Source organism: Lentzea sp. NBRC 102530 (genome assembly GCF_030269365.1).
Classification (GTDB): Bacteria; Actinomycetota; Actinomycetes; order Mycobacteriales; family Pseudonocardiaceae; genus Lentzea.
Map to the genome: position 1 here is coordinate 224,009 of NZ_BSTF01000003.1, position 56,242 is coordinate 280,250.

The window sequence follows — 56,242 nt, forward strand, 5'->3', positions numbered from 1 at the left end:
GCCCTCGAACCGGATCTCCGTGGCGTGGCCCTCGGCCGCGACGCCGTACGCGGAGACGCGCTTCTGCACGGCCATGGCCGGTTCGACGACGAACTGCTTGCTCGCCACGACCTCGGCGAGCAGCGTGCGGAACTCCTCCCTGGCGGGCTTCGCGCGCTCGTCGTCACCGACCCAGAACAGGGTGCGCGGCGAGGAACAGGCGGCCTGGTCGAACCAGTAGGAGTCGTTGTAGAACCCGATCGCCGCGTCCCTGCGCTGCTCGGGCGTCGCGGCTTCCCAGCCGGCGACCGAGACGGCGGCGAACGACGCGCGGTCCGGGAACGTGAGGTCACGGGCGTGCGGTGCCAGCGCGGACTTGCGCACCTCGGCCACCGACCGGTCGCCGCCCCAGATGACCCGCAGGTCGCAGGCGGCGGACAGCGCGGACGTGACGGCCTCGTCGCGCCCGTACGTGATCATGCGCTGGGTCTGCGCGATGGCCGGGTGGGCCTCCGCCAGCGACTCGTTCAGCGCCTCGATGACGGCCTGCGCGGCCCCCTGCGAGCGCGGCGAGATGCGCACGACGTTCGGGTTGCCGGCGAGCGCGGACAACGCCCAGGAGTAGACGAAGATCGTGTCCACGTTGGCCGGTGGCACGTGGAAGACGACGCCGCGCGGGAACCTCAGCTGGTCGCCGCTGGTCTCCAGCGTGGACAGGGCCTTCGCGATCTCGCCCTTGCGCAGGAAGAAGCCGAGCGACGCGAGCTCCGGGTAGCGCCGCGCGGTGGCGGGCGCGAGGAGCTTGCGGGCGAACTTCACCAGGAACTGCACGACGCGCTCGTCGCCCACGGACAGGTAGCCGCCCTCGGGCTCGGCCGTGATCTCCGCGAGCAGGGCGTCGACCTCGACGGCCGGGCCTGCCGGGAAACGCTGCTCAACACTCACGCCGGGCTCCCGCTGAACGTGTCGGAACATCCGCGCGCCTCGGCGCGGGGCAGGCGGCCGAGCACGGAGAAGCGCTTGCCGGGCCAGTCGCCGTCGTCGATGCCGTGGACGACACCGAGGTCCTCGGTGAGCAGCACGTGGCCCGGGTAGGACCGCGGCACGGTGCTCACCACTTCGATGACGCCCGGGACGCCGACGGGTTGCTCGCGCCACGTCTCCGGGTCGCGGATGACGACGTCCGCGAAGTCCGGGCAGTACAGCGAGTTGCCGCTCGGGCCCTCGACGAAGACGGTGCCGAGCTGCTCGACCATGCCGTAGTAGTTGTGGATCCGGGTCAGACCCGTGTCCGCGGCGAACGCGCGGCGGAACTCCGCGTTGTCGACGGCGCGGTCGATCAGCTTCTTCCAGCCACCGGAGTGGATGAGGATGCCGTTCGAGAGGTCCAACTCGTGCTCACGGGCGACCTCGTAGAGGTACTGCCACACCATGAACGTGAAGCCGAAGATGAGGAACGGCTCGTTGCCGTGGTTCGCGAGGAACCCCTTGATGGCCTCCACGTCCGGGCGGTCGTTCTCGTCGAGCGCGTAGACGTGCTTGCGGCCGAAGTTGGCCATGCCGAGCACGCCGGCGCCGCGGGCGGAGAACGAGCGGCGGTTCTTGATGATGCCGATGGTGTCGACCATCAGCATCGGCAGGCGCTGGTCGCCGAGCACGGTGCGCAGCGTCTTGCCGAGGTAGCGCGGCTGGTCGGCCGCCGCTTCCTTGTCCAGGTAGATGCGCGACACCTCGGCGCCGGTCGTGCCGGACGAGGTCAGCACCTTGAAGACCTCGTCGTCGGGCACGGACTTCAGCACGTGGTGCTTGAACATCCGCACCGGCAGCCACGGCAGCTGCTCGACCGAGTCGAACGAGGCACCGCGCGGGATGCCCAGCGAGCTCAGGATGCGGTCGTAGGGCTCGCCGCCGGTGCGGTGGTGCTCGGTCAGCTCGGTGAGCACGGGCAGCAGCGCCGCCTCGCGCTCGGCCTGGCTCAGGCCGAACACGCTCTCGGCAGTGGTGGTCACGCGCGTCCCTCCAGGGAGCGGTAGTCGATCTTCCCGCTGGGCAGCAGCGGGAGTGCGTCGATGTCCCGCACGTCGAATCCGGACACGTGCATGTGCAGCTTCTCGGACAGTGCCTTGGCAGCCGCCTTGCGCGTGTCGGCAGCGCAGTTCTCGGCCCAGACGACGACCTTGTCGCCGGCCGGCACCGCGGCCGCCGCACCGATGTCCAACCCGGAACCGCGCAGCATTTGTTCCAGGTCGTCCAGGTTGACGCGGTTGCCGAAGACCTTGCCGATCCGCTTCAGCCGCCCGGTGATGAACAGGTAGCCGTCCGCGTCGAGGCGGCCGAGGTCGCCGGTCTCCAGCAGTCCACCTCGGACGTCCGGTTCGGACAGTTCGGCCTCGGACTCCGCGTACCCCATCATCACGTTGGGGCCTCGGTAGAGCACCTCGCCCACGACGTCCGGATCGGACGTTTCGGACCCGTCCTCGAGCCTGATGGAGAACGCGCCGCCGGGCAGCGCGGGACCGGCGCTGCCGATCTTCTCCGCGAGCTTCTCCGCGGGCACGGTGGCCATCCGCGGGGCCGCCTCGGTCTGGCCGTACATGACGTACATGCGGCCGCCGACGGCGAGCATCTTCTCGTTGAACTCGACGACCAGGTCCTCGCGCAGCTTGCCGCCGGCCTGCGTGATCGTGCGCAGGCTCGGGTACTTGGCCGGGTCGAACCGCAGCCGCTTGAGCATCTCGTAGTGGTACGGGACGCCGGCCAGCGACGTGATCTTGTGCTCGTCCACCGCGGTCCAGAACGCGCGACCCATGACGCCGGTCGGCTCGACCACGACGGTCGCGCCGCGCAGCAGGTGGCTGTTCAGCACGGACATGCCGTAGCTGTAGTGCAGCGGCAGGCTCGTCGGCGCCACCTCGTCCGCGGTGATGCCGAGGACCTCGGCGATCGCCTCGGCGTTGGCCAGCACGGCCTGGCGGGAGAGCCGGACGAACTTGGGGTTGCCGGTCGAGCCGCTGGTCGGCAGCAGGACGGCGAGGTCGGGGTGCGGCACGACACCGGCGGCGTCCTCGCGGACCCACTCGGCGGTGTACCCGGCAGGGGGCTCACCCTCCGCGCCGAGCACGGCGGCGGGGCGGAAGCGCTCGACCAGGCCGAGCAGGACGTCGCGGTCCTGACCGGCGTCGAGCAGCGCGACGGCCCGGCCGGACTCGAACGCGGCGACGTAGCGCAGCACGCTCTGGACGTCGACCGACGTGCGGGCGAACAGCACACCGGCGGGCAAAGCGGACAGTTCGGCGGAGATCTTCTCGACGGCAGCGCGGAGCTCGGGTCCGGCGAGCACCTCGCCGGACGTCGCGTCCACGAGGCGTGCGCCGGGGGCCAGCAGGCTCACTGCACGAGCCCCCCGTCGACGCCGAGCACCTGCCCCGTCACGAACGACGCCTCGTCGCTGACGAGGAACCTGATGACCTTGGCGACCTCGTCGGCGGCACCGAGGCGGCCGAGCGCGGTGTCCTTGCGGACGCGGTCCAGGACCTCTTCGGACTGACCGGCGGTCAGGTCGGTCTCGATCACGCCGGGGGCGACCGCGTTGACGCGGATGCCGTAGCGGCCGAGCTCCTTCGCGGAGGACTTCGCCAGCGACGTGACGGCGGCCTTGGTGGCGCCGTACACGGACTGGCCGGCGTTGCCCCGCTCACCGACGATCGAGCCGAGCAGCACGATCGAGCCGGTCTTCTTGCGCATCATCACGCGGGCGGCGGCCTGCACGGACACGATCGCGCCCGTGACGTTGGTGGCGAACTGGCGCTCGATGAGGTCGTCGCCGATCATGCCGATCAGCGCGCCCTCCATGACGCCCGCACTCGCGACCAGCGCGTCGATGCGGCCGTGCTCCTTGGCGATCGCCTTGAAGGCGTCCTTCACCGCGGTGGTGTCGGTCACATCGAGCCCGAGCCCGCTGACCTGCGGGCCCAACTCGGCGGCGATCTGTTTCGCGGAGGTTTCGTCCCGGCCGGTCAGCACGACCGTCGCGCCGGCTTCGGCCAACGCGGCGGCGGTAGCGCGACCGATGCCCCTGGTACCACCGGTGACGACTGCGACCTTGCCGGAGAGAGTCACTCCGCGCCCAGGTCCTTGATCATGTCGAGCGCGACCTTGAAGCTGCTCATGTCGATGACCTGCTCGGTTTCGAACTGGACGTCGAACTCGTCCTCGATGGCCGCGACCAGCGCCATGTGGCCGACGGAGTCCCACTCGTCGATGTCGCGGTACTTCAGGTTCTCGACGTCCACGTCGTCACCGAGCGCGAGCGCCTCGACGAACGTGTTACGCAGCCGCTGCTGCAAGTCCATGCTGTGCTCTCCCGTGTTCAGGCCTGCGTGACGTGCGGCCGCCCGGACTACGAGGGTAACGGGTCACGGAGTGTCGACTTGCCGTGGTACGGGGTGAGGCTCCTTACGCCCCCGACCCCGGCCGTTTCTCCGCGCGTAACACAGGTAGCCTGCGACGGTGTTCGCGGCGCTGACGTGCCCGGCAGCCCATGACAATCCGCATCCGCCCAGGCCGGACCGGTCGAAGCGGCAGTGGTCTCCAGAGGGAAGTACGGAGTAATGATCCCAATCACCGTTGTCGACGTGAGCGACGCGGAGCCGTATGTGCTCGAAGTGCTTCGCTCGGGCGTCATCGCGCAGGGTCCGATGGTCAAGCGCTTCGAGGACACCTTCGCCGAGATCGCGGGTGTCGAGCACGCCATCGCCGTGAACAACGGCACCACGGCGCTCGTCGCGGCCATCCAGGCCCTCGACCTGCAGCCGGGTGACGAGGTCGTGACCTCGCCGTTCACGTTCATCGCGACGCTGAACGCGATCCTCGAGGCCGGTGCCACGGCCCGGTTCGCGGACATCCGCGAGGACGACTTCTGCGTCGACCCCGAGTCGATGGCGGCCGCGATCACCCCGCGGACCAAGGTCCTCATGCCGGTCCACCTCTACGGCCAGACCGCGGACATGGGCAAGATCGCCCCGCTCGCCGAGGAGCACGGTCTCGCGCTCGTCGAGGACAGCGCGCAGGCGCACGGCGCGACGTTCGACGGCAAGGGCGCCGGCAGCTTCGGCCTCGGCTGCTTCTCGTTCTACGCGACGAAGAACATCACGACCGGCGAGGGTGGCATCATCACCACCAACGACGCCGAGATCGCGGACAAGCTGCGCGTCATGCGCAACCAGGGCATGCGCGCCCGGTACGAGTACGTCATGGCCGGCCACAACTACCGGCTCACCGACCTCGCGGCCGCCGTCGCCATCCCGCAGCTCGCGAAGATCGACGAGATCACCGCGAAGCGCAAGGCCAACGCCGCCAAGCTGAACGAGGGCCTCGCGGGCGTCCAGGGCCTGCGCACGCCGTCCGAGCTGCCCGGCCGCTCGCACGTGTGGCACCAGTACACGGTCCTGATCGGCGACGACGCCGCCCTGACCCGTGACGAGTTCGCCGCCAAGCTGACCGAGCGCGGCATCGGCAACGGCATCTACTACCCCAAGCTCGTCACCGACTACGACGCCTACCGCGACCACCCGCAGGTCGTCATGTCGGAGAACCCGGTCGCCGCGAAGATCGCGCAGCAGTGCCTGTCGATCCCGGTGCACGCCCACCTGACCGACGACCAGCTCGACACGGTCATCGGCACGATCCGAGAGGTGCTGGGCGCGTGACCGCGAACCCCCGAATCCTGCTCGTCGGCACCGGCACGATGGGCTCGCTGCACGCCCGCGTGCTCGCCGGGTCCGACCGCTGCGACCTGGTCCGCGTGGCCGAGCCCCGCGAAGAGGCCGGCCGTGCGATCGCCGAGCGCTACGACGCGCAGTGGAGCCCGGAGATCGGCGACCTGTCCGACGTGGACGCCGTCGTCATCGCCGCCGCGACCGAGTTCCACCACGGTCTCGCGCTCGAGGTCCTGAACCAGGACAAGCCGCTGCTCATCGAGAAGCCCGTCTGCCCCGGCATCGAGGCGTCCGAAGAGGTCGTGGCGCTGTCGGCGAAGCGCGACGTGCCGTTGATGTGCGGTCTGCTGGAGCGCTACAACCCGGCCGTCCTCACCGCACTGTCCCTCGTGGACAACCCGGTGCACGTCACCGCGACGCGCCACTCCCCGTACGCGCCGCGCATCCGCACGGGCGTCTCGTGGGACCTCCTGGTGCACGACGTCGACCTCGCGATCCGCGTGTTCGGCGGCCAGGACCCGACGCACGTCCAGGGCACGTTCGGCTACTTCCACCCCACCTCGGTGCAGGGCGCCGAGGACGTGGCGGAGACGGTGCTCGGCTTCTCCGACGGCGGCCTCGCCACCGTGTCCGCGAGCCGCATCGGCCAGCGCAAGGTCCGGTCGCTCACGATCACCGAGGTCGACCGCCTGATCGAGGCCGACCTGCTGCGCCGCGACGTGACGATCTACCGCCACGTCTCGAACGACGCCGCCACGCCGGACGGCCGCGGCTACCGCCAGCAGTCGATCATCGAGATCCCCGAGCTCGTCTCGGCCCGCGAGCCGCTGGCCGCCCAGCTCGACCACTTCCTCGACATCGTCGCCGGCGAGGCCGACGCGGACGCTGAGCGCTCCGCGATCCTTCCGTCACACCGCGTTGTGGCGAAGGTGTTCGACCAGCGGCCCCAGGCCGCACGCGTCTGATCGGGTGAAACGACGGCCGGAACGCGCTTGATCAGCGCGTTTCGGCCTTCTTTTTGTTTCGGGGCGGATACGTTTTCGTCACGACGCGAAGTTGCGGCAAACGCCGCATCGTCCTCCAGCGACTCGCACATACCAGGTCACCGCCTGGGCGAGCGCATAGGGGGATTTCATGGCGTACGACCAGCACCAGAGATTCGTGCAGTTCGTTCCCGGGGGGAACGGCGTCATCTACGCGATCCAGTCGGACGGCAAGCTGCTCAGATACGAGCACGCGGGCTGGCTGACCGGGACGGCGTCGTGGGCGAACGGCGCGGGGGCGCAGATCGGCGACGGCTTCCAGCAGTTCCGGACCGTCTTCGCGGCGGCGGACGGCCAGATCTTCGGCGTCACCGAGAGCGGTGACCTGCGCTGGTACAAGCACCTCGGGGGCGGTGCCTGGCACGCGAACAGCGGCTCGACGATCCGGACGGGCCTGCAGGTCTACCCGCGCATCTTCGGCGGCTGGAACGGCGTCTTCTACGCCGTCGACACCAACGGCAAGCTGCGCTGGTTCAAGTACCTCGCGGGCGACGGCACCAACTCGTGGCACGCCAACAGCGGCAACATCATCAGCAACAACAGCTGGAAGCCGTTCTACGAGCTGTGGGCCGACCCGAACGGCGTCATCTACGGCATCCACACCGGCAGCGACGTCCTGTACTGGTGGCGCTACACCTCCGGCGACGGCACCAACGGCACGTGGGTGAACAACGGCACCGCGTACGCCATCGGCAGCGGCTGGGGCGACGACACCCAGAAGACGTGGCTGTCCAACACCAACGGCACGCACTACCTCGTGTGGCTCGACGGCTCCACGACGCCCGGCTTCGACGACAAGCTGATGTGGTTCCGGCTGCTCAACTCCGAGACCATCAGCGGCAACCTCACCGGCCAGTGGGTCAACGGCGGCGCACCGCTGCAGGTCGGGTCCGGCTTCAGCATCGAGAAGACCGCGGCGCTGCAGGGCTACGCGAGCGACACCAGCCCCCGCCCCGGCTACCCGCAGAACTTCCGGGTCTCCAGCACGTTCACGACCGTCGAGGCCACCATCGAACGCCTCGCCGTGCCGGGCCAGACCGCCGGCACCGTCGTGTGGGGCCCGGTCTCGGCCGCGGGCACGATGCAGCCCGTGCCCGGCGACTACCGGTCGGGCGGCTGCGACTGGGCGAACACGTTCACGATGACCATCCCCGCGGGCTGGAAGTCCGGCGCGTACGTCTGCCGGCTGCGCGGAGTGCTCAACGGCGTCCAGCACCTGCGCTACGACATCCCGTTCGCCGTGAAGCCGCCCGCGCCGGTGGCCAAGCTCGCGGTCATCCTGCCCACGAACACCTACAACGCCTACAACACGTGGGGCGGCCACAACAACTACACGACCCAGGGACAGCTTGGGGTGCAACGGGTCTGCACCTCGTACCGTCCCAACAACGCCGTGTGGACCAACGACCGCGCCATCATGAGCCACACCTACTACTCGGACCTGTTGCTGCTGCGGTGGATGGTCGCGAACAACATCGAGTTCGACCTCTACCAGGACGGCGACCTCGACGCCGACGGCACGTGGCTCCCGCAGTACAAGGGACTCGTGCTCGGCAGCCACTCCGAGTACTGGTCGCAGCTCATGAAGGACCGGCTCGACACCTACCTGTCGAACGGCGGCCGGGTGATCAACACCGGTGGCAACACGTTGTTCGCCAAGGTCTCGTGGAACGCGGCCGGGGACGCGGTGATCTTCCGTGCCGCCAACGGTTCCCAGACCGGGAACTGGTTCGCGAACCTCGGCCAGCCGGGCGCGGACGTCCTCGGCGCCGACTGGGACAGCTCGGAGTTCCTGACGTTCGGCGCCTACGAGACCCTGCTGCCGGCGCACGCGTTCCTGTCCGGCTGCGGGCTCGCGCTGGGCGGCACGTTCGGTGCGGCGTCGTACAACATCGCCGGCAGCGGGTGGGAGACCGACCGGTGCCCGACCCCGCCCAAGGCCGGGACGGAGATCATCGCCGTGGGCAACAACAGCGGCGGGCAGAACGGCGGCCACATGTACAAGTGGACGCGGCCCGGCGGCGGCTGGGTGTTCAGCGCCGGGTCGATCGCGTTCAACGGCACGCTGGCCGTGGACGCGGTGGCGTCGAAGGTCCTGCTGAACGTGCTGACGGCAGCGGCTCTGTAGGACCACCCCCAGGGGCCGGGCCGACTCCCCTCACGGCCCGGTGCGGGTGACCGGCTTGTCCGCGCGACAGGCCGGTCATCCGGCTCAGGCCTCTTCGGTCTTGTCCGCCTTGACGAACTCGCCGGCGGGCGCGCCCCACACCACGGTGTCGCCGCGCTCCTCGGCGAGTTCGCGGCGGCGCTTGTTCTCCGCGCGCACCCGCTCGATCTCGGAGTCGATGTACTCCTGCTCGTACTTCTGGAAGACGCGCGCGGGGTTGCCGGCCACCAGGGAACGGGCCGGGACGTCCTTCGCCACCACGGACAGCGGCTGGACGGTGGCGAAGTCGCCGATGGTCACGCCCGGCATGATCACGCTGTTGCCGCCGATGAAGCAGCCCTTGCCGATGCGGACCGGCTTGCGCTCGATCAGGTCGCTGCCGGAGTGGTTCTCCAGCGCCATGTTCGCGAGCCAGCTGGAGTGCGTGAAGATCAGGCAGTTGAGGCCGATCGAGGTGTGCTCGCCGATCTCCATGCCGCCGCTCGCGTCGAGCACGGCGCCCTCGCCGATCCAGCAGTGGTCGCCGATGGTCAGCTGGTCCGGGCTGATCACCTTGGCGCGCTCGCGGATCCGGGTGGTCTCGGGCAGGCCGTAGAGCGCGGCCCGCTCGGAGTCGTTCATGTACTGCCCGACGAGGTCGGTGAGGATGTGCTTGCGGAGGCGGTTGCTCCGCTCGTCGTCGAAGAACATCAGCGCGTACCTGCCGGGGTCGGAGCGGTCATCAGGTCGAACACGGCGAGGTGCTTGTCCGTCACCACGTCGAGCGTGAAGTCGGCGAGCACCACGTCCCGCTGCCTGGCGGCGATCCGCTCCCGCTCGGCCGGGTCGTCGAGCAACCGGGTCAACGTCGCCGCGAGGTCGTCCGCGTCGTCGGGACGAACCAGCAGCGCGTTGTCCCAGTCGCGCAGCTCCACCCAGGGGAAGTTCGTCTCGCGCACGGCGCAGACGGTCGCTTTGCCGACCGCCATCGCCTCCAGACTCGCAGTGCCACACCCTATGCCCTGCAAGTCGTGGGCGACGACATCGGCCTCCGCCAGGTAGGCGGGCACCTCACCGCGGTGGACGGGGCCGGTGGTGACGAACGCGTCCCGCACGCCGAGCTTCTCGGCGAGCTTGAGGAACCTGTCGTAGTAGACCTGGCCCACGACCAGGACCTTGGCCTTCGGGTGCTTCTCCAGCACTGCGGGCATGGCCTTGACCAGCGACAACCGGTTGCGCAGCGGGATGACGTGGCCGAGCGAGACGATCAACGGTGCGGCGCGCAGGTCGTGCCGCTCGCGGACGTCGATCGGCGGCCGGGCGCTCAGTTCGCGGGGGTCGACGGCGACCGGGATGTGGTCGAACTCTCCCTCGGACGCCCCGTAGCGGCGCTGGCAGTAGGCCGCCGCCATCTCGTCCATGATCACGTAGCGCGGCCGGTAGCGACGCAGGACAGGACGCACCAGGAAGCGGTCGAGGAAGCGGAAGAACAGCGAGTAGAACCACGCCGTGCTTTCCAGTCGCGTGTGGACGGACAACAGCACGGGAACGTTGCGGCGACGGGCGTACGCGCCGCTGATCCAGCTCAGGTCCAGGAACTGGCCGTGCTGGTGGATGACGTCCGGCCGGAAGTCGTCGAGCACGCGGAAGACGCGGCGGACGTTCGAGGGGCGGGACGCGAAGGTGATGTCGAAGTCGATCGAGAGGCCGAGCTTGGGCATTCCGAACGCCGGTAACCGGTGCACCCGGTAGCCGCCGACCTCTTCTTCGGCCGGGGCGTCGCGGTAGGCGGCGGTCAGCACGACGACCTCGTGCCCACGCGCGACGAACTCCCTGGCCAGCGATTCCGCGAGGTGCGCGCTCCCTCCCACCCGAGGCGGGAAGAAGTTGTTCACGACCGCGATGCGCACCTGGGCAGGCTCCAATCCGCTTCCCGTGGACGCGGCCGGGTTGCCGCGCCCACGTTGTTCGGTCGCCGAGCGTCAGCTGGAGGCGCTGAGCTTCACCAGCTCGGTCATCCCGTCCTCGACGGAGATGGTCGGCTCCCAGCCGAGCACCTCCTTGGCGCGGGTGATGTCCGCGGCACGACGGGAGACGAGCACGTCGCGCGGGTTGAACTGCGGCTCGACGTCCACGCCGACCGCGTTGATCAGGATCTTGGCCAGGTCGGCGACCGTGGTGTCGATACCCGTTCCGATGTTGACCGGAACGTTGTCCTTCTCGGACTCCAGCGCCGCGACGACGGAACGCGCGATGTCGGTGACGTGGATGAAGTCCATCGACTGCTCGCCCTTGCCGTCGATGACCGGCGGCAGGCCCTGGCGGAGGCGGTTGACGAAGTGGTTGATCACCGAGGTGTAGTACGCGGTGGTCTTCTGGCCGGGGCCGTAGACGTTGAAGAAGCGCAGGCCGACCCAGGACAGGCCCTTGGTCCGCTCGTAGAAGCCGAGCAGGTCCTCACCCGAGCGCTTGGCGATGCAGTACGGCGTGAGCGGCGAGAGCTCGTCGTCCTCGTGCATCGGCAGCTTCTTCGGGTCGCCGTACACCGAGGCGGACGACGCGAAGACGAGACGGCGCACCTTCTGGTCCGCGGCGGCGGCGAACACGTTGTGGTTGCCGACCATGTTGATGTCGACCGACTCGTACGGGTCCGCGACGCTCTTGTTGATGGAGACGGCGGCGAGGTGGATGACGCTCTCGCAGCCCTTCATCGCGTTCTGCACCGCACCGCCGTAGCGGACGTCCTGGTCGATGAGCTCGACGTTGCCCGTGTTCACCAGGGCCGCGACGGCGTCGCGGTCACCGCGGAACATGTTGTCGAAGATGCGGACCTTGTAGTCGCGCTCGAGCAGCATCGGGATGACGTGCATACCGATGAAGCCCGCGCCACCCGTGACGAAAACGGTGCGCTGGGACGAGGACATGCGGGAACTCCTGTTGATGCTCGGGATCTCTAGCGGACGGTGCTCAGCACTTCGCGGAGGGTCTTGGCGACCCGCTCCACCTCGTCGTCGGTCAGGTTGGCGTGCATCGGGATCGCCAGGTGACGACGGAACAGGTCGGCGGACACCGGGCACGGCGTCGACTGGCCGTACACGGGCTGGACGTGCGAGGCGTACGTGCCGAAGTTGCACTGCACGCCGTTCTCCCGCAGGCCCTTGGCGACGGCGCCGCGGTCGATGCTCGCGTCGAGCGTGATGACGTAGGACTGCCACGGGTGGACGCGGTCGTCCAGCGCCACCGGCAGGGTCACGCCCTCGAGGTCGCCCAGGAGCTGCTCGTAGCCCTTGGCCACGCGGGCGCGGTTCGCGAGCAGCGTCGGCAGCCGGTCGAGCTGCGCGAGCATGATGCCGGCCATGACGTCCGACATGCGGTAGTTGTAGCCCGCCTCGTTGAACGACGGCACCGGCAGGTCGTTCGAGCCCTCGCGGTTGATCGCGGGCTCGATGCCGTACGTGTGCATCTTGCGGGCCTTGGCGGCCCACTCGGCGTTGTTCGTGGTGAGCGCGCCGCCCTCACCGGCCGTGATGCCCTTGCGGCCGTGGAAGCTGAACGTCGCCATGTCGGCGAGGCTGCCGGCCGGGCGGCCCTTGTAGCTCGCGCCCGCGGAGCAGGCGCCGTCCTCGATCAGGAACAGGCCGTGCTTGTCCGCGATCGCGCGCAGCTCGTCGTAGTCGGCGGGCTGGCCGAACACGTCGACGGCGAGGATGCCCACCGTGTTCGGCGTGATGGCCGCCTCGACCGCGGCGGGGTCGACGCTCCAGATGTCCGGGCGCACGTCGGCGAACACCGGCTTGGCGCCGGTCCACACGACGGAGTGGCCCGTGGCGGGGAAGGTGTAGTCGCCGACGATGACCTCGTCACCCGGCTTCACGCCCATGACGTCGAGCGAGAGGTGCAGTGAGGCACCGCAGTTGTTGGTCGCCAGCACGTGGTCGACACCCGCGACCTCGGCGAACCGCTGCTCGAACTTGTTGCAGGTCGGACCGGCACCGGAGAGCCAACCCGATTCGAAGACCGCGGCGACCGCCGCGAGCTCTTCCTCGCCCACCGTCGGCTGACCCAAAGCAATGCTGTCGGACATACCTCTCCCTGGCTGGATGGCCGAAGTCTATAGGTGCCGGAGTCGATCACCGGCGCAGCCCCGTACTGTCCACATAACACGAGCGGACCCGGAAGACGAGGATTTGACGTGCGACACATCGCGGTGATCGGTGGCGGGATCGTCGGCCTGGCGGTGGCCAACGAACTGGCCGGCCGTGGCCACCAGGTGACCGTCCTGGAGAAGGAATCGCACTGGGCGGCGCACCAGACGGGGCACAACAGCAACGTCGTGCACGCCGGCCTGTACTACAAGCCGGGCTCGCTCAAGGCGAAGATGTCCGTGGCGGGCAACGCTTCCATCATCGACTTCGCCAAGGAGCACGGCGTCCCCTACGAGGTCTGCGGCAAGCTCGTCGTGGCCACCTCCGAGGACGAGGTCCCGCGCCTCAACGTGCTCGCCGAGCGGGCCGAGGCGAACGGCGTCCCCGCCCGGATGATCTCCGCCGCGGAGGCTCGCGAGTACGAGCCCGAGGTCGCCACGGTCGCCGCGCTGCGGGTCGAGTCGACCGGCATCATCGACTTCCCGGCCGTGTGCCGCGCGCTGGTCCGCCTGCTCAACGCCCACGGCGCTGACCTGCGGTTGAACAGCCCGGTGCTGGGCATCCGGCAGTCGCCGGCGGGTTCCGGTGTGGAATTGGCCACTCCGCAGGGGATCGTGCGGGCCGACGCGCTCGTGAACTGTGCCGGACTGCACAGCGACCGCATCGCGCGGATGGCCGGTCTGGACCCCGCCGCGACGATCGTCCCGTTCCGCGGCGAGTACTTCGAGCTGACGCCGGAGCGGCGCGGCCTGGTGCGCGGCCTGATCTACCCGGTGCCGGACCCGACGCTGCCGTTCCTCGGCGTGCACCTGACCCGCATGCTCGACGGCAGTGTCCACGCCGGACCGAACGCCGTGCTCGCGTTGCGGCGCGAGGGCTACAAGTGGTCGCAGGTCTCCCCCGCCGACCTGTTCGAGGTCGCGAAGTTCCCGGGGACCTGGCGGCTGGCCCGCAAGTTCGCGAAGACCGGGCTCGAAGAGGTCGTGCGGTCGTTCTCCCGCAAGCGGTTCGCCGCGTCGCTTGCCCGGCTCGTGCCCGCCGTGCAGGAGGCCGACCTGGTCCGCGCCGAAGCCGGTGTGCGCGCCCAGGCGATGCTGCCGGACGGGTCGCTGGTGGACGACTTCCTGTTCGAGACCGCCGCCCGCCAGGTGCACGTGCTGAACACGCCCTCGCCCGCGGCCACGTCGTCGCTGGAGATCGCGAAGCACGTGGCCGACGAGGCCGAGCTGTCGCTGAACTGACCTGAGACGCGAAACGGCGGGGGTTCCTGGTCGGAACCCCCGCCGTTCTTCGTCGGGCTAGCGGGGCTTGATGACGTCCGTGCCCATGAACGGCCGCATGGCCTCGGGGATGGTGACCGAGCCGTCGGCGTTCTGGTGGTTCTCCAGGATCGCGACGATCCACCGGGTCGTCGCGAGCGTGCCGTTCAGCGTGGCCGCGATCTGCGACTTGCCGTTCTCGTCGCGGTAGCGGACGTTGAGGCGGCGCGCCTGGAACGTCGTGCAGTTCGAGGTCGAGGTGAGCTCACGGTACTTCTGCTGGGTCGGGACCCACGCCTCGCAGTCGAACTTGCGGTGCGCGGACGTGCCGAGGTCGCCCGTGGCCGTGTCGATGACCCGGTACGGGACCTCGATCTTGGCGAGCATCTCCTCTTCCCAGCCGAGCAGCCGGGCGTGCTCCGCCTCGGCGTCCTCGGGCTTCACGTACGAGAACATCTCCACCTTGTTGAACTGGTGGACGCGGATGATGCCGCGGGTGTCCTTGCCGTACGAGCCCGCCTCGCGCCGGTAGCACGACGACCAGCCCGCGTACCGGCGTTCGCCGTCGAGGATCTCGTCGGCGTGGTAGCCCGCGAGCGGCACCTCGGACGTGCCGACGAGGTACAGGTCGTCGTTCGGCAGGTGGTAGATCTCGGACGAGTGCGCACCCAGGAACCCGGTGCCCGCCATGATCTCCGGCCGCACCAGGGTCGGCGTGATCATGAGCTCGAAGCCGTTGGCCGTGGCCTGCGCCGCCGCCATGTTGAGCAGCGCGAGTTCGAGCTGGGCGCCCACGCCCCTGAGGAAGTAGAAGCGGCTGCCGCCGACCTTCGCGCCGCGCTCCATGTCGATGGCGCCGAGCTTCGTGCCCAGGTCGAGGTGGTCCTGCGGCTCGAAGTCGAACTCGCGCGGCGTGCCCACGGTCTTGACGACGACGAAGTCGTCCTCGCCGCCCACGGGCGCGTCCGGGTGGACCAGGTTCGGGATCCTGGCCAGCAGCTCGTTGACCTCGTCGGCGGTGGCGTTCTGCTCGGCCTCGGCGGCCTTGACCTCGGCGGCCAGGTCCTTCGCCTTGACGAGCAGCGCGGCGCGGTCGTCGCCCTTGGCCTTGCCGACCTCCTTGCCGAGCACCTTCTGCTCGGCGCGCAGGGTGTCGGCGCGGGAGATGGCGGAACGCCGGCGCTCGTCCGCGGACAGCAGGCTGTCCACGACGGCCTCGTCCTCGCCACGGGCACGCTGCGAAGCGCGCACGATCTCCGGGTTCTCGCGCAACACCTTGAGGTCAATCACCTGGGAAAGGGTAGTCGCCACCCGTTCCCCGTTTCATCCGGATATGCGGAACGCGGGACGGTCAACGCGAAGGGACCCGGCGCCAGGTCGGCACCGGGTCCCTTCGCAGGCTCGGGCCTAGTAGATGGCGAAGGCCACCACGAGGCCGAGGGCGACGTGGGCCGCGGCGACGACGACGGAGGCCGGCGCGAACTGGTCCGACTCGATGATCGAGCCGATGTCGAGCTTGGTCACCCACTCCAGCAGCCGGACGGCCGCCACCTGCACGATGATGCCGACGATGCCGTAGATCAACGCGGTGAGCAGGCCCTCGTCGAGCTTGCCGACGGCGTTGAGCATCGCGACGACCACGATGAACGCCATCGAGACGAGGCCGGAGGCGGTGACGATCACGGCGTTCGGGGCACCGTTGCGGACCAGGAGCGACAGCTTGCCCGGCGTCGTCCAGTCGATCGCGTAGAAGCCGAACACCATGAGGACCAGACCGACGACGGCGTACAGCGCGATCGCGCCGATGCCCCGGCCGATGGCCGAGCCGAAGCCGGGGTCCAACGCGAGCGTGTAGTCCATTTCCCGTTCCCTTTCGGAGTCTTACTCAACAATTCGATGCGGCACGAACGCCGCGCCGTCGTCGGTCACCAGACCGACCGTTTCCCGGATGCCGAGGCCTGCCGACGTGTCGCCGACGACCCAGGCACCCAACGCGGGGCGGTAGCCGTCGAACTCCGGGAGCGGATCGAACAGCTGGTACACGAAGCCTTCTTTGCCGTACACGCCACCGGTCTGCGTCTCGTAGCCCGGTGCGACGATCTGGATGTTCGCGCCCTCGCGGCCGAGCATCGGCTTGCGCACGTACTCGGTGAGCATGCCGGGGTCGTTGAGGTACGCGGGGAGCAGGTTGGGGTGGCCCGGGTACATCTCCCACAGGATCGCGAGCAGCGCCTTGTTCGAGAGCAGCATCTTCCACAGCGGCTCGATGAACAGCGTGCTGGGCAGCGTCTCGACGGCGTGGCGGCCGAACTGCTCCTCGACCACCCACTCCCACGGGTAGAGCTTGAAGAGCGTGCTGATCGGGGCCTCTTCGAGGTCCACGAAGCGGCCCAGCAGCGAGTCCCAGCCGATGTCCTCGATCGCGATGCCCACGGTGTTCAGGCCGGCCTCGGCCGCCGTCTCCTGCAGGCACGCGGTCGTCAGGTGGTCCTCACCGGACGGGTCCGCGCCCGACCAGCTGAAGTGCAGCTCGCCCGACGGCAGCTTGGCGCCGATCTCGGTCCAGCGCTCGACCAGGCGCTCGTGCAACGAGTTCCACTGGTCGTCGTCCGGGAAGACCTCTTCCTTCCAGTACCACTGGATGTACGCGGCCTCCAGCAACGAGGTGGGGGTGTCCGCGTTGTACTCCAGCATCTTCGCCGGGCCCGAGCCGTCGTAGCGCAGGTCGAAGCGGCCGTAGAGGTGCGGGTCGCGGCGGCGCCACGACTCGGCGATGTGCGGCCACACCCACTCGGGGATGCCGAAGTCGCGGTACCGCTCGGTGAGCACGACGTTGTCCACCGCGTCAAGGCACATGGAGTGGAGGAGCTCGACGTCGGCTTCGAGCGAGAGGATCTCGCTCATCTCGAACACGTAGTGCACCGACTCGTCCCAGTAAGGACGGTCGGCGCCGTTCGCGTACTTCGCGGGCAGGCCGAAGACCAGACCCTGGTCGGAGACCGTCCGCTGCCAGTTCGGCCGCGGGTGTGAAGCTTCCCGGCGCAAGTGTGCTCAGCCTCCGCTGCTCTTCGATCCGCTGCTGATGCCGAACCCGCCGCGCTGGACCGAGGTGCCCGACTTCGTGCTGACGTTCGCACCCTTGGGGATCGTGTAGCTGCCGCCGGACACCTTCTGACCGACCGAGCCCGAGCCGCCGTAGTTGTAGCGGTACGACGAGCCACCGATGTAGATGAAGCCGCCGCTGCTGTACCCGCCATGGCTGCGGTAGTACGACTCGTCGCAGTAATCGTCGTCGACGATCACGTTGTTCGAGTCGGTGCACTGCGCCGTGACGTTCTTCGGGCTCGCGGCCGCGTACCAGATCGCGACGAGCGCGACCACGCCGACGGTGACGCCACCGCCGATGAGCAGGCGCTTGCGCTTCTTGCGCTTCTTCTCGAACGCGGCGGACTCGGCGGCGAACCGCTCCTGCTGCGCCTTGAGGGCGGCGGCGCGGGCGCGTTGCTCGGCGACCGTGGCCTGGCGCGGCTTGGTCACGCCCGCCTGCTGCTGGCGCATCTTGCCCTTGGTGGGCGCGCCCTGGTTCGGCCTGGGCCCCTGGTTCGGGGCAGGCTGGTTCGGCGCAGGTGCCGGCTGGTACGGCGGCGGCTGCTGCTGCGGCTGTTGCGGCTGGCCGGGCTGTCCCGACGGCGGCCCCTGCTCGGGCGTCGGCTGGCCAGGTCCTGGCTGGTTGTTGTCAGTCATCACCACTCCCGCGGGCAAGGTACCTAGCGAGACAGCTCCAACACGGCCAATTGAGTGACGAGTGTCCTAATAGCAACACTCGGCACCCAACCCCCCGGCGCACAGCGGTCTCACACGGCACGGGCATCATGGATGAGATGTCTTCGAGCGCCGGTTGGTTGAGTCGATCTGGTCACATCCGCGACACGCGGCTTGTGATGGTCGGCGCGTTCGTGGGCGCGTTCGGCTTGTTGATGTTGTCCGCGTTCACGTCCGTGCTGGCAGGAGGCCCGCTCAGCACCAAACGCGAGCTCGTCAACGCTGCCTACCAGGCCGTGACGGGCGAATGCCTCAACTGGGAGAAACCGGATCTGTCGGACGCGCAGAAGGTCGACTGCACCGCCGCGCACAAGTTCGAGGTCACCGGAACCGCCGACATCACGGCCGCGTATCCGAGGGAAGCGCCGTTCCCGAACGGCGAGACCTGGGAGAAGATCGCGCAGGAGAACTGCGCCCAGGCCTCCACGACGTACATGGCGGGCAAGCTCGACCCCGAGGGCAAGTACGGCGTCAGCACCCTCAACCCGGACGAGACCCGCTGGAAGAGCGGATACCGGCAGCTCAGATGCGGTCTGCAGGTCACCGCCCCGTCCGGCGCCGCCCTGCCGTCGTTCGGCAGCGCGAAGACCCAGGACCAGTCGAACGTCTACGACCCGGGCGTGTGCGTGGCGCTCGGCGAGAACAACACGGTCGGTGACCCGATCGAGTGCGCCAAGCCGCACGCGTTCGAGATCGTCGGCGTCGTCCAGCACCCCGAGGGCCCGTTCGTCGCCCCGGAGGCCCAGGACGCCGCCATGTCCGAGAAGTGCGCGGTCATCGCCGCCGAGTACACCGGCGGCGCCGACCTGAAGGCTAAGGGCCTGCTCGTCACCTGGGACACGCGCGTCGAGGCGAGCTGGGCCGTCGGCTCCCGCAAGGCCAACTGCAAGATCGGCGCCGTCCCCCAGGGCAACAACCTCGTCGCCTGGGAAGGCACCGTCCGCAACCCCAACGGCGCGCCGCTGACCACCGCGAACCCGCCGCAGACCACCTCGGTCAAGGCCCAGGACGAGCCAACCGGCGCACCGCTGCACTCCGAGAGCAACGGCTCCCAGTCCTCCGAGCCCGGCAAGCCCTCCGACTCCGACAAGCCCGACAAGCCCTCGTCCAACGCGCCACCTTCGAGCACAGAGAACCGATGACAGTCGAGATGACCCGGGCCCGCTTCGAGGAGCTGGTCGAGGAAGCCCTGGACCTGCTGCCCGAGGACTTCATGCACGCCATGAACAACGTGGTGGTGCTGGTCGAGGACCGCAACCCCGAGGAGCCCTCGCTGCTCGGGCTCTACCAGGGCATCGCGCTGACCGAGCGCAACTCCGACTACGGCGGCACGCTGCCGGACCACATCTTCATCTACCGCGACGCGATCCTCGACATCTGCCAGACGGAGGAGGACGTGGTGGAGGAGGTCGTGGTCACCGTGCTGCACGAGGTCGCGCACCACTTCGGGGTGGACGACGCGAAGCTGCACGAACTCGGCTGGGGCTGACCCTCCCCCGCGCGGGTGAGGAGGTTGGACCGTCTGGCAGGTTGTACGGGTGCCAACGAACCGTCGTCTGGGTCTGCGCGCACCCGTCCGCCGCCGCAAGGCGCCGAACTGGCAGACCGTCACCTCCGTCGTCACGGCCGTCACCGCCGCGGGCGCGCTCGTCTTCACCGGGCTGTCGCTCCAGGCCACCCGCGACCAGGTCACCGTGGCGTTGAAGCAGCACGAGCTGACCGAGCAGGGCCAGGTCACCGACCGGTACACCAAGGCCGTGGAGCAGTTGGGCAAGGCCGGGCCCGAGAACCTGCACAGCCGGCTGGGTGCCGTGTACGCGCTGGAACGCCTCGGCCGCGACTCACCGCGCGACCAGACGACGGTCCTCGAGGTGCTCCTGGCGTTCGTCCGCACCACGGCCCAGGGCGTACCCGACGACTCCCCGGCACGCCGGGAGAAGTGCGGTGCCACCACGGTGGACGTTCAAGCCGCGCTGACCGTGCTGGGACGTCGCGACCCGCAGCAGGACCGGGGCTTCAAGTTCGATCTCCGCCGTCTCTGTCTGGCCGGCGTGAACCTCACCGAAGCAAGTCTGGAAGGCGCCGACCTGCGCGGCTCCGTGCTGTCGGAAGCGCTGTTGTTGCGGACGAATCTCAGCCGCGCACAGCTCGACCACACCGATCTGTTCAGGGTCCAGGCGGATGACGCGCGCTTCGTTTCCGCCTCACTGAGCAGCGCCGTCTTCAGCTCGGCACTTCTGGAGAGGACCGACTTCACCGGAGCCACCCTGTCCTACGCGAAGATGACCGAGACCTACCTGAAAAACGCGATCCTCGATCGCGCATCCCTCAACTCCACCGATCTCAGTGGAGCGCGGTTGCACGACGCCAAGCACCACCGCACCAGGGTCGAGGGTGTCGTGGTCAACGATCAAACCGAGGGCGAGTGGTGGTGAGGCTTAGATCTCGACGCCCGCCCACGAACGGCACACCCACGTGTCACCCTCGGTCTCCAGCACCACGACCCCGGTGTTCGGCAGCAGGTTCTCGGCCAGCTCCACCGGCACGTTCGACGCCAGCGCCAGCGCCCCCATCCGCCCCGCGCCACCGTGCGTCACGACCATGACGGTGCCCTCGGCACGGATCGACGCGATGGCCGCGAGGAACCGGTCCAGCACCTGCTGCCCGCTCTCCCCGCCACCGGGGAACGGCACGTCCAGCGCACCCTCGGCCCACTGGATCACGGTCTCGAGGTAGGTCTGGTACGCCTCGGGGTCGTTGCGGCCCTCGAGCGAGCCGACCTGGATCTCCTCGATGCCCTCCAGGACCTGGACGGGCAGGCCGAAGCGTTCGGCGGTGGGGAGCGCGGTTTGCTGGGCGCGCAGGCCGATGCTCGCGTAGACCGCTGTCAACGACTCCGAAGCCAGGGCGTCGGCCAGTTCGCGGGCCTGTTTGTGGCCCAGTTCGGTGAGGGGCGGGCCTGGCATGGCCGTGTCCAGCCTGCGTTCGGTGTTCGACGCCGTCTCACCGTGCCTGACCAGCAGCAACCTCACCCGCGCTCGCCCTTTCTGACAGCATCGACCCAGGAGGCGGCTGCGGCGAACTCGGCGTTGTGAGCCTCGACGGGCTCGTGGTCGGCCTTCGGGAAGGACCCGAGGAACCGGATCTCGCGCGAGTGTCGGTGCAGCGCGGCCAGCGCGTCACCGATCCTCGGCTCTGCGATGTGCCCCTCGACGTCGATGTAGAAGCGGTACGTCCCCAGTTTGCCCTTCTGCGGGCGTGATTCGAGGCCGGTGAGATTGATGCCACGCAGCGCCAGTTCGGTGAGCAGTTCGGACAGCACACCCACGCGGTTCGGGGTGGTGACGACGACGCTCGTGCGGTCCGCGCCGGTCGGCTCGGGCAGTGCGCCCGGCCGGCGCAGCAGGAGGAAGCGGGTGCGGGCGTCGGGGACGTCGAGGACGTCGGTGGCGTACTCGTCGAGCTTGTAGTGGTTGACGGCGACCGGAGCGGAGACGGCCGCGTCGAACTCGCCTCGTTCGACGGCTGCCGCTGCGGCCGCGGTCGACGAGGTGGCGATCGAGGTGGCGCCGGGCAACGACGCGGCGATCCACTCGCGGACCTGGGCGAGGGCGTGCGGGTGCGAGGCGATCGTGGCGATCGACGAGGTACCCGGACGGACCAGGACGCTGAAGCGGACGTCGAGGACGGTCTCGGCCACGGCCACGACCGGCTCGTCGCGCACCAGGGCGTCCAGGGTGGCGGGGACGGCGCCCTCGACGGAGTTCTCGATCGGCACGCACGCGAAGTCGGTCTCGCCGGAACGCAGTGCGGCGAAGGCGAGCGGGATCGTCTCGACCGGGACGAGCTCACCGGAGAACCGCATGGCGGCCTGCTCGGTGAAGGTCCCCTGTGGTCCGAAGTACGCAATGCGAGGCACCGAGTCAGCGTAGTGCGGCCCACGAGTGGCGAATCACGCCTGTGTCAGGCGCCAAACCTGGGTTCCGTCAGGACCGTTCGAACTGGAATGCTTGGGGCGTGCCCGCTCTAGCGCCAGAACTCGTGTTGTGCGCGGTCGACGAACCGATGGCGAACGCCTGGCTCACCGTCGCGGACGGACGCACCGGGGTGAGGGTGCACCGCGGGTCCGTGCTGGACATCCACGCGCAGGCCATCGTGAGCCCCGCCAACTCGCAGGGCTGGATGCGCGGCGGCATCGACGCCGTCTACGCCACGGCCTTCCCCCAGGTCGAGAACAACGTCCGCAGCGCCGTCCTCGCGTTGCACGGCGGTGAGCTCCCGGTGGGCGAGGCGCAGATCGTGGCGACGGGCGAGACCGAACCCGCGTGGCTCATCAGCGCCCCGACCATGCGCCTGCCCGGCGAACGGCTGCCGGTCGACACCGTCCACCCGTACCTGGCCGCGCGCGCCGTGCTGATGCTCTGGCTCACCGGGCGCCTGGAGGACGGCACGCCGGTGCGCGACGCCGTCCGGACGATCGCGATGCCGGGCCTCGGCACCGGGGTCGGCGGCGTCGCACCGTCCACGTGCGCGCACCAGGTCGCCGCCGCGTGGGACGAGGCGTTCAACCCGCTGCACGTCTGACTGTCCACAAGACCTGTGCACAACCCTGTGGACAGAGCTGTGGGCAGCTGTGGACTACTGCCGTGGCGCTACCCATCGTTCGAGGTCCAGCTCGTCCGTGATGGGGATGCCGAACTCACCCACAGCCGGGATCTCCGGTTTGAGCTTGCGGGCCTCGCGCACCGCGTCCGGTCTCAGCGCCGCGAGTTTGAACCCGCGCCGCTGGTAGAAGCGGATCGCGTCCAGGTTGTCGTTGGTGGTCGTGAGGCGCACCCGGTTGCACCCGAGCGTGCGCGCCTGGCGGACCGCGGCGTCGACCAGCGCGGTGCCGACGCCGCGGCCCCGCCGGAGAGCGTCGACCGTGACGATCTCCAGTTGGTGGTTCGCCACGGCGTAGGTCAGCAGACCCAGCACGTGACCCTGCTTCTCCACGAGGAAGCCCGGCAGACTCGCGGGGAAGAACACCTCGCCGTGCGCTACTGAGGTGTGCGCGCCCCACAGCTCCAGGACCAATCGCGCGACAACTATGCGATCCGCTTCCTCGATCGGTCTCACCGAGCCTTCTGCCATGACAAGAACTGTGCCAATCCGAGTCACGCTCAGGAACAGCCATTCGACGTACGGTGGATTCGTGCCAGTGCGCGTTTTGTTGGTTGACGATCACGAAGTGGTGCGCAGAGGACTGCGCGAGATGTTGGACGACGAGGCGGACATCTCGGTCATTGCCGAGGCTGGGTCCGTCGACGAGGCGGTGACACGGGCTCAAAAGACCACGCCTGACGTGGCGGTGGTCGACGTTCAACTGCCGGACGGCAGTGGTGTCGACCTCTGCCGAACGCTGCGGGACCTCGGCATCCGCTGCCTCGTGCTGACCGCGTTCGACGACGAGGAGGCGCTCGTCGGCGCGATCATGGCTGGTGCCTCGGGGTATCTGCTCAAACAGGTGCGCGGTCAGGACGTCGTCACGGCCGTGCGCGAGGTCGCGGCTGGACGGTCCCTTCTGGACCCCGCGACCACAAGCCGAGTACTCGAACGGATGCGCAATCCAGCCCCGATCGGACTCACCGACCAGGAACAGCGCGTGTTGGAACTCATCGGTGAGGGCCTCACGAACCGCCAAATCGGTGAACGGTTGTTCCTCGCGGAGAAGACCGTGAAGAACTACGTGACGTCCGTGCTCTCGAAACTCGGCATGGAACGGCGCACGCAAGCCGCCGCATGGGTGGCTAAACGGGGACGGACCAGGTGAGCGTCGTCCCGTTCGGCGAACTCACGACGCGGAAATCGCCACTCGCGGACTTCGCCCGTTCGGCGAGGTGCCGCAATCCGCGCTGAGTCACGCCGGACGGGATGCCGCATCCGTTGTCGGCGACGCGCAGCAGCAGATGCTTCTCATCGCGCCGTACGTCGATCTGGAGGTTCGTGGCGCCTGAGTGCCGCACGACGTTCGACAGCGCCTCACGCAACGCAGCGCGCGCGTCGTCGGCGTGCCGCTGCGGCACGTTCGCCAGGTCGCCTGCCACGTGCAGGCGTGGCGCGAACCCGAGCAGCTCGCCGGCGGTGCGGACCTCGGCCTTGATCGAGTCGAGCAGGTCGGCGCCCTCGGCCGGGTCGGTGTTGCGCAGCTTGCGGACGGTGCCGCGGACCTCGGCGATCGTCTCGTCCACCAGGTCGACGGCCTCGTTGATCCGGGCCCGGTCGGTGTGGTCGAGCTTCTTGCCCAGGCGCCGTTCCAGCAGGCTGAGCTGCACACCGGCGCCGTAGAGCCGTTGGATGATCACGTCGTGCAGGTCGCGGGCGATCCGTTCGCGCTCCTCGTAGACCGCGACGCGCTGGCGGGCCGTGAAGCCCTCGGCCAGCACGACCGCGAGACCAGCCTGGGCGGCGAACGCCGACAGCACGTCCACGGTCTCCTGCGTGAACGGCGCCTTGTCCCTACGTCGATAAACCGCCAGAGCGCCGATCTTCCGGTCCGAGGTGCCGAACGGTGCCACGGCGAACGGTCCGTACGTCCGCAGCGCGTGCGGCACGTACGGCGCCGTGCGCGGGTCGTTCGTGACGTCGTCGGCCATCACCGGAACGCCCGTGCGTGCGGCCTTCGCAGCAGCACTGCGCGGGCTCAGCGTGGCCACGACCGGTTCGCCGGAGGACGCCTCGACGGTCAGCGTGCCGTCGTCCTCGGCCGTGGCGAGCATGGCGAGGCCGAGGTCGGCGTCCGCGATCTCCGCGGCCGCCTCCACCACGAGCCGCAGCACGTTCTCCGGGTCTTCCAGCGCCGCCGACGTGATCTCGGTGGACGCGACGAGCACGCGCCGCGCCAGAGAGGGGTCCATGGCTCTCAACGGTATGCGGCGGTGCCGAGGTCCAGCACCAGGTCCGCCCTCGCCGCCTCGTCCGGGCGGTGCGTGATGTGCAGGACGGTCCTGCCGTCGTGCCGCAGCCGCTCCAGCAGCCGGCGCGCGGTGGGCTCGTCCAGGTGCGCGGTGGGCTCGTCGAGCAGCACCACGTCGGCGTCGTGCAGCAACGCCCGCGCGAGCGCCAGCCGTTGCGCCTCGCCGCCCGACACCTGGTCAGGCCTGATCACCGTGTCGAGGCGGTCCGCCCAGTCGTCGAGGCACGCGTCGCGCAGGGCCTGCCGCAACGCCTCGTCGTCGTGCTGACCCGACATCCGCAGGTTCTCCCGCACGGTCGTGCTGACCAGCATCGGTTCCTGCGGGCACCAGGTGGCGCGCGGCAGTTCGACGATCCCGCGTTCCGGCGGCAGGAAGCCGAGGAGCAGCGCGAACAGCGTCGACTTGCCGCTGCCCGACGGACCGACGATGGCCACGTGCGTGCCGGGCTCGACGGTGAGGTGCAGTTCGCGCAGCGTCGGCTCGGTCGCGCCGGGCCAGCGGACGTCGACGTTCTCCAGCCGGATGCGCTTGCCCCGCGCGGGCTCCGGCCGTTCCGGGGCGTCGAACCGCAGCCGTGCCGAGGCCTCCCGCAACGCCCTGCGCTGCTGCGCGGCCAGCGGCAGGGCGGCCAGCGGTTCGGCCAGCGCCAGCGGGACGAGGCCCAGCACCGGGTTGCCGCTCAGGGCGCAGAGCAGCGCCGCCGCACCCGTCGCGAGCAGGACGATCGCCGTGGCAGCGCCGGTGCCAAACGCTTGCCTGCGGGTCTGCGCGGCGAGGTCGACGTCGTCGGCGTGCAGGCGGGCCAGCAGGCGGTGGTGGGCGTCGTGCGCGATCAGGTCCGGCGCGGCGGTCAACGCGTTGATCGTGTCCGCGGCGATCTGACGGCGACCCCTGGCGAGCTTCGTGCTGGCCCGGCGTTCGGTCCAGACGGCGACGGCCGGGGCGGCGAGTCCCGCCGCGAGCAGGAGGACGCCGAGCACCAGCGCGGCGCGGAGGTCGATGAAGGCGAACAGGACGGTGGTCGCGATGCCCGCGCCCATGGCGACGATCGGTGGCACCAGGACGCGCGGGATCAGGTCGCGAACGGTGTCGGTGTCGTCGACGAGCCGTTGCAGGCCATCACGCCGTTGGGTGCGCACGAGCCGCAACCACAGCTCGGCGCGCAGGTCGTTCGCGAGCCGGAACGTCTCGTCGTGCGTGACCAGGCGCTCGAGGTAGCGCAGCACGCCCTTGCTCAGCGCGAACGTCCGCACGCCCACGACCAGCACCGACAGTGTCAGGATCGGTGGCATCTCGGCGGCGCGGGCGATCAGGTGCGCCGCCAGCGCGGTCAGCGCGATGCCCGCCATCGCCGCGAGCACGCCGAGACCGGCGCCCTTCCACGGCACGGGCAGGCGCTTCGGCCGTTCCGCGGCGGTCTCCTCGGTGACGACCTTGGCGAACGTCTCCTCCTCGGCCGCCTCCTTCTCGCGATGCGAGGCGAGGACGACCGCGGCCGTGGCGCTTGCTCGCTTGATCGCTTTGTCGACTTTGCGACTTGTCACCGGGTCGAGGTGCGCGGTCGGTTCGTCGAGCAGCAACACCGTCGCGCCGTGACGCACCCTCAGCAGAGCGCGCGCTACCGCGACGCGTTGGCGTTCGCCGGTCGAGAGGTCGGTGATCCGGCGGTCGAGCAGATGAACGGCCGCGACCTCGTCAGCGACCTGCTCGATGTCGTCGGCATCCGGCACCGTGAGTTCCAGCTCGGCGCGGGGTGTGGTGGCGGCGAACGCGGGCTTCTGCGGCACGTAGGCGATGTCGCCGGCGACGAACGCCGTGCCGTCGGTCGGTTCCAGGAACCCCAGGAGCACCTGGAACGTCGTCGACTTGCCCTCACCGCTCGCGCCTTCGAGCCGGTGGACCTCCCCCTGCCGCACGTCGAAGCTGACGCCGTCCGGGGCGAACCCGCCACGCCGCAGCACGCGCAGGTTGTCGACGTGGACCGAGCCGCCGGGCAGCCGCGGCCGCCCCGAGCCCTCGTGGTCCACGACCTCGGCCACGCGCCGGACCGCTTCCAGGCCGTCCTCGCTGGCGTGGTGGGCCGCACCGGCCGCGCGCAACGGCAGGTAGCACTCGGGCGCCAGGATCAGCACGACCAGCGCCGTCATCAGCGTCATGTCGCCGTGCACCAGCCGGATGCCGATGCCGACCGCGATCAGCGCGACGCTCAACGACGCCGCGATCTCCAGCACGAGAGCGGACAGGAACGCGATCCGGAGCGTGCCCATCGTGGCCTTGCGGTGCTGCTCACCGATCTGCCGGACCGCGCCCGCCTGCTGCTCGGCGCGGCCGAAGACCGTCAGCACCGGCAACGCGCGGAGCAGTTCGAGGAGCTGCGCGCTCAGGAGCTCCGTGACGTCGGCGGCCTTCTGCACGCGCTTCTCGGTGTACCAGCCGATCAACGCGGCGAAGATCGGGATCAGCGGCACGGTGACGGCGATCAGCACGGCCGAGGGCCAGTCGGTGAAGAGGATCCACGCCCCGGCCAGCGGCGGCACGACCACGGCCGTGACCAGCGCCGGGAGGTAGCGGGTGAAGTAGGCGTCGAGCGCGTCGAGGCCCTTGGTCGCGAGCACCGACAGCTCGGCCGTGCCGCGGTCGGCGATCCAGCCGGGGCCGCGTTCGAACGACTTGGCGAGCAGCTGGGTCCGCAGCTCCTCCTTGGCACCGGCGGCGGCACGAGCGGCGGTCGACTCGGTGGCCCACGACAGACCTGCGCGCGCAAGGATCGCCACGGCCAGGAGCGGCAGGCCTTCGCGGGTCGTGATCACCGACGCCAGCGCGACGGCCTGGGCGACGAGCGCCAGGGCGTTGAGGAACGCCAGCGCGCCCACCCCGACGAGGGCGCGCCTGGCGTTCTTCGAAAGCTGGGGCAGAGCTCCCAGCGGGCCTCGCTTCATCAGTGCGCCGCCGGGATGTGCTGGACGCCGATCCTCTTGCGGAACACCCAGTAGGTCCAGCCCTGGTAGACCAGCACGGCAGGAGTGCCGAAGCCGGCGACCCAGGTGATCACCTGCAACGTGTACGGGCTCGACGCGGTGTTGGCGACGGTGAGCGACCACGCGTCGTTGAGCGTCGACGGCAGGACGTTCGGGTAGAGCGAGCCGAACAGCACCACGACCGTGGCCGCGATCGCGAGCCCCATCAACGCGAACGACTGCCCGTCGCGGTCCGCCGCGAGCCGCCACATCGCGAGGCCCAGCACCACCACGACCACCGCGGCCCACAGCCCGGCGACGATCGCCAGCAGCGCGACCAGCGGCAGCAGCACGACCGGCGCCATCAGCAACGCCACGCGGCGGGCCCGTTCGCGGATCTCGCCCTCGGTCTTCAAGGCCGTGAACACAGCGCCGTGCACCAGCGCGTAGCCCGCGAACGCAAGCGCTCCAACGACTGTCTCCAGCCGGATGGCCGCGAACGGCGAGCCGACGCGGTCACCGTTCGCGTCGATCGGCAGGCCCAGCACCGTCGTCGAGATCAGCAGGCCGACGCAGAGCGTGGCGACCCACGAACCGATGACGATCGTGTGGTCCCAGGCCTTGCGCCAGCGCGGGTTGTCGACCTTGCCGCGGTAGTCGAACGCGACCCCGCGGCCGATCAGCGCGATGAGGAACAACGTCAGTGGCAGGTACGCGGCGCTCAGCAGCGCCGCGTACCAGCCGGGGAAGGCCGCGAACGTGGCACCGATCGCGACGATGAGCCACACCTCGTTGCCGTCCCAGACCGGCCCGATGGTGTTGATCATGACTCGGCGTTCTTCGTTGCTGCGCCCGAGAACCGGCAGCAGCATGCCCACGCCGAAGTCGAATCCTTCGAGGAACAGGTAGCCGAGCCACAGCACGGCGATGATGACGAACCAGAGCGTTTCCACGTCGCCTCTCCCCTAGTACGCGAACGCCAGGGCGCCGTCGTCGGTCTTCTGCGGCAGCACGCCGGGTATCCCGCCCCGGACGTACTTGCGGATCAGGTAGAACTCCACGACCGCCAGCACGGTGTAGACGGTGGTCAGCGCGATGAGCGAGGTCAGGATCTCGGCGGGCGAGACCTGGCTGACCGCCTGCGCGGTGAACATCCAGACCCCGTCGACGCCCGTCGGGTTCGGGACGACCACGAACGGCTGGCGCCCCATCTCCGTGAAGATCCAGCCGAAGCTGTTGGCCAGGAAGGGAGTCGCGATGCCGGCGAGACCGAGAGCCGGGAACCACCAGCCGGTGGGCGTCCGGTTCTTGCGCGTCAACCAGAGCATGAACACCCCGAGACCGGCCGAGATTCCGCCGAACCCGATCATGAGGCGGAAGCCCCAGTACGTCACGGGAAGCGCGGGCACGTAGTCGATCGGCTTGCCGCTGAGCTCGCCCAGCCGTTCGTCGACGGGGTAGAACTCGCCGTACTTCTCCTGGTACATCGGGACGAGGTCCTGGATGCCCTTGACCTCGCTGCTGAAGTCGTTGTGCGCCAAGAAGCTCAGCAGTGCCGGGACCGTGATGCTCTTGACGTTCTCGCAGTCGGGGCGCGTCACGTCGCCGACCGCGAAGACGCTGAAGCTCGCCGGTTGTTCGGTGTGGCACAACGCTTCCGCGGCGGCCATCTTCATCGGCTGCTGCTCGAACATCAGCTTGCCCTGCAGGTCACCGCTGATGCTCAGCGCCGCGAACGCGACCACGCCGACCCACGTGCCGAGCTTGAGCGAACTGCGCCAGACGCGTTCTTCCTCCGACCTGCGCCAGAGGTGCCAGGCGGCGATGCCCACGAGGAACGCGCCGACCACCGCGAACGCGCCCGCGATGGTGTGCGGGAACGCGGCGAGCACCGTGTTGTTGGTCAGCACCGCCCAGATCGAGGTGAGCCGCGGCCGTCCGTCGTGCATCTCGATGCCCACCGGGTGCTGCATCCACGAGTTGGCGGCGAGGATGAAGTACGCGCTGGCCACCGTGGCGAGGCTGAACGCCCAGGCGCACGCGAGGTGGATCTTCTTCGGCAGCCTGTCCCAGCCGAAGATCCACAGGCCGAGGAACGTCGACTCGACGAAGAAGGCGACGATCCCCTCCATCGCGAGCGGCGCGCCGAAGACGTCACCGACGAACCGCGAGTAGGCGCTCCAGGCCATGCCGAACTGGAACTCCTGCACGATGCCCGTCACGACACCCATGGCGAAGTTGATCAGGAGGAGCTTCCCCCAGAACTTCGTCATCTTGTAGTAGCGCTCGTTGCCCGTGCGCACCCAAGCCGTCTGCATACCGGCGACCAGGATCGAGAGACCGATCGTCAGCGGCACCATGAGGAAGTGGTAGACGGTGGTGATGCCGAACTGCCACCGTGCGAGTTCGAGTACGTCCACGCTTCCGAGCGTAGGTGTGGATCATGGTCTTCATCAGGTACGACGGTCCCGTCCACGTTCGGGACCAAGGTCCCGTGCGCGAAGTCACGCCTTGTGGGTGACATGCGTCGGTTACGATGTGAGCGCCAGAGGGGAGTAGTTCCCACCGGAGTTCTCGGCCGGTGGCGTGGTGATCGACATACTGATCCGCCTTCGAGCGGATCCGGTCCCACACTCGATTTCGATCGGGCGAACGAGACCTCCGGCCGGGTTGCAGCATGCCCGGTCGGGGTCTGTTGCGCCTCCGTCCGGGTTCGTATTCGGACGTGGAGGACCTCGTGGCCACTTCATTGCTCGCGTTCATCACCGCCTTCGCGGTGGTGTTCCTCGTCGAGCTCCCCGACAAGACCATGGTCGCCACCCTGGTCCTGACGACGCGCTACCGCGGGTGGCCCGTCTTCGTCGGCGTGATCGCCGCGTTCGCCGTGCAGACCGTCGTGGGCGCCGCGTTCGGCACCGCGATCACCCTGCTGCCCGACCGGGTCGTGGCCGGCATCGTGGCCCTGCTGTTCCTCGCGGGCGCGTTCCTGCTGCTCAAGGAGGGGTTCTCCAAAGAGGAGGACTCCGCGGACGAGGCGGGGGTGCGCACCGCCGTGCCGTTCTGGCGGGCGGCGCTGACCTCGTTCGGCGTGCTGTTCGCGGCCGAGTGGGGCGACGCCTCGCAGCTCGCCACCGCCGGCATCACCGCCCGGTACGGCGAGCCCGTCGCCGTCGGCCTCGGGGCCTGGCTGGCGTTGGTCGCGGTGGCCGGACTGGCCGTGCTGGTCGGGCGGAAGCTCGCCGGGCGGTTGCCGACGCACTGGATCCAGCGGGTCGCGGGCGTGGTCTTCGCGGTGTTCGGCGTGATCGCTCTGACGCAGGTGTTCTAGTCCGTCACCAGACCGGGCGCAGGCCCGGCTGGTCCTCGCCGTGGACGTGCCGGAGGTACGCGGCGAGGCCCTGCTTGACGGTGTCGAGGGTGTCCGCGCCGATCGCTTCGGCCATTTCGGACTCCAGGTCCGTCCACAGGTTGTCGGCGAACTTCAGGTAGTCGCGGCCCTTGGTGGTCAGGGTGACGTACTGGGCGCGCTTGTCGGTGGGGTGCGGCTCCCTGAGCACGTACCCCCACCCGTCGAGCTCGTTGACGATCTTCGCGGCGGCCTGCTTGGTGACGCCGAGGTGGTGTCCGATGTCGACGGTCGTGGCGCGCTTCTCCTTGAGGAACCGGAAGACGTAGCCGTGCGCCGGGCGGAGCGGTTCGAGGCCGAGCTGGGCGAGGCGGTCGTGGAACTGGTCGCCCAGGGCGCGGTACGTCATCGCCAGCAGCATCGGCACCGGTTCCATGTTCGCCGCCTCGGGTAGACAACCAGGTTGACCTTATTCTAAGGTTGGACAACTTGGTTGACTACTTTGGAGGTTGTCGTCGTGCTGATCACGGGGGATTCCGCCGCTGCGCACTCGTTCGGCGGGTTCGAGTTCCGGTCGTTGGCCGTGCCGTCGCGCGGGAGTGCGGAGATCGCGGTCTGGACGGTCGACGTGCCGGAAGGCGGGGACGGGACGCCACACCGGGCGTCGAAGGAGGAGGTGTTCTACGTGCTGTCCGGGTCGGTGACGATCCAGGGCCAGACCGCTTCGGCCGGCGACGCGATCGTGGTGCCGCCGAACACGGAGCTGGCACTGACCGGCGGGCCGGCACGGGTGCTGGTGGCCACGTCGGTGGGGATCCAGGGCACGCTGGCGGACGGGCAGACCATCACGCCGCCCTGGTCGCTCTAGCGGACGGCGGACAGGGGCCCACCCTCCCAGGGGGCGGCCCCCGCTTCCATCTTATCGGGGCTTGAGCTGCGGCAACGACCGTTCAGCGATCTGTGGACAACTCGCGTCAGACTGCGGCAACGACCGTTCGGCAACCTGCGGACAACGCGCGTCAGACTGCGGCAACGACCGTTCGGCGACCTGCGGACAACGCGCGTCAGACTGCGGCAACGACCGTTCAGCAACCTGCGGACAACGCGCGTCAGTTCGCCGGGGAGCCTTCTTCGCGCGGCGTTTCCGGCTTGCTGTCCGGAACCTCTTCGCGCGGCGCTTCGGGCGTGGTGTCCGGGACCTCTTCGCGGAGGTCGTGGGCGATCTTCTTCGCCTCGTCGATGAGCTGCTGGGACTCGTCGAGGCGGTCCTCGTCGGGCGGCGTGAGGTCACCGGGCGGCTCGGCGGACCGTTCGGCCGGCGACACCCCGGCCGTCGCCGTCGGTGACGCCCCGGTCGTCGCCCTCGTGGCGCCGTCCGGGAGCACTGCGGACTCACCGTCCGGAGCGCCTGCCGGCTCGTCCACCGCGCTGGCGGGCTCCTCGTCGACTGACACGGGCCGCTCTCCGTCCGGTACGACGGCACGGTCCTCCACCGGCTCCACGGCGCGCTCGTCGTCGGGCACGGTCACGCGGTCTTCTCCTGGTGCGGTCACGCCTCTGGGATCACCGCATCCGGCGGCCTCGAAACTCCCGCCATCAGGCCGCGGACGTGGGCGGCGAGGCGTTCGGCGATGGCGAGGTCCCACTCGTCGTCGGACGTCGGCTGCGGGGTCTCCCCCGCCACGACGCGTTCGCCGAGCAGGCGGCGTTCGGCCGGGGTGAAGTCGGTGATGGCCCGGCGGAGCAGGGGCAGGGCGTCGTCGAACGCCTCGCCGCGCAGGCCGCTGAGCCACTCGTCGATCAGGCCGAACAGGCGCGGGTCGGCGGCGAGCAGGGTGGCAGAGCCGCGGAGGAAGCCCGCCACGAAGGCCGTGGCCACGTTGCGGTGCAGGCGGGTGGCGACGTCGTCGCTGGTGACCTCGCCCGCCTCCCACAGCAGGCGGGTGGCCCTGCCGGTCGGGAGGCCGTGGGCCTCGGCCTTGACCAGCGCGTGCAGGGCGCGCCACCAGGTCTTCTGGTGGTCCTCGTCGGCTGCCAGGCGGGTGGCCTCGTGGGCGCCGTCCACCACCTGGAGGGCGTGTTCTGCCGTTTCGTCGTCGACGTTGCGGCAGGCGATGGGCAGACCCACGGCGCCTCGGGTGAGGAGGCCGTGCAGGGCTACCCGGAGGAGTTCCGGGTCGGTGCCGCGGACCGAGCCGTAGCGGACCGTCCTGGCCAGGTCCGGGAGGGCGGCCAGGAGTTCCAGGGCATCGGTGGCGAGGGCGGCGCAGCGGTCCAGGGCCTTGCGGGACTCGGCGACGGCGGCGGGGAGTTCGCAGCCGACCGACCTGGTGAGGGTGGCGGCCGCGTCGGCCACCCGTTGGGCGTCCTTGGCCGACTGGGTCAGGACGTTCTCCGCTGCCGTGTGGACGGTGGTGCCGTGGCGGGCCGCCACCGCCACGGAGACTGCGAAGACCGGGTCCCAGCGCAGTTGCCAGACCTCGGCGAAGGTGCCGAGGGAGTTGGAACGGTCCGGCTTGCCCCACGGGACGCCGAGAACGTCCAGGCGTTGCAGGAGTTTCGAGCGTTCCCGGTCGGTGTCCTTGCGGAGGTCCAGCTTCAGCTGCTTGGGCTGGACGTCCGCGGGGAGGCGGAGTTTCCGTTGCAGGCGCTGGAGGTCCGCGGCCAGCGGGGAACGCGGGACGGCGTCGCCCACCTCGCCCAGGCGTTCGCCGACGACCAGTTTGCGGTGGACCAGCCGGAGGTGGATCTCCTCGCCACCGCAGAGGACGGCGAGGGCCGCCTCGTTGACCTCGCTCAGGCCCGCCGAGGGGCGTTCACGAAGGGCCGCAAGCGTTTCCGCCAGGCGGACTGCCTCGACGGCGCTCGCGGTGGAGGCCGGGAGGTCCTCCTCGCGCAGGACGGCGGCGGCCTTCGCGAACCAGCGCGGGACCACGTCCTGCTGGTGTTGCCAGAGGTGGGCGTACCAGCCCGGCGAGTCGATGCCGGCGCCGTAACCGGACGCGGCCGCGAGTTGGCCGTGGCTCCACGGGACCCAGGTGCCGGAGATCTTGCGGCGGCGCAATCCCTTCAGCAGGGCCGTGTCGGAGGCGACCGTCGGTTTGGTGAGCAGCGCGGGAACGTGCCAGGCGCCGCAGACGACGGCGATGGGGCCGTCGGTCTCCTTGCGGGACTTGCGGATCGTCTGGCGCATGAACGCTTCGCGGCGCAGGGTGCGTTCGCCGACCTCGTGTTCGAACTCCGCGCGCACGGCGACCATGGCCTCGGCGATGGCGCCGGCCAGGTCGAGCGGGTCGGACGCGCTGTGCTCGACGACGTCCTCCCACCAGCGTTCCGGGTCGTCGAAGCCCGCGGCCTCAGCCAGCAGGCCGATCGGGTCGACGGCGCCGCTCGGACCGTCGTCGCCGATCGACGCCGCGGCCGGCAGGTCGAAGAACCGCGCCTGGACGCCGTTCTCGGCCGCGTAGCGCAGGGCCTGCCACTCCGGGGAGAACTCGGCGAACGGCCAGAACGCCGCGTTCTCCGGTTCGGTCTCGTCGTGCAGCAGGATCGCGACCGGTGGGGTGAGGGCGTGGACGTGCTCGAGCAGCGCGTCCGCTTCCGGCGGGCCCTCGATCAGGATCAGCGACGGGCGGGTCTGCTCCAGCGCCCGCGAGACCATCCGGGCCGAGCCGGGGCCGTGGTGCCGGATGCCGAGCAGGACCGGGCCGGGGTCCGCCTCAGTCACCGCTGGCGTCCAGGCAGGCGCGGTAGAGGTCGCGCCACTCGGAGCGCTCCTTCAGCACCGTCTCCAGGTACTCCTGCCAGACCGTCGCGTCCGACACCCGGTCCTTGATCACCGAACCGATCAGGCCACTGGCGAGTTCGTCGGCGCCCAGGGTGCCGTCGCCGAAGTGGCCCGCGAGCGCCATGCCGTTCGCGATGACCGAGATCGCCTCCGCCGTGGACAGGCTGCCGCTCGGCTTCTTCAGCTGGGTGCGACCGTCCACGGTGGAGCCGTTGCGCAGCTCGCGGAAGATCCGCACGACCCGGCGCACCTCGTCGAGGGCGGGCGGTTCGGCGGGCAGCTGGAGCGCCTTGCCGAGCTGCTGGGCCCTGGTGATGACGATCTCGACCTCGGCGTCCTCGGTCGCGGGCGGCGGCAGCACGACGGTGTTGAAGCGCCGCGCGAGCGCGGACGACATCTGGTTGACGCCCCGGTCCCGGTCGTTGGCCGTGGCGATCACGGTGAACCCCGGCACGGCCTGGACCTGCGTGTTCAGCTCCGGCACCGGCAGCGACTTCTCGCTCAGCACCGTGATGAACGAGTCCTGCACCTCGGACGGCATGCGGGTCAGCTCTTCGACGCGGACGATCGCGCCGCTCTGCATGCCGCGCAGCACCGGGCTCGGCACCAGCGCGTTCTCACTCGGGCCCTCGGCGATCAGCCGGGCGTAGTTCCAGCCGTAGCGGACCTGGTCCTCGCTCGTGCCTGCCGTGCCCTGGACGACCAGCGTCGAGTCGCCGCTGATCGCCGCCGCCAGGTGTTCGGACAGCCACGACTTGGCCGTGCCCGGCACGCCGACGAGCAGCAGCGCCCGGTCCGTGACCAGGGTGCCCACCGCGACCTCGACCAGCCGGCGCGCGCCCACGTACTTCGGCGTGATCACCGTGCCGTCGGGCAGCGTGCCGCCCAGCACGTAGGTGACCACGGCCTGCGGCGACAACCGCCAGTTCGGCGGCCGCTGCCGGTCGTCCTGGGCGGCGACGGCCTCCAGCTCGGCGGCGTACTGCTGTTCGGCCGTCGGCCTGAGCACGGCGGTCACTGTGCCTCCTCGGGTCTGTGTCGAAGTCCGGTTCGACGAGGGTCGCGCCCGGGGTGGTTCCTGGCGGTGCGGCCGGACGGCCCGCATACCGGAGTCGTACGTGGGTCGTCCGGCCGCACCGCCGAGGGCCGCTGTCGCGGACCGGACTTCGACGCAGACCCTACGGCGGTGGGGCGAACGATTCACGCAGGCGGATGCGGAGCCGGAGCACCTCGAGCTCGAGCGAGTTCTCCGGCCAGCGACGGGTCAGAGCCTCCCAGCTGGCGCCGAGCAGGTCGGCGTCACCCCGCGCCAGCAGCACGGCGGGCGGCCGCCCCGAGCGCCACCGGGGATCGGGCAGGGCGGCGTAGCGGTGCATCAACGCGCGGGTCGTCTCCGGCGACCACGGCGCCGGCAACTGCGCGCACGCGTGGTCGAGCAGGTCGTAGTGCCAGTTCTTCGACACGGCCACCACCGCCTGCTCGGCGACCTGGGCGGGCAACGCGGCCAGCATCTCGAGCTGCTCCATGCCCGTGAGCGTCTCGGCGGCCGCCACCGCCCACGGCCTGGGGTCCTTCGCGGCGGCGAGCTGGTCGGCGACGCCCCTGAGCAGCGGACCCGCCCACGGACCCCTGCGCAGGATGCCGGCGGCCTTCTCGTCGTCGGCCTTCAGCGTCGAGGTCCAGTACGACGGCGGCACGCTCGCGGCGGCCGCCCGGATGCGGCCCGCCACGCCCTTCTCCGAACCGTCGCGCATGAGGTCGCGCAGTTCGGGGTCCTCGGGCTGGGCGGTCCACAGCTCGCCGGGCCGGATGTCGAGGCCGTCGGCGGTGAGCCTCAGGCCGTGCCGCAGGCGGTGGGCCGCGCGGGCGCCGAGACGGGTGGGCTTCAGCCGGCGCAGGAGTCTGAGCGCCTCGTCGTGGACGGCGGCCGACTTGTCGTCGAGCGCCGCCTCCAGCAGGCGTTCGTCCTGGGGGCCGAGGCCGGTCTCGAGGGCGCTGATCAGCACCTGCCGATCGGCCGACCGCCGGGACTCGGCGAACTCGCGCGCGATGAACGCACCCACCTGCAGCGGATCGGCCTTGCGCTTGCGGCGCAGCGCCCGGACCCGCTGGGCGCTCGGCAGGTCGAGGACCTCCTCCAGCGGCACCTCGTCCACCAGCGGCGCGGCCCCGCTCGCCCACGACCAGCCGGGACGGGTGCCCGCCAGCCAGCGGCCGCGGGTGCCGAGGACCTCGACCACGGCGGCGCGCAGCCCGGGGCGGGCCGTGCCGATGGCGAGCAGGGACGGCAGCATGCGGTGCTCGGCCACGACGTCGTTGGCCTTGGCGAGCGCGCACCACTCCGTCAGGAGCACCTCGTCGTCCAGGCTCATGATCGCCTCCAGAACGGCCCTGGCGGCCGGGCGGGGGCGGGTGGCGGGTTCGGGTGGGGCCAGTGCCACCGGCTCGGCTGTGGCCTCCTGGGGCAGCGTGGCGCCGAACGCCGCCACGCCGAGGGCGGCGCAGTCGGCCAGCAGGGCTGTCGGGTCGCCGCCGCCGCGGGTGGTGCCGATGAGGAGGTCCTGAACGGTCCTGGACCACTCGTCCTTCACGCCACCACCTCCGGGGTGTCGCCCGAGAAGCGGCACGGGTCGGGCACGGGGGCGGTCACGCCACCACCTCCAGGACGCCGTCGATCGACACGGCGCCGAGGCGCAGGGCGTGCCCGTCCCACAAGCCCCAGGCGTCGAACGGCACACCGCCCGTCAACGCCAGCGCCATGTCCAGGCCCGTGTCGTCGCGGACCGGCAAGCCGTGGCCCGAAGCGTCGACCAGCGACGACCCGTGCAGCCGCACCTCCGCGCACCCCAACGGGAACAGCCGCTGCCAGGGATCGGCGACCAGCATCGGTTCCAGCGACGCCAGCGACGTGCGCCACGAGACGGGCGCCGGGACGTGGGCGGGCGCGACGGACTCGGTCAGCTCCCCCAGCGCCACCCGGTCCGACGCCGGATACGGGTGGACCAGGGCCGTGGACTCCAGGCCGTGCGGCAGCAGCGGCACGGGCGCGCCCACGGCGGAGTGCCGGATCGCCACGACCCAGCGCTCGGAAGTACGACCCCAGCACCACTGGCGGACCGTGCGCACGCGGCCGTCGTCGGTCTCCATGCGCAGCAACGCCACCCAACTGTCGGTCACGCCGGGGGTGGCGCGGACCGTCTCCTCCGGGATCGTCACGCCCAGGCGGGCGCGCGGTTGCACGAAGCAGAGCAGGTGCAGGCCGCCCAGGCGGTCGGCCACGTCGGCGGTCCAGCGCGGGCCCGAGCGGGCGACGATCTCCTGGACCTCGGTGACCGCGGCGGCGATGCCGGGCACCTGGGCGTCGATCATGCGAGCGGTGAACGCCTGCCACCACGAGGCCGGACGGCCGGGCAGGGAGGCGATGCCGGCCGAGGCCACGTCGAGGAGCCAGTCGCGCAACCCGTCGATGCCCGAGGACATCGCCAGCGCGCGGTTGGCGGCCGTCTTCTCGCGGGCGCGCAGGCGGCGGGCCACCGCCTCGGGGGACGAGTCGAGTTCGCGGGCGGCCCGCTTGGCCGTCCACTCCGCCACCCACTCGGGCGGCGAGGCGTCCGGGAGATCGAGTTCCTGCAGGCTGATGGCGTGCTTGCAGGGGAACTTGCGGGACGGGCACGTGCACTTGGCGGAGCCCGCGGCCAGGTCGACGCACACGCGGTACGGGGTCGAGCCGGAGCCCGCGTAGAGGCCCCACAGCACCGGCAGGGCCTTGCCCAGGCCCTGCCAGCGCATCGGAACGGCTCGTGTCCTCACCAGACCAAAGTAGCGAGGACCCCCGACAGAAAATCAGGCCGGACCGCGACGGGCCCAGGTCCACGCGTAGGCGGGGTCCTCGCAGGCTTCCGCTGCCTCGCCCAACTCCAGCGGGCGGAACGTGTCGACCATGACCGCGGTCTCGTCGAAGTAGTCCACGCCGAGAGACGCCTCGACGGCGCCGGGCTGCGGTCCGTGCGTGCAGCCGGACGGGTGCAGCGACAGCGAGCCGACGCCGATGCCCGAGCCCTTGCGCGCCTCGTAGTTGCCGCCCACGTAGAACATCAGCTCGTCCGAGTCGACGTTCGCGTGGTTGTACGGCACCGGCACGGACAACGGGTGGTAGTCCACCTTGCGCGGCACGAACGAGCACACGACGAAGTTCGGGCCCTCGAACGTCTGGTGCACGGGCGGCGGCTGGTGCACGCGACCGGTGATCGGTTCGAAGTCGCGGATGTTGAACGCCCACGGGTACAGGTGCCCGTCCCAGCCGACCACGTCGAACGGGTGGTTGGCGTAGGTGAAGCGTGTGAGGCCCGCGCGGTGCCGCACGAGCACGTCGACGTCCTCGCCGTCCACGAGCAACGGCTCGACCGGCCCGCGGATGTCGCGCTCGCAGTAGGGCGAGTGCTCGAGGAACTGTCCGGCCTTCGACAGGTACCGCCTGGGCGGACCGATGTGCCCGGTCGCCTCCATCACCAGGATCGACATCGGCGACGACGGCACCACCCGGTACGTGCAGGAGGTCGGGATCACGACGTAGTCGCCGTCGGCCACCTCCAACGCCCCGTAGATCGTCTCGATGACCCCGGAACCGGACTGCACGTACAGCAGCTCGTCACCGAAAGCGTTGCGGTACAACGGGGACGGCACCGTGGCGACGACGAAACCGATGGTCACGTCCGGGTTGCCGAACAACCGGCGACGGCCCGTGACGGCGTCCACCTCGTCGGAAGCCCAGGTCAGGTCCTGCGTCTTGAACGCCCGGGGCTTCAACGGCAGGTTCGGCGCCACCGACCCGCGCTCGTCCTTCACGGTCTCCGCGTTGACGATCGCCGTCGGCAGGTGCCGGTGGTAGAGCAGGGCCGAATCGGCCGAGAACCCCTCGACCCCCATGAGCTCTTCCGCGTAGAGCCCACCGTCCGGTTTGCGGAACTGGGTGTGGCGCTTTCGGGGGATCTCCCCGACCTGGCGGTAGTAAGCCATGACCTCTCCGAGGGCGTTCGATTATCGGACATCTTTGTTCACTTACCGATACCCAGCTAGCGTGTCAGCCGTGTCAAGCGCTGTCGAACTCCGTGCGCCCGGTCCGCGCGGTACTCCGCCCCTGCTCGCGAGGCTTGTGGACGATGCCGCGCTGTTCCCTCCGGGGAACGCGTCGATGCCCGACGCGGTGCGCGGTCACCTCGACGGACGCGTCGGCGAGTGGTCCGGCGTCATGGGCCTCTTCCTCTGTCCCGCCTCCCGTCTGGCCGAGCTGATCACCGAGCTGATCAAGGTGAAGCCGGCCAAACCGATCGCACTGAGCCTCGTGATCGACACCGGCCTCGGCGGCGTGCCGAAGGCCGTCTCGATCGTCGAGAGCCGAAGCGAACTCCTGGCCCTGCGCATGGTCGAGATGCCCGCACCGTCCGATGTGGACGAGGTGTGGCTCGAGCGCGTGTCCGAGTTCGTGCCCGAGGACGTCATCCGCGTCGTCGAACCCCGCCGCGGCGGTGCCGAGTGGCTCGACGGCGTCCGCCGGGTCATCGAGCACGGCAGCTGGCCCAAGCTGCGCTGCGGCGGTCTCTCCCAGGAGAACTTCCCGAGCGTCGAGGAGGTCGGTGACTTCCTCAGCGTCGTGAGTGGCGGCGGCGTCGCGTTCAAGGCGACGGCGGGCCTGCACAAGGCCGTCCGCTACACCGACGAGCAGGGCTTCACGCACCACGGTTTCCTGAACCTCCTCGTGGCCACCGCCCGCAGCCTGAGCGGCCGCGACGTCCGCGAGGCGCTCGCGAGCACCGACGCCGAGGCTCTCACCGCCGAGGCGAAGGCGCTGAGCGACCAGGCCGCGCACGCCGTCCGCGGCGTGTTCGCGAGCTACGGCTCGTGCTCGCTCGCCGAACCGATCGAGGACCTCGAAGGGCTGGGGCTGCTGTGAGCTGGATCAGCGACCCGGACTTCACCGAGGACCAGCCGTTCGGACCGCAGACCCTGCCCTACGGCGTCGTCGACGGCGGTGTGGCGGTCCGCGTCGGCGGCCAGGCGTTGCTCCTGAAGAGCCTCGCGCTGGGCAAGTGCAGCGAGTACGTCCAGGGCGACTCCCTGGACCCGCTGCTGGCCGCCGGACGGCCGGTCTGGAGCGTGCTGCGGGCCAAGCTGCGGGAGATCGTCACGGCGAGCTCCGCCCCCAAGGGCGCCGAGCTCGTCGGCATCGAGACGGCGAAGCTGCCGTTCACGGTCGGCGACTACGTGGACTTCTACTCGAGCAGGCACCACGCGGAGAACGTCGGCCGGATGTTCCGCCCCGACGGCGACCCGCTCACGCCGAACTGGACGCACCTGCCGATCGGCTACCACGGCCGCGCGGGCACGGTGTACGTCTCGGGCACCGAGATCGTCCGCCCGAACGGCCAGAAGCGCGGCAGCGAGGGCCCGAAGTTCGGCCCGTCCGAACGCCTCGACATCGAGGCCGAGGTCGGGTTCGTCTGCGGCGGCCCGAAGGCGGCAGGCGTGTCCACGAGCCGCGCCGCCGAGCACGTCTTCGGCGTCGCGCTGGTGAACGACTGGTCGGCGCGCGACATCCAGGCGTGGGAGTACCAGCCGCTCGGCCCGTTCCTCGCCAAGTCGTTCGCGACGTCCATCGGCGCGTGGATCACGCCGCTGGAGGCGTTCTCAGTTGCACGCGTGCCCACGCCGCCGCTGCCGAACAAGCTGCACGACTACCTGACGTGCGACCAGCCCTGGGGCCTGGACATCACGATCACCGTGGAGCTGAACGACACGATCGTCGCGCGGCCTCCGTTCCGGGAGATGTCGTGGTCGTTTGTGCAACAGCTGGCGCACATGACGGTGAACGGCGCTACGGTGCGCCCAGGTGATCTGTTCGCCTCCGGCACGGTCTCGGGACCGGAGAAGGACGAGCGCGGCTCGTTCCTCGAACTCAGCTGGGGCGGCAAGGAACCGTTCAAGCTCGACGACGGCTCCACGAGGTCCTTCCTGGAGGACGGCGACACGGTCAGGCTGACCGCGACCGCCCCCGGCGAAGGCGGCTCCGTGGTCGGTCTCGCCGAGGTGGTGGGAACAGTTCGGAGTGCGTGATGGTCGGAGCGACGAAGGAGAGCTCGCTGACCCTGGAACGGGGTCTGGCGCTGCTCCAGGCGGTCGCTGAGGCGGAGTCCGAGGCACCGTCCATCTCGGAGCTCGCCACGGCCATCGGTGCGTCCAGGGCCGCGGTCTACCGCTTGCTCGTGCCCCTGCAGTCGCGCGGTCTCGTGCGGCGCGAGGGCTCGAAGGTGCGGCTCGGCCTGGGCGTGCTGCGGCTCGCCTCCAACGTCCTCCCCCAGCTGCGGATGGCGGCGAACCCGGCGCTGCGCGAGCTCGCCGAGAAGGTCGGCGCCACCGCACACCTCACGGTCGCGGACGGCAGCGAGGCGCAGGCCGTCGCGGTCGTCGAACCGTCGTGGACCGCTTTCCACGTGGCGTACCGGGTCGGCTCGCGCCACCCGGTGCAGCGCGGGGCCGCCGGCAAGGCCATCTCGCAGCCGTCCGAGCTGTGGGTCGTCTCCGCCGGTGAGCTGCAACCGAACGCGTACGGCGTCGCGGCACCGGTTCGAGGCGTTCCGGGTCTCCGGGCGTCCGTCGGTGTCGTGGCGCTGGAGAAGCTCGACGCGGACGTCGTCGGCCCTCACGTCGTGCGTGCGGCCGAAGAAGTGGCGGCAGCACTCAAATGACCGACGAACGGCTGCGGCGCTGGCGTCTGCTGCTGGGGCCGAGCGCCGAGGACGTGTCCGAACTCGGCGAGGACGACCAACGGCGTGATGGCGCGCTCACGGGCCTGTACGGCGGCGGTGGCGACCGGGGTGCCGGGCTGGGCGCGAGTTCGCCGCAGCTGCACCGCTGGCTCGGGGACGTCCGCAAGTACTTCCCCACGTCCGTCGTGCAGGTCATGCAACGCGACGCCGTCGAGAAGCTCGGCCTGAAGCAGCTGCTGCTCGAACCCGAGCTGCTGCAGTCGGTCGAGCCGGACGTGAACCTCGTCAGCACGTTGCTGCAACTCTCCCGCGCGATCCCCGCCCGCACCCGCGACACCGCCAAAGCCGTGGTGCAGAAGGTGGTCGAGGACATCGAGCGGCGCCTGAAGGACCGGCTCGTCGAGGCCGTGCGCGGTGCCGTCGACCGCTCCAAGCGCACGCACCGGCCGCAGCTGCCGGACGTCGACTGGGCCACGACGATCCGCGCGAACCTCAAGAACTACCAGCCGCAGCACAAGACCGTGATCGTCGAGGACCTGATCGGTCACCGCAGGCGCAGCCGGACCGCCGCGATGCGGGACGTGGTCCTGCTGGTCGACCAGTCGGGTTCGATGGCGGAATCCCTGGTGCACGCGGCGGTTCTCGGTTCCGCGCTCGCGAGCATCCGGTCGATCTCGACCCGGCTCGTCGTGTTCGACACCGAGGTCGCGGACCTGACGGACCAGCTGAGCGACCCGGTCGACCTGCTGTTCAGCGCCCAGCTCGGCGGCGGCACGGACATCAACCGCGCGGTCGCCTACGCGCAGACGCAGATCCGCAGGCCCACCGACACGGTCGTCGTGATCATCAGCGACCTGTACGAGGGCGGGTCGGAGACCGAGCTGCAACGGCGGGTGCGCGAACTCGTCGCGAGCGGCGTCACGGTCGTGAACCTGTTGGCGCTCAGCGACTCCGGCACCCCGTCGTACGACCACGAGCTGGCCGCGAAGCTGCACGCCCTGGGCGCGCCGGCGTTCGCCTGCACGCCGGACAAGTTCCCCGAACTGCTGGCGGCCGCGCTGCGCAAGGACGACCTCACCCAGTGGGCCGAGGCCGAGGGCATCGCCACCGGCCGTTAGCGCTCCACGACCCGGCCACGCGTGAGGAACGCCAGGCCGCGCGTCATCACGGCCACGCGCCCGCGTTCGTCCGGACCGGCGATCCACACGCGTCCGGTGTGCCGCACCAGCACCCGTGCGCGCTCGGGGAGCTCGGGCAACCGCAGGTTCTTGTCCGACCCGTCGACGCTCAGGTACGCCGACCGCCCGATGCGCCGGCCGGGCACGAACCTCGCCGAGACGGGACGCCACGGGAACTGCTCGATCAACGCGAGCGTGCCCCGCCGCGTGACGAAGTGGCGGATGCCGGGCGCCGCCAGTTCGAGCACGACCGGCACCGACAGCACGATCAGCCAGAGCCAGCCGATGAAGAGCACGACACCGAGCACGGCGAGCGCGAAGAAGATGTACCCGACAGCGCGACGGTCGGCCCGCGCGAGGCACGTGTCGCTCCAGGTCTCCAGGATCATCTGCGCACACGCGCCGGGATCAGCTGCGGCACCCCGCGGAACGTGACGACGGTGTTGCCCGACGCGTCCGGCGGCACGAACCACACGCGCCGATGACGCGCGATCCGCCCACGCAGCAACGGCCCCACGCGCAGGGTCAGCAAAAGCGGTGGTGAGCTCAACACGACCAGACGCCCTCCTTCCCACTGCACATGGGCGAAATGCCACGGTTCACCTTCCGGTAAACGCACCGGACGGCGACGCGTCACCACCCACAGCACGGCCGCGGCGAAGAAGAGCAGCACCAGTGCCACCGGTGAAGACCACGACCACACCAGTACCAGCAGGAACTGGAGCGCGAAGGCCGCACCCGCGACCACCGTCCACACCAGGGCGCGACGGCTCGCCCGGGCGACGCAGTGCCGGGTCCACCGATCGTCGAGCGCCGTCACCTCGGTGGACGGCTTGTTGGGCACGACCACCTGACCAAGGTACAGGTGATGCTTCCCTTGATGAGCGAAGCTAAGTTAGGCTTACCTAACCTTCGAGGAGGTGGAGCGGTGACCGACACCCAGACCAAGCGCCCGCCGGCGCCGCACGCGGCTGAACGCGCCCGCACGATCGCGGAGCGCCACGGGGCGGCCGCGCTGCTTCCTCAGTCCGGGTCCCGCACCAGTCCGCTGTTCCACCACGTGCACCCGTGCGGCACGACGATCTTGCTGCTGGCCGACGAACACCCGCTGGTCGGGCAGTTGTGGCAGACGCCGCGGGCGGAGGTGACGGCGATGCTGGAGATCGCCGACCAGGCGCCGGTGCCGTTGCGCGAGCCCGTCCGCGGGCTGTTGTGGCTCACCGGCTGGGTGGCCGCGCTGGACGGCGCGGAGGCTCGTGACGAGATCCTCGCGGTGGCCGACGTGCGGCCCGACCACCGGTTGCTGGACGCCGGGCACGGGGCCACGGTGCTGAGGCTCACACCGGCGTCGATGGTGATCGCGGACGCCGAGGGGACGTCGTCGATCCGGCCCGAGCAGTTCGCGAGCGCGCAGCCGGATCCGTTCTGCCGCAACGAGGACCACTGGCTGCGACACCTGGAGGCGGCGCACCGGGACGTCGTCGGGCAGCTCGCGCGGCACCTGCCGGAGGAGTTGCGGGCGGGGCACGTGCGGCCGCTCGGCCTCGACCGGTTCGGGCTGCGGTTGCGGGTCGAGGCCGAGTGCGACGACCACGACGTGCGGATCGCGTTCTCGAAGCCGGTCAGCACGCCGCAGGAACTCGCCGCGGAGCTGCGGCGGTTGATGGGCTGCCCTTTCCTGTCCCAGCGGTAGCCTCGCGCAGGTGATCGAACCTGCGGTGGTCCCCGACGCCGAGAAGCGCGGGTACAAGATCGAGCTGCTGATCGTCTTCAGCATGACGCTCGGGCTGTCCGGGCTGCGCAGTCTCGTGCGGTTGATCGACAGCCTGCTGCAGCCGACGCCGCTCAACCAGCAGTCCGTCGCGATCAACGTCCCGCAGGCGCGCGCCGACCTGCTCGACCTGGTGGCGCAGCTGCTGGGCGTGTTGCAGCTGGCGGCGTGGGGCGGCATCGGCCTGTACCTGTTGTGGCGCACGGGGATCAAGCTGCGCGTCATCGGCCTGGACGGGACGCGCAAGCTCGCCGACTCGGTCGGTGCACTGGGACTCGCGGCGGTCATCGGCATCCCCGGCCTGGGGTTGTACTTCGCCGCGTGGGCGCTCGGGCTGAACCTCGCCGTCCAGCCGTCTACTTTGGACGACCAGTGGTGGATGAGCGTCGCGTTGGTCCTCGCCGCCGCGGGCAACGCGTGGGCGGAGGAGGTGCTCGTCGTCGGGTACCTGATCACGCGGTTGAACCAGCTCGGCTGGCGGCAGCGCACCGCACTCCTGGCCGCCGCCGTGCTGCGCGGGTCGTACCACCTCTACCAGGGCTTCGGCGGGTTCGTCGGCAACGTCGTGATGGGCCTGGTGTTCGGGTACTACTGGCAGCGGACCAGGCGTTTGTGGCCGTTGGTGATCGCTCACACGATCCTCGACGTCGTCGCGTTCGTCGGTTACACAATACTTCGCGGCAAAGTCAGCTGGTTGCCCTAACGTTTCGAGGGTGTAGCGCGGGTTCACATGCGATTCGTTGCCAATCAGAGCCCGTGAGCGGCGATTTGTGCTGTTCAGGGTTACGCTCGACCGGTGACTGCGCACACGATCGCTGAGACGGAAGCACTCCCGGACGCCGCGCCCCGCGTGGACAGCGAGGTCGGGCCGTTGCGCACGGTGCTGCTGCACCGGCCGGGCAACGAGCTCAAGAGGCTCACCCCGCGCAACAACGACCAGCTGCTGTTCGACGGCGTGCCGTGGGTCGGCCGCGCCCAGGAGGAGCACGACGCGTTCGCCGCGACGCTGACCTCCAAGGGCGTCGAGGTCCTGCTGCTGGCCGACGTGCTGGTGCAGGCGCTGGAGGACAACCGAGCGCGCATCGCCGGCATCCACAGCGCCGTCAACGAGCGCCGCCTCGGCATCGACCTGGCCGACGCGCTGCGCAGCCACCTCACCTCGCTGCCCGCACCGCAGCTCGCGCAGGTGCTGATGACCGGCATGACGTTCGAGGAGCTGCCGGCCGCCGAGGGCGCGTCGCTGGTGCGCAAGATGCACCTGCCGATCGACTTCGCCGTCGACCCGCTGCCGAACCTGCTCTTCACCCGCGACTCGTCGGTGTGGGTCGGCGACCGCGTGGCCATCACGTCCCTCGCCCTGCCCGCGCGCGACCGCGAGACGACGCTGACGGACCTGATCTACGCCTACCACCCGCGGTTCCGCCGCACGGGCCGCGCGTACGGCGCGCACTCGGCGCCGCTGGAGGGCGGCGACGTGCTGCTGCTCGCCCCCGGCGTGATCGCGATCGGCGTCGGCGAGCGCACCACCCCGGCGGGCGCCGAGTCGTTCGCGCGCTCCGCCCTGGCGGACGGCCTCGCGCACACGGTGCTGGCGGTGCCGATCGCCCAGGAACGCGCCACCATGCACCTCGACACCGTCTGCACGATGGTCGACCGCGACGCCGTGGTGATGTACCCGGCGATCAGCGACTCCCTCACCGCCTACCCGCTGCGGTCCGACGGCGACGGCGGCGTGCGCGTGGACGGCCCCGTGCCGTTCCTGGAGGCGGCGGCCGAGGCGATGGGCATCGAACGGCTGCGGGTGATCGACACGGGCCTGGACGTCGTCACGGCCGAGCGCGAGCAGTGGGACGACGGCAACAACACCCTGGCCGTCGCGCCCGGTCTCGTCGTGGCCTACGAACGCAACGTGGAGACGAACGCGCGCCTGGAGGACCAGGGCGTCGAGGTGCTGCGGATCGCCGGTTCGGAACTGGGCTCCGGCCGCGGCGGCCCCCGCTGCATGTCGTGCCCGATCGACCGCGCGCCATTGGTGTGATTCTTAGGAACGCCTAACCTTTGTTTGGATCACCTTTCCAAACAAAGGTTAGCTTTTCCTGGAATGCGGGGATGCCCGTTTTCGGTTAACGTACTCCTCATGGCCTCGAACGTGAAGAAGATCCTGTCCGGAAAGTCGAAGTTCCACGAGCTCCTGCAGGCTCAGGTCGGCAACGAGTTCTCCGCTTCGCAGCAGTACATCGCTCTCGCCGTGTGGTTCGACAACGAGGACCTCCCCCGCCTCGCGTCGCACTTCTACAAGCAGGCCCTCGAAGAGCGCAACCACGCGATGATGATCGTGCAGTTCCTGATGGACAACGACATCGCGATCACCATCCCCGGGGTCGAGACGCCGATCAACGAGTTCAAGTCGCCGCGCGACCTCGTCTCGCTGGCCCTGACCCAGGAGCAGCAGGTCACCGACCAGATCGTCGCGCTCGCCAAGGCCGCCCGCGAGGAGGGCGACTACATCGGCGAGCAGTTCCTGCAGTGGTTCCTGAAGGAGCAGGTCGAGGAGGTCTCCTCGATGAAGACGCTGCTCACGATCATGGACCGCGCCGACGGCAACATGTTCTACGTGGAGACGTTCCTCACCCGCGAGAGCGTGGGCGACGAAGGTGCCGACTCGGGTGCCCCCAGCGCCGCCGGCGGAGCGCTCTGAAGCTTTCCTCTGCACGCTTGAGTGCCTGATCACAAAGGCCCGCCTACCCTATTCGGGTGGCGGGTCTTTTCAGTTGTTGAGCCGGGCCGCCTGGCGGGTGAGGTAATCCCGTTCGGCGAGGTTCGAAGCTTTCCCGGCGGCCTCGACGTAAAGGCGGGCAGCCGTTCGGAGGTCTCCGTCCCGCTCGTGGAGGTAAGCGGCCACGGCCGAGTAGCGGGGCAATGACTCGTCCAGTTCCGCCAACGCCTTCAGCCCGGCGCGCGGCCCGTCCGCCTCGCCCACGGCCACCGCGCGGTTCAGCCGCACGACGGGGCTGCCGGTGAGCGCGAGGAGTTCGTCGTACCACTCGACGATCTGCACCCAGTCGGTCTCCTCGGCCACGAACGCGTCCGCGTGCAGTGCCGCGATCGCCGCCTGCGCCTGGAACTCGCCCAGCCGGTCCCGTGCGAGCGCCGCCTGGAGGATCTCGACGCCCTCCGCGATGAGCCGCGTGTCCCACTGGCCGCGGTCCTGCTCGGCGAGCGGCACCAGCGCGCCGTCGCGCGTCCGCGACGCACGGCGGGCGTGGTGCAGGAGCATCAGCGCGAGCAGGCCCGAGACCTCCGGGTGGTCGATCGCGGTGGCGAGCCTGCGGGTGAGCCGGATGGCCTCCGCCGCCAGGTCGACGTCACCGGAGTAGCCCTCGTTGAAGACGAGGTAGAGCACGCGCAGCAGGGTCGCGACGTCACCGGGCTGGTCGAACCGCACGTCGCCGACGGTCTTCTTGGCCCGGCTGATGCGCTGGGCCATCGTCGCCTCCGGCACCAGGTAGGCCTGCGCGATCTGCTTCGTGGTCAGCCCGCCGACCGCGCGGAGCGTGAGCGCGACGGCCGACGACGGCGTGAGCGACGGGTGCGCGCACAGGAAGTAGAGCTGGAGCGTGTCGTCGGTGTCGGGGGACGGACCCCGCTCAGGTTCGGCGTTGACGACGTCCTCACGCCGGCGTCGCGCGGTGTCCGACCTCGTCGCGTCGAGGAACTTCCGCCACGCCGCCGTGACGAGCCAGCCCTTCGGGTCGCGCGGCGGATCGTCCGGCCACGCCTTCACCGCCTCCACCAACGCGTCCTGCAGGGCGTCCTCGGCCGCCGCGAAGTCGGCTCCGCGACGGACGAGGATGCCGAGCACCGCCGGCGTGAGGCTCCTGAGCAGCGCCTCGTCCACCCGTCACTCCGTGATCGTCGGCGCGTTGCCGTAGAACGGCCGGATCTCGAGCCACTCGTGGATCGGCCTGCCGTCCTTGCCCGGCGCCGCCGACAGCTCCCCGGCCAGTTCGAGCGCACGCTCGTAGGAGTCGGTGTCGATCACCATCCAGCCGGCGATCAGGTCCTTGGTCTCCGCGAACGGACCGTCGGTGACCGGCGGGCGGCCCTCGCCGTCGTAGCGGACCCAGGTGCCCGTCTGCTCCAGCGCCTGACCGTCGACGAACTCGCCGGTCTCCTTGAGCTTGTCCGCGAAGTCGTTCATGTACTTGATGTGCGCGGTGATCTCGTCCTGCGACCACTGGTCCATCGGGACGTTGTTGACCGGCTCAGGAGCGCCGCGGTAGTGCTTGAGCAGCAGGTACTTGGCCATCTCTGGTGTCTCCCTCGGTGCTGGTGCGACCCATCCTGGTCGCTTCACACCTCGGGGACGGAGCCGAAACGCGGATCTCGACACCGTCCCCCGAGATTTTTCCGACTAGCTGTGGCAGTCCTGGTCGACGTGCCTGAGCAGAGCCCCGTCGAGCGTGTCCTGCGGGTTGCCGCTGAAGTCGAACCAGGCCGTCGGATTGCCAGGCGCCGGCACGGTCCAGCTGTCACCGCCGTGTCGCTCCACCAGGTTGGAGTACTTCGCCTTGAGCGCGGCCTCGGTACCGCCTACGCCCACGCCGTCCGAGGTCATGGCCGCCGTGAAGTAGATGTTCGCGACACCGATCTTCTTGGACACGTAGACGGACTGCCCCGTGCCGAGGAGGTCGTGGAGCGTGCAGAGGTCGGCCGGATTGCCCGGCTTGGCGGGACCGATCAGCTTGGTGTCCAGCGCCTGCTGGAGCGTCATGCCGAGCTTGAGCGGGCCGTAGCCGAACGAGTCCATCACCGGCTTGGCGGGCGGCGGTGCCTCCTTGGTCACGGTCGCGGTCACGACCTCGGTGACCACCGTCGCGGCGGTCGTCGGGTCCGACGTGGTGGTGGTCGGAGTGGCGTCGGGCGTGGGCGTGGACGTGCAGGCGGTCAGGCCGAACGCGGCGGCCACGGCGAGCAGGACGATCGAGCGCTTCATCTTTTCTTCTCCCCAGGTAAGACTTGTGATCAGTTGTGGCAGTCCTGGCCCTTGAGGCTGATGAGCGCCTCGGTGACCTTGCCCTGCTCCACGCGGAACATGAAGGTCGCCTTCGGGTTGCCATCGGCCTCGGCCGTGTAGGAGTAGTTCGGCCCGGCGGGCACGAGGTTCGAGTACTCGGCCTTGAGCTTGGCCTCGGTCGCGCCGACGCCCGCCCCGTCCGACGTCATGGCGGCGGTGAAGCCGATGGTCGAGACGCCGAGCGTCGGGGACACCCAGACGGACCTGTTGGTGCCCAGGAGCGGGTGGCTCGTGCAGCCCCCGGCGGGATCGGTGCTCGGGCCGATGAGCTTGGCGTCCAACGCCTGCTGACGGGTCATGCCGAGCTTCAGGTCGCCGTAGCCGAACGAGCTGATGACGGGCTGGGCAGGCGGCGCGACGGGCTTGGTGACGGTGTCGGTGACGACCTCCGTCTCGACGGACACCGGTGGCGTTCCGCCGGACGAGGACGTGGTCGGCGCGGCATCGGGCGACGGCGTGGACGTGCACGCGGCGAGCCCCAGAGCGGCGACGGCGACGGTCAGGACGATCGAGCGGTTCATTTCTTTCTCCCCCAGGCCAAAAATTGCTACAGAGCAGCATTCGCGCAGTCGATGCGATTTGCAATGATCTTGATTTCGACGATTTCGTCGTCGTCGGAGTTTCCGTAGGTCGAGAACTGGTAACCGCCGACGGAGTTCAGCTGCGCCGCGAGACCCATTCGCGTGGGCACGGCGTTCGCATAAGCCCGCTTCACGTCCGCGACCGTCGAACCGACCCCGATTCCCCTCGACGTCCTGGCGCCGGCGGGCAACGTGATCCGCTCGATCCCGTACTTCTTCGAAATGGCGACGTTCTGCGCCCCCGTGCAGGTGACGTTGCCGTTCGGACCCCAGTTCAGGCCGGTCAGGCCGACCGCGACGGCCTCGTCCACCGACATGCCCAGCTTGAGCCTGCCGTAACCGATGCGCTCGTCCACCTGCACGAGCGCCTCCGGCTGCTCCGGCTGCTCCGGCAGCGGGACACCTGCGGGATTGGTGACCGCGGTGGTCTCCGCCGAGGTCGGCGGAGCGAGCGTGACGGACGGCAACCGGGTCGCGGGTGCCGCGTCCTGGACCGGCACAGGGCTCGACGTGCAGGCGGTGACCGCGGTCAGCGCGATTCCCGAGACAATTGCGATCTTGAGAGCGTTCTTCATTTCCAGTTCCCCCCGGCACTGTTCGCTTTCGAGACACCCATAAGACGTCGCCATCACCAGGTGGTTGCGAACTTCGTTGTCACGGAAAAGTCACGAACAGTCACGGGATCGCCGACCGGAAAAGTGGACGCCGAAGTCCCGCTGCACCCCCAGGAGCAGCGGGACTTCGACGGGCTTCGTCGGTCAGACGGTGGCGCAGTCGTTGGCGTCGAGACGCATGAGAACGCGCGTCACCGTGTCACCGTTGCTTTCGAAGACGTACGACCAGGGCGGGCTCGCCGCCATTTTCACGGTCGTCTTCACCTCGGTCTGCACCGCGTTGGCGTACGCGGTCTTCACCTCGGTGACCTTGGAGCCCTTGCCGACGTTCTTCGGGGTCTTGGCGTACTCCGGCAGCGTGATCCGCACGATGCCCCGCTCCGGCGAGATGACCACGGCGTCGTCGACGGAGTTCGACTTGGTCGCGTAGTTCTTGCACTTGTTGTCGGGGTCGGCCGGGGTGCCCGCGCCGACCAGCGACCCGGTCGCCACCGCGTCGGCCTCCGACATGCCCAGCGCGAGGGTGCCGTAGCGGCCCGGTTGCGCTTCCGGCGTGGCCGGGGGCGACGAGGTGCCGTTCGACTTCGGGGTGTTCGTGCCGCTGGACTTGGTCTCCTCGCCCGAGGGACCGCTGCCCGTCGGCGCGTTGACCGTCACGGTCGCCGTCGAGGTGAACGTGCTGACGGAGACCGGCGGCGGGGTCGTGGTGGCGACCGAGGAGGACGTCGTCAGCAACGCGCCGATCGAGTCGTCCTGTCCCATCCTGCTCACCTGGAGCACTCCGGTACCGGCACCCACCAGGGCCACCAGGGCGAACGCGCCGGCCACGGCGGTGCGCCGGTGGCGGCGCCGGGTGGCTCCCGCCACCACGGATTCCGTCGAGATCGGCGTGGAGTGGACGTCCAGCCGATCGTCGCTGAAGAGCTTCCTCAGCTCGTCGTCGAGGTCGTCCACGGATCAGTCCTTTCCCAGGCGCGTTCGAAGACTCGCCATCGCCTTGCTGCTCTGACTCTTCACGGTGCCGCACGAGATGCCGAGCGCGTGCGCGATCTCGGCCTCGGACAGGTTCTCGTAGTAGCGCAGCACGACCACCGCGCGTTGCCGCGGCGGGAGTTCGCGCAGTGCCTGCCAGAGCGGTTCGTTCTCCAGCCTGTTCAGTTCGGGAGCAACGGCTCCGGTGTCCGGGAAGTCGGCCACGAGGCTCTCCCGGCGACGCCTGCGCCAGATGCTGATGTGCGTGTTGGCCATCGCGCGGCGGACGTACGCGAGCGGGTCGTCGCCCTTGCGCTGCACCGCGACCCAGCGAGAGCCGACCTTCTCCAGCACGGCCTGCACCAGGTCCGCCGAATCGTGCGGGTTCCCCGTCAGCGCATGCCCGTAACGAAGGAGTCCGGGCATCGAGACGCGCACGAACTCAGCGAAATCCCCCACGGCTTCCGCTCTTCCCCCGCCGCGTTCGGCGGCCAACTCCACACCCAGCACTGCCGTCACGGCACCCCCCTCCCCAGAAGCAGCGAACTGCGTTCGGGGAGTCCACGCCCAGGGGTGCCGGACGGTTGCCTCACTCAATCACAGAACGGCAACGGCTTCCGGGAGAACGAACGAACCGTCCCGCTCACTGGGGAAGTCGTGCACCTCGGTCACCGCGGCGACCGGGATCGGGCCGTAGACGTGCGGGAACCACAGCGGCGAATCGGCCACGGGCTCCCAGCGCACCGGTGCCTCGATCGCCTTCGGGTCGATGACGAGCAGCAGCAGGCCGCTCTGCCCGTGGAAGAACTTGCCGGCCGAGGTGTGCACGACACCCCGGTCGGAGCAGTGGACGAACTCGTCACCCTCGGCGGGCGTGATCGCCCCGGCCGACTGGGCAGCGTCCCAGCCGGCCTTCGTGATGATGTGCAGCAGCACTTATCCACAACCCCCTGTGCACAACCTTGTGGACAACCTGTGGACCAGTGGCCTGACTAGCGCAGGGTGATCTGACGTCCCCGCAGGCCCTCGCGGGCGCGCCGCTCGGCGTCCGACAGCTGCTCGTCCGAGGCCAGCGCCTCCAGCAAGCGCTTGCCCAGCGCCTCGGCGGGCTCCGCCCACTCACGGGCGTGCATCTCGCGGTCGAGGTCCCACACCGGCACGAGCAGGCCGTGCGCCCGGAACGACCCGGCGTAGCGCGAGCCCTCGCCGAGGTCGAGCTCACCGCGGGCGGCCAGGCGGGCCATCGCGTCCAGCAGCTTCTCCTCGGCCTCCGGGCGAACCCAGCGCAGGTGCGCCTTGTCGCCCGCGTCGACCCAGTAGGCGGCCTTCACGCCGGGCGCGTCGAGGCGTTCGGTCGGCAGGATCGCGGCGTTCGCGCGCTCCAGCGACAGCGCGACGTCACCGGTCGGCTCGGTGCCCTCCGGCATCCACCAGATGAAGTCGGTGTGCAGCACGGGCGTGATGTCGGCGTCGACGTCCAGCAGGTCCTGCAACCGGCCGGGGTTCTCGCCGTTGTCGGGTCCGACGACCGGCAGCACGTCACCGGTCTTCGCGTCCTGCGCCCACCGCACGGCGCGCGCGAGGTCGCGGCTGATGTCGCCGGACCGCGTCTGCACCTGGAGGCCCACGAACGGCACGTCGTCGCCGCGGATCAGACCGGCGGCGGCCATCGGCAGCACGGTGGCGAGCGTGACCTCGCGCCCGTCCTTGAGCGGCAGCTTCACCACGGCCGACGGCACGAACTCGCGCAGCGCGATCAGCTCGCACTCGGCGGCGAGACCCTCGAACGGCCGCGACACGATCACGTCGGTCGCGCCACCGGGCGCGCCGTGGCAGGCCTTGTAGCGCTTGCCGGACCCGCACGGGCAGGGCTGCTTCGGGTTGATCCCGTCCTTCGGTGCGTCCTTGACCGCGGTCCGCTTGGCCACCTTGGCCCTCCTCGTGCTCAGGCGTTTCTAGGTGGCCAAGTTAGCCGTCAGCAGGCGGCGGGTGTTCGCCGGGGCGTTGGTCGCGAGGTAACGGACCCCCAGGTCACGGCACAGGGCGACGTCCTCGGCGCTGTCCACCGTCCACACGTACGTCTCATGGCCCGCGCGCCTCGCCCGATCGACGTACCCCGGGTCGTTGCGCAGCAGGTGCACGCCGGGGCCGGTGTAGTCGGCGAACGCGGGCAGGGCACCGGACTTGTACCGGCCGAGGCGGTCGAGCAGCAGCACCGTGCGGATGTCCGGTGCCTGCGCGCGGAACGCCTGCACGGCCGTCGGCGAGAACGACATCATGACGATCTGGGCTGCGAGGTCGTGCCTCTTGAGGGCCTCGACGAGCTTGCGCTCGACCTCGTTGCGGTAGCGGACCGGGTGCTTGGTCTCGACGAACAGCGTGACGTTGGTGCCCTTCACGAGCTCCAGGAGTTGGTCGAGCAGCAGCAACTCGGCCGGTTGCCCGTAGCGGTGCCAGCTGCCGTAGTCGTGTCGCTGGAGCTCTTCGAGAGTGAGAGCGCTCACGGTGCCACGGCCGTTGGACGTCCGGCTGAGCGTGCGGTCGTGCACACACACGATCGTGCCGTCCTTGGACAGGCGGATGTCGCATTCGAGCCCGTCCGCACCCTCTTTGAGCGCGAGTTCGTACGCGCCGATGGTGTGCTCAGGACGGTCTGTGGACGCGCCACGGTGCGCGACGACGGCAGGCTGCTGCACACCCCGAACCATAGTGCTGTGGCCGCCGACCTTCACCGCGCGCTCCGGCGCCCAGAGCACTGCGGTCTCCGCAACAATTTGAGTCATCAATCAAATGGACGTGGACGAAACGCCGATCGCGACTTACCGTCCCGCCTTGTGACGTTCGACCAGCGCGATCCCGCGTTCATCGCCGACCCGTACCCGGCCTTCGCCGCCCTGCGCGAAGCCGGTGAGGTGCATCACCACGAGCAGATGGGCGTCGCCGTCGCCGTCTCGCACGCCGCCTGCTCCGCCGTCCTGCGGCACCGCTCGCTGGGCCGCATCTGGTCGGACGTGAAGCCGGTCGAGCAGTTCATGTCGTTCAACCTCCTGCACCGCAACTCGCTGCTGGAGAACGAGCCGCCCACCCACACCCGCCTGCGCCGCCTGGTGGCCGCCGCGTTCGGCCGGG

At 69.9% G+C, this 56,242-nt stretch carries 59 protein-coding genes (2 of these 59 cut by a window edge); 20 read left to right on the plus strand and 39 right to left on the minus strand.

Annotated features, from left to right (window positions below; translation table 11 throughout):
• The 5 genes in view from QSK25_RS08645 to QSK25_RS08665 are tightly spaced (each overlapping or abutting the next) and all read right to left on the minus strand, a layout consistent with a single transcriptional unit that may run on beyond the window.
• Window positions 1-924, minus strand: partial view of an acyl-CoA reductase gene (locus QSK25_RS08645; protein ID WP_285636040.1) — the 5' portion only. The gene continues 306 nt to the left of window position 1, outside the view; 924 of the gene's 1,230 nt are visible here — the first part of the coding sequence; it begins with the start codon at window positions 922-924; its stop codon lies off the left edge, out of view.
• Complete coding sequence (locus tag QSK25_RS08650) at window positions 921-1,988, minus strand: LuxE/PaaK family acyltransferase (RefSeq protein ID WP_285636043.1); 1,068 nt, start codon at window positions 1,986-1,988, stop codon at window positions 921-923. The genes QSK25_RS08645 and QSK25_RS08650 overlap by 4 nt, the downstream gene beginning before the upstream one ends.
• Window positions 1,985-3,370, minus strand: coding sequence for an AMP-binding protein (locus QSK25_RS08655; protein ID WP_285636046.1), 1,386 nt, complete (start codon window positions 3,368-3,370; stop codon window positions 1,985-1,987). Before QSK25_RS08655 ends, QSK25_RS08650 begins: the two co-directional genes overlap by 4 nt.
• Complete coding sequence (locus tag QSK25_RS08660) at window positions 3,367-4,098, minus strand: SDR family NAD(P)-dependent oxidoreductase (RefSeq protein ID WP_285636049.1); 732 nt, start codon at window positions 4,096-4,098, stop codon at window positions 3,367-3,369. The genes QSK25_RS08655 and QSK25_RS08660 overlap by 4 nt, the downstream gene beginning before the upstream one ends.
• Window positions 4,095-4,331 carry an acyl carrier protein gene (locus QSK25_RS08665; RefSeq protein ID WP_285636052.1) on the minus strand — a complete coding sequence of 79 codons (237 nt, stop codon included), beginning with the start codon at window positions 4,329-4,331 and terminating at the stop codon, window positions 4,095-4,097. The genes QSK25_RS08660 and QSK25_RS08665 overlap by 4 nt, the downstream gene beginning before the upstream one ends.
• Before the next feature lie 258 nt (window positions 4,332-4,589).
• Between QSK25_RS08665 and QSK25_RS08670 the strand changes: the two genes are divergently transcribed.
• The 3 genes from QSK25_RS08670 to QSK25_RS08680 all read left to right on the plus strand — a co-directional run bounded on the left by QSK25_RS08670 (window position 4,590) and on the right by QSK25_RS08680 (window position 8,867).
• Window positions 4,590-5,687, plus strand: coding sequence for a DegT/DnrJ/EryC1/StrS family aminotransferase (locus tag QSK25_RS08670; RefSeq protein ID WP_285636055.1), 1,098 nt, complete (start codon window positions 4,590-4,592; stop codon window positions 5,685-5,687).
• Window positions 5,684-6,661, plus strand: coding sequence for a Gfo/Idh/MocA family protein (locus QSK25_RS08675; protein ID WP_285636058.1), 978 nt, complete (start codon window positions 5,684-5,686; stop codon window positions 6,659-6,661). Before QSK25_RS08670 ends, QSK25_RS08675 begins: the two co-directional genes overlap by 4 nt.
• A gap of 169 nt (window positions 6,662-6,830) precedes the next feature.
• The gene (locus QSK25_RS08680; protein ID WP_285636067.1) at window positions 6,831-8,867 is read left to right on the plus strand and encodes a N,N-dimethylformamidase beta subunit family domain-containing protein; all 2,037 of its coding nucleotides are present in this window, start codon (window positions 6,831-6,833) and stop codon (window positions 8,865-8,867) included.
• A gap of 84 nt (window positions 8,868-8,951) precedes the next feature.
• Here the strand turns inward: QSK25_RS08680 and QSK25_RS08685 are convergent, their stop codons facing one another.
• The 4 genes from QSK25_RS08685 to QSK25_RS08700 form a co-directional block, all read right to left on the minus strand.
• Window positions 8,952-9,596 carry an acyltransferase gene (locus QSK25_RS08685; RefSeq protein WP_285636070.1) on the minus strand — a complete coding sequence of 215 codons (645 nt, stop codon included), beginning with the start codon at window positions 9,594-9,596 and terminating at the stop codon, window positions 8,952-8,954.
• Complete coding sequence (locus QSK25_RS08690; RefSeq protein ID WP_285636073.1) at window positions 9,596-10,795, minus strand: glycosyltransferase family 4 protein; 1,200 nt, start codon at window positions 10,793-10,795, stop codon at window positions 9,596-9,598. Before QSK25_RS08690 ends, QSK25_RS08685 begins: the two co-directional genes overlap by 1 nt.
• Before the next feature lie 72 nt (window positions 10,796-10,867).
• A complete protein-coding gene (locus QSK25_RS08695; protein WP_285636076.1) occupies window positions 10,868-11,809 on the minus strand; it encodes an NAD-dependent epimerase/dehydratase family protein in 942 nt (313 codons plus the stop codon).
• A gap of 29 nt (window positions 11,810-11,838) precedes the next feature.
• Window positions 11,839-12,969: a DegT/DnrJ/EryC1/StrS family aminotransferase gene (locus QSK25_RS08700; protein ID WP_285636079.1), complete on the minus strand. Its 1,131-nt coding sequence runs from the start codon at window positions 12,967-12,969 to the stop codon at window positions 11,839-11,841.
• Window positions 12,970-13,077: 108 nt separating this feature from the next.
• Between QSK25_RS08700 and lhgD the strand changes: the two genes are divergently transcribed.
• Window positions 13,078-14,271 (plus strand): L-2-hydroxyglutarate dehydrogenase, encoded by a 1,194-nt coding sequence (gene lhgD, locus QSK25_RS08705; protein ID WP_285636082.1) that lies wholly within the window; start codon window positions 13,078-13,080, stop codon window positions 14,269-14,271.
• A 57-nt stretch (window positions 14,272-14,328) separates the two neighbouring features.
• Here lhgD and serS read toward each other — a convergent pair whose 3' ends face one another.
• From serS to QSK25_RS08725, 4 genes are all read right to left on the minus strand, one after another.
• A complete protein-coding gene (gene serS / locus QSK25_RS08710) occupies window positions 14,329-15,579 on the minus strand; it encodes a serine--tRNA ligase (protein ID WP_285636085.1) in 1,251 nt (416 codons plus the stop codon).
• A gap of 117 nt (window positions 15,580-15,696) precedes the next feature.
• Window positions 15,697-16,149: a DUF350 domain-containing protein gene (locus tag QSK25_RS08715; protein WP_285636088.1), complete on the minus strand. Its 453-nt coding sequence runs from the start codon at window positions 16,147-16,149 to the stop codon at window positions 15,697-15,699.
• Between the two features lie 21 nt (window positions 16,150-16,170).
• Window positions 16,171-17,334, minus strand: a complete 1,164-nt coding sequence (locus QSK25_RS08720) for a glutathionylspermidine synthase family protein (RefSeq protein WP_285636090.1) — start codon at window positions 17,332-17,334, stop codon at window positions 16,171-16,173.
• 6 nt (window positions 17,335-17,340) lie between these two features.
• Window positions 17,341-18,033, minus strand: coding sequence for a hypothetical protein (locus QSK25_RS08725; protein WP_285636093.1), 693 nt, complete (start codon window positions 18,031-18,033; stop codon window positions 17,341-17,343).
• A 197-nt stretch (window positions 18,034-18,230) separates the two neighbouring features.
• Here QSK25_RS08725 and QSK25_RS08730 point away from each other — a divergent pair, with 197 nt between their 5' ends.
• From QSK25_RS08730 to QSK25_RS08740, 3 genes are read left to right on the plus strand one after another with little or no spacing between them, the layout of a single operon-like run.
• A complete protein-coding gene (locus QSK25_RS08730; RefSeq protein WP_285636096.1) occupies window positions 18,231-19,253 on the plus strand; it encodes a septum formation family protein in 1,023 nt (340 codons plus the stop codon).
• On the plus strand, window positions 19,250-19,600 hold the full coding sequence (locus QSK25_RS08735) for a metallopeptidase family protein (RefSeq protein ID WP_285636099.1): 351 nt from the start codon (window positions 19,250-19,252) through the stop codon (window positions 19,598-19,600). Before QSK25_RS08730 ends, QSK25_RS08735 begins: the two co-directional genes overlap by 4 nt.
• A gap of 49 nt (window positions 19,601-19,649) precedes the next feature.
• Window positions 19,650-20,546, plus strand: a complete 897-nt coding sequence (locus QSK25_RS08740; RefSeq protein ID WP_285636102.1) for a pentapeptide repeat-containing protein — start codon at window positions 19,650-19,652, stop codon at window positions 20,544-20,546.
• A 3-nt stretch (window positions 20,547-20,549) separates the two neighbouring features.
• Here the strand turns inward: QSK25_RS08740 and QSK25_RS08745 are convergent, their stop codons facing one another.
• A complete protein-coding gene (locus QSK25_RS08745; RefSeq protein ID WP_285636105.1) occupies window positions 20,550-21,143 on the minus strand; it encodes a histidine phosphatase family protein in 594 nt (197 codons plus the stop codon).
• Window positions 21,140-22,030 carry a prephenate dehydratase gene (pheA, locus tag QSK25_RS08750; protein ID WP_285636108.1) on the minus strand — a complete coding sequence of 297 codons (891 nt, stop codon included), beginning with the start codon at window positions 22,028-22,030 and terminating at the stop codon, window positions 21,140-21,142. Before pheA ends, QSK25_RS08745 begins: the two co-directional genes overlap by 4 nt.
• 146 nt (window positions 22,031-22,176) lie before the next feature.
• On the opposite strand from pheA, the gene QSK25_RS08755 reads away from it, so the two are divergent.
• Entirely contained in the window at window positions 22,177-22,695 is a 519-nt protein-coding gene (locus QSK25_RS08755; RefSeq protein WP_285637547.1) for a macro domain-containing protein, read from the plus strand.
• A 54-nt stretch (window positions 22,696-22,749) separates the two neighbouring features.
• On the opposite strand, the gene QSK25_RS08760 is transcribed toward QSK25_RS08755, so the two are convergent.
• A complete protein-coding gene (locus QSK25_RS08760; RefSeq protein WP_285636111.1) occupies window positions 22,750-23,244 on the minus strand; it encodes a GNAT family N-acetyltransferase in 495 nt (164 codons plus the stop codon).
• Between the two features lie 61 nt (window positions 23,245-23,305).
• Here QSK25_RS08760 and QSK25_RS08765 point away from each other — a divergent pair, with 61 nt between their 5' ends.
• On the plus strand, window positions 23,306-23,923 hold the full coding sequence (locus QSK25_RS08765; RefSeq protein WP_285637548.1) for a response regulator: 618 nt from the start codon (window positions 23,306-23,308) through the stop codon (window positions 23,921-23,923).
• On the opposite strand, the gene QSK25_RS08770 is transcribed toward QSK25_RS08765, so the two are convergent.
• The 4 genes from QSK25_RS08770 to QSK25_RS08785 are packed head-to-tail and all read right to left on the minus strand — an operon-like array spanning window position 23,901 to window position 30,444.
• A complete protein-coding gene (locus tag QSK25_RS08770; protein WP_285636114.1) occupies window positions 23,901-25,007 on the minus strand; it encodes a GAF domain-containing sensor histidine kinase in 1,107 nt (368 codons plus the stop codon). The genes QSK25_RS08765 and QSK25_RS08770 overlap by 23 nt on opposite strands.
• 5 nt (window positions 25,008-25,012) lie before the next feature.
• On the minus strand, window positions 25,013-28,006 hold the full coding sequence (gene cydD, locus QSK25_RS08775) for a thiol reductant ABC exporter subunit CydD (protein WP_285636117.1): 2,994 nt from the start codon (window positions 28,004-28,006) through the stop codon (window positions 25,013-25,015).
• The gene (gene cydB, locus QSK25_RS08780; protein ID WP_285636121.1) at window positions 28,006-28,977 is read right to left on the minus strand and encodes a cytochrome d ubiquinol oxidase subunit II; all 972 of its coding nucleotides are present in this window, start codon (window positions 28,975-28,977) and stop codon (window positions 28,006-28,008) included. Before cydB ends, cydD begins: the two co-directional genes overlap by 1 nt.
• A 12-nt stretch (window positions 28,978-28,989) precedes the next feature.
• Window positions 28,990-30,444, minus strand: coding sequence for a cytochrome ubiquinol oxidase subunit I (locus tag QSK25_RS08785; protein ID WP_285636124.1), 1,455 nt, complete (start codon window positions 30,442-30,444; stop codon window positions 28,990-28,992).
• Between the two features lie 329 nt (window positions 30,445-30,773).
• On the opposite strand from QSK25_RS08785, the gene QSK25_RS08790 reads away from it, so the two are divergent.
• Complete coding sequence (locus tag QSK25_RS08790; protein ID WP_285637549.1) at window positions 30,774-31,352, plus strand: TMEM165/GDT1 family protein; 579 nt, start codon at window positions 30,774-30,776, stop codon at window positions 31,350-31,352.
• A 4-nt stretch (window positions 31,353-31,356) separates the two neighbouring features.
• Here the strand turns inward: QSK25_RS08790 and QSK25_RS08795 are convergent, their stop codons facing one another.
• The gene (locus QSK25_RS08795) at window positions 31,357-31,791 is read right to left on the minus strand and encodes a MarR family winged helix-turn-helix transcriptional regulator (RefSeq protein ID WP_285637564.1); all 435 of its coding nucleotides are present in this window, start codon (window positions 31,789-31,791) and stop codon (window positions 31,357-31,359) included.
• Window positions 31,792-31,863: 72 nt separating this feature from the next.
• Between QSK25_RS08795 and QSK25_RS08800 the strand changes: the two genes are divergently transcribed.
• Window positions 31,864-32,238: a cupin domain-containing protein gene (locus tag QSK25_RS08800; RefSeq protein ID WP_285636127.1), complete on the plus strand. Its 375-nt coding sequence runs from the start codon at window positions 31,864-31,866 to the stop codon at window positions 32,236-32,238.
• A gap of 241 nt (window positions 32,239-32,479) precedes the next feature.
• Here the strand turns inward: QSK25_RS08800 and QSK25_RS08805 are convergent, their stop codons facing one another.
• From QSK25_RS08805 to QSK25_RS08830, 6 genes are all read right to left on the minus strand, one after another.
• Window positions 32,480-32,899, minus strand: a complete 420-nt coding sequence (locus tag QSK25_RS08805) for a hypothetical protein (protein ID WP_285636130.1) — start codon at window positions 32,897-32,899, stop codon at window positions 32,480-32,482.
• 20 nt (window positions 32,900-32,919) lie between these two features.
• Window positions 32,920-35,097: a DUF5682 family protein gene (locus tag QSK25_RS08810; protein ID WP_285636134.1), complete on the minus strand. Its 2,178-nt coding sequence runs from the start codon at window positions 35,095-35,097 to the stop codon at window positions 32,920-32,922.
• A complete protein-coding gene (locus QSK25_RS08815; RefSeq protein ID WP_285636137.1) occupies window positions 35,090-36,175 on the minus strand; it encodes an ATP-binding protein in 1,086 nt (361 codons plus the stop codon). The genes QSK25_RS08810 and QSK25_RS08815 overlap by 8 nt, the downstream gene beginning before the upstream one ends.
• Window positions 36,176-36,335: 160 nt before the next feature.
• Window positions 36,336-37,748, minus strand: a complete 1,413-nt coding sequence (locus QSK25_RS08820; protein WP_285636140.1) for a DUF5691 domain-containing protein — start codon at window positions 37,746-37,748, stop codon at window positions 36,336-36,338.
• A gap of 55 nt (window positions 37,749-37,803) precedes the next feature.
• Entirely contained in the window at window positions 37,804-38,967 is a 1,164-nt protein-coding gene (locus QSK25_RS08825) for an SWIM zinc finger family protein (protein ID WP_285636143.1), read from the minus strand.
• A gap of 33 nt (window positions 38,968-39,000) precedes the next feature.
• Complete coding sequence (locus QSK25_RS08830; protein WP_285636146.1) at window positions 39,001-40,173, minus strand: homogentisate 1,2-dioxygenase; 1,173 nt, start codon at window positions 40,171-40,173, stop codon at window positions 39,001-39,003.
• Between the two features lie 70 nt (window positions 40,174-40,243).
• Between QSK25_RS08830 and QSK25_RS08835 the strand changes: the two genes are divergently transcribed.
• From QSK25_RS08835 to QSK25_RS08850, 4 genes are read left to right on the plus strand one after another with little or no spacing between them, the layout of a single operon-like run.
• Window positions 40,244-41,107 (plus strand): hypothetical protein, encoded by an 864-nt coding sequence (locus QSK25_RS08835; RefSeq protein WP_285636149.1) that lies wholly within the window; start codon window positions 40,244-40,246, stop codon window positions 41,105-41,107.
• Complete coding sequence (locus QSK25_RS08840; RefSeq protein ID WP_285636153.1) at window positions 41,104-42,267, plus strand: fumarylacetoacetate hydrolase family protein; 1,164 nt, start codon at window positions 41,104-41,106, stop codon at window positions 42,265-42,267. The genes QSK25_RS08835 and QSK25_RS08840 overlap by 4 nt, the downstream gene beginning before the upstream one ends.
• A complete protein-coding gene (locus QSK25_RS08845; RefSeq protein ID WP_285636157.1) occupies window positions 42,267-42,899 on the plus strand; it encodes an IclR family transcriptional regulator in 633 nt (210 codons plus the stop codon). The genes QSK25_RS08840 and QSK25_RS08845 overlap by 1 nt, the downstream gene beginning before the upstream one ends.
• Window positions 42,896-44,038, plus strand: coding sequence for a VWA domain-containing protein (locus tag QSK25_RS08850; RefSeq protein ID WP_285636160.1), 1,143 nt, complete (start codon window positions 42,896-42,898; stop codon window positions 44,036-44,038). Before QSK25_RS08845 ends, QSK25_RS08850 begins: the two co-directional genes overlap by 4 nt.
• On the opposite strand, the gene QSK25_RS08855 is transcribed toward QSK25_RS08850, so the two are convergent.
• Together QSK25_RS08855 and QSK25_RS08860 are read right to left on the minus strand one after the other, a co-directional pair.
• Window positions 44,035-44,487, minus strand: coding sequence for a hypothetical protein (locus tag QSK25_RS08855; protein ID WP_285636163.1), 453 nt, complete (start codon window positions 44,485-44,487; stop codon window positions 44,035-44,037). The two genes, QSK25_RS08850 and QSK25_RS08855, sit on opposite strands and share 4 nt — an antisense overlap.
• On the minus strand, window positions 44,484-44,948 hold the full coding sequence (locus QSK25_RS08860) for a hypothetical protein (RefSeq protein ID WP_285636166.1): 465 nt from the start codon (window positions 44,946-44,948) through the stop codon (window positions 44,484-44,486). Before QSK25_RS08860 ends, QSK25_RS08855 begins: the two co-directional genes overlap by 4 nt.
• A gap of 78 nt (window positions 44,949-45,026) precedes the next feature.
• Here QSK25_RS08860 and QSK25_RS08865 point away from each other — a divergent pair, with 78 nt between their 5' ends.
• From QSK25_RS08865 to QSK25_RS08880, 4 genes are all read left to right on the plus strand, one after another.
• Window positions 45,027-45,791 carry a DUF2470 domain-containing protein gene (locus QSK25_RS08865; RefSeq protein ID WP_285636169.1) on the plus strand — a complete coding sequence of 255 codons (765 nt, stop codon included), beginning with the start codon at window positions 45,027-45,029 and terminating at the stop codon, window positions 45,789-45,791.
• An 82-nt stretch (window positions 45,792-45,873) separates the two neighbouring features.
• Window positions 45,874-46,572 (plus strand): CPBP family intramembrane glutamic endopeptidase, encoded by a 699-nt coding sequence (locus QSK25_RS08870; RefSeq protein WP_502881825.1) that lies wholly within the window; start codon window positions 45,874-45,876, stop codon window positions 46,570-46,572.
• Between the two features lie 147 nt (window positions 46,573-46,719).
• Window positions 46,720-47,907, plus strand: a complete 1,188-nt coding sequence (locus QSK25_RS08875) for an arginine deiminase (RefSeq protein WP_382442372.1) — start codon at window positions 46,720-46,722, stop codon at window positions 47,905-47,907.
• 99 nt (window positions 47,908-48,006) lie between these two features.
• Window positions 48,007-48,567, plus strand: coding sequence for a ferritin (locus QSK25_RS08880; protein WP_285636178.1), 561 nt, complete (start codon window positions 48,007-48,009; stop codon window positions 48,565-48,567).
• Window positions 48,568-48,636: 69 nt separating this feature from the next.
• Here QSK25_RS08880 and QSK25_RS08885 read toward each other — a convergent pair whose 3' ends face one another.
• From QSK25_RS08885 to QSK25_RS08930, 10 genes are all read right to left on the minus strand, one after another.
• Window positions 48,637-49,767, minus strand: coding sequence for an RNA polymerase sigma factor (locus QSK25_RS08885; RefSeq protein ID WP_285636181.1), 1,131 nt, complete (start codon window positions 49,765-49,767; stop codon window positions 48,637-48,639).
• Window positions 49,768-49,770: 3 nt separating this feature from the next.
• On the minus strand, window positions 49,771-50,178 hold the full coding sequence (locus QSK25_RS08890) for a YciI family protein (protein WP_285636184.1): 408 nt from the start codon (window positions 50,176-50,178) through the stop codon (window positions 49,771-49,773).
• Between the two features lie 105 nt (window positions 50,179-50,283).
• The gene (locus QSK25_RS08895; RefSeq protein ID WP_285636187.1) at window positions 50,284-50,865 is read right to left on the minus strand and encodes a hypothetical protein; all 582 of its coding nucleotides are present in this window, start codon (window positions 50,863-50,865) and stop codon (window positions 50,284-50,286) included.
• A 29-nt stretch (window positions 50,866-50,894) separates the two neighbouring features.
• Entirely contained in the window at window positions 50,895-51,467 is a 573-nt protein-coding gene (locus QSK25_RS08900) for a hypothetical protein (RefSeq protein WP_285636190.1), read from the minus strand.
• 26 nt (window positions 51,468-51,493) lie between these two features.
• The gene (locus tag QSK25_RS08905) at window positions 51,494-52,102 is read right to left on the minus strand and encodes a hypothetical protein (RefSeq protein WP_285636193.1); all 609 of its coding nucleotides are present in this window, start codon (window positions 52,100-52,102) and stop codon (window positions 51,494-51,496) included.
• A gap of 183 nt (window positions 52,103-52,285) precedes the next feature.
• The gene (locus QSK25_RS08910) at window positions 52,286-53,095 is read right to left on the minus strand and encodes a hypothetical protein (RefSeq protein WP_285636196.1); all 810 of its coding nucleotides are present in this window, start codon (window positions 53,093-53,095) and stop codon (window positions 52,286-52,288) included.
• Window positions 53,096-53,098: 3 nt separating this feature from the next.
• Window positions 53,099-53,623: a SigE family RNA polymerase sigma factor gene (locus tag QSK25_RS08915; protein ID WP_285637567.1), complete on the minus strand. Its 525-nt coding sequence runs from the start codon at window positions 53,621-53,623 to the stop codon at window positions 53,099-53,101.
• 87 nt (window positions 53,624-53,710) lie between these two features.
• Complete coding sequence (locus QSK25_RS08920; RefSeq protein ID WP_285636199.1) at window positions 53,711-54,049, minus strand: DUF952 domain-containing protein; 339 nt, start codon at window positions 54,047-54,049, stop codon at window positions 53,711-53,713.
• Between the two features lie 56 nt (window positions 54,050-54,105).
• Window positions 54,106-55,041: a DUF5926 family protein gene (locus QSK25_RS08925; protein WP_285636202.1), complete on the minus strand. Its 936-nt coding sequence runs from the start codon at window positions 55,039-55,041 to the stop codon at window positions 54,106-54,108.
• Window positions 55,042-55,068: 27 nt separating this feature from the next.
• On the minus strand, window positions 55,069-55,809 hold the full coding sequence (locus QSK25_RS08930; protein ID WP_285636205.1) for a glycerophosphodiester phosphodiesterase: 741 nt from the start codon (window positions 55,807-55,809) through the stop codon (window positions 55,069-55,071).
• A gap of 138 nt (window positions 55,810-55,947) precedes the next feature.
• Between QSK25_RS08930 and QSK25_RS08935 the strand changes: the two genes are divergently transcribed.
• A protein-coding gene (locus QSK25_RS08935; protein ID WP_285636208.1) for a cytochrome P450 crosses the window boundary here: on the plus strand, window positions 55,948-56,242 show its 5' end (the start). 890 nt of this gene lie beyond the right edge of the window; 295 of the gene's 1,185 nt are visible here — the first part of the coding sequence; the start codon lies at window positions 55,948-55,950; its stop codon lies beyond the right edge, outside the window.

What these genes read in the sequence shown, in the direction of transcription:
- QSK25_RS08665 (WP_285636052.1), bottom strand. Translation starts at nt 4,331, where the DNA reads ATGGACTTGCAGCAGCGGCTGCGTAACACGTTCGTCGAGGCGCTCGCG.
- QSK25_RS08670 (WP_285636055.1), top strand. Translation starts at nt 4,590, where the DNA reads ATGATCCCAATCACCGTTGTCGACGTGAGCGACGCGGAGCCGTATGTG.
- QSK25_RS08680 (WP_285636067.1), top strand. Translation starts at nt 6,831, where the DNA reads ATGGCGTACGACCAGCACCAGAGATTCGTGCAGTTCGTTCCCGGGGGG.
- QSK25_RS08685 (WP_285636070.1), bottom strand. Translation starts at nt 9,596, where the DNA reads ATGTTCTTCGACGACGAGCGGAGCAACCGCCTCCGCAAGCACATCCTC.
- QSK25_RS08695 (WP_285636076.1), bottom strand. Translation starts at nt 11,809, where the DNA reads ATGTCCTCGTCCCAGCGCACCGTTTTCGTCACGGGTGGCGCGGGCTTC.
- QSK25_RS08700 (WP_285636079.1), bottom strand. Translation starts at nt 12,969, where the DNA reads ATGTCCGACAGCATTGCTTTGGGTCAGCCGACGGTGGGCGAGGAAGAG.
- QSK25_RS08715 (WP_285636088.1), bottom strand. Translation starts at nt 16,149, where the DNA reads ATGGACTACACGCTCGCGTTGGACCCCGGCTTCGGCTCGGCCATCGGC.
- QSK25_RS08725 (WP_285636093.1), bottom strand. Translation starts at nt 18,033, where the DNA reads ATGACTGACAACAACCAGCCAGGACCTGGCCAGCCGACGCCCGAGCAG.
- QSK25_RS08730 (WP_285636096.1), top strand. Translation starts at nt 18,231, where the DNA reads ATGGTCGGCGCGTTCGTGGGCGCGTTCGGCTTGTTGATGTTGTCCGCG.
- QSK25_RS08735 (WP_285636099.1), top strand. Translation starts at nt 19,250, where the DNA reads ATGACAGTCGAGATGACCCGGGCCCGCTTCGAGGAGCTGGTCGAGGAA.
- QSK25_RS08755 (WP_285637547.1), top strand. Translation starts at nt 22,177, where the DNA reads ATGGCGAACGCCTGGCTCACCGTCGCGGACGGACGCACCGGGGTGAGG.
- QSK25_RS08760 (WP_285636111.1), bottom strand. Translation starts at nt 23,244, where the DNA reads ATGGCAGAAGGCTCGGTGAGACCGATCGAGGAAGCGGATCGCATAGTT.
- QSK25_RS08770 (WP_285636114.1), bottom strand. Translation starts at nt 25,007, where the DNA reads ATGGACCCCTCTCTGGCGCGGCGCGTGCTCGTCGCGTCCACCGAGATC.
- cydD (WP_285636117.1), bottom strand. Translation starts at nt 28,006, where the DNA reads ATGAAGCGAGGCCCGCTGGGAGCTCTGCCCCAGCTTTCGAAGAACGCC.
- QSK25_RS08795 (WP_285637564.1), bottom strand. Translation starts at nt 31,791, where the DNA reads ATGCTGCTGGCGATGACGTACCGCGCCCTGGGCGACCAGTTCCACGAC.
- QSK25_RS08830 (WP_285636146.1), bottom strand. Translation starts at nt 40,173, where the DNA reads ATGGCTTACTACCGCCAGGTCGGGGAGATCCCCCGAAAGCGCCACACC.
- QSK25_RS08845 (WP_285636157.1), top strand. Translation starts at nt 42,267, where the DNA reads ATGGTCGGAGCGACGAAGGAGAGCTCGCTGACCCTGGAACGGGGTCTG.
- QSK25_RS08850 (WP_285636160.1), top strand. Translation starts at nt 42,896, where the DNA reads ATGACCGACGAACGGCTGCGGCGCTGGCGTCTGCTGCTGGGGCCGAGC.
- QSK25_RS08855 (WP_285636163.1), bottom strand. Translation starts at nt 44,487, where the DNA reads ATGATCCTGGAGACCTGGAGCGACACGTGCCTCGCGCGGGCCGACCGT.
- QSK25_RS08870 (WP_502881825.1), top strand. Translation starts at nt 45,874, where the DNA reads ATGACGCTCGGGCTGTCCGGGCTGCGCAGTCTCGTGCGGTTGATCGAC.
- QSK25_RS08880 (WP_285636178.1), top strand. Translation starts at nt 48,007, where the DNA reads ATGGCCTCGAACGTGAAGAAGATCCTGTCCGGAAAGTCGAAGTTCCAC.
- QSK25_RS08890 (WP_285636184.1), bottom strand. Translation starts at nt 50,178, where the DNA reads ATGGCCAAGTACCTGCTGCTCAAGCACTACCGCGGCGCTCCTGAGCCG.
- QSK25_RS08895 (WP_285636187.1), bottom strand. Translation starts at nt 50,865, where the DNA reads ATGAAGCGCTCGATCGTCCTGCTCGCCGTGGCCGCCGCGTTCGGCCTG.
- QSK25_RS08900 (WP_285636190.1), bottom strand. Translation starts at nt 51,467, where the DNA reads ATGAACCGCTCGATCGTCCTGACCGTCGCCGTCGCCGCTCTGGGGCTC.
- QSK25_RS08905 (WP_285636193.1), bottom strand. Translation starts at nt 52,102, where the DNA reads ATGAAGAACGCTCTCAAGATCGCAATTGTCTCGGGAATCGCGCTGACC.